This window comes from Knoellia aerolata DSM 18566, assembly GCF_000768695.1.
In the GTDB taxonomy this organism is placed as follows: domain Bacteria; phylum Actinomycetota; class Actinomycetes; order Actinomycetales; family Dermatophilaceae; genus Knoellia; species Knoellia aerolata.
Genome location: NZ_AVPL01000029.1, coordinates 1 through 42,158, shown reverse-complemented (window position 1 = coordinate 42,158; position 42,158 = coordinate 1). Strand labels below are relative to the sequence as shown.

The window sequence follows — 42,158 nt, the reverse complement described above, 5'->3', positions numbered from 1 at the left end:
GGGCCCGGCGCGCTGACGGGTCCGCTCCGGCGACGGCCCGCAGGGCGGGCGCCAGCCAGCCGGCCAGCTGCGGCGCGAGGTCGCGCCGGTCCTCATCCTTGTATGCCGTCACGACGGCCCGCAGCGCGCCGCGCGCCTCTCCCGTGACCCAGCACACCGGCATACCGGGCGGTGGGGGTGTCGGCACGGACGGCCGCGGGGACGGGTACAGCCAGTCGGTCACGTCACTGCGGCAGCGGGCACACAGCGAGGCGCCGGGACGGTGGCAGAGGGCGCAGCTCGACGGCAGGACGAGGTCGACGAGGTCGGAGAGCACGACACGACCCTCCCGCGGGCGGCCACACCACGCCACGGGTCGGGGACGCGCCTGTGGACGACGAGGCCTCCCCTGGCCGGTTGTGGACGGTCAGCGCGCGGGGATGGCGACGTCGGTGCCCTCGCCGAGGGAGAGCCACTGCTGACCCGCTCGCCGCAGCACGGTCCCGCTGGAGGTCGTGACGATGATGTCGCGCTCGCCGCCGCCCGACGTGATGGCGACACCGGTGGGGGTCTCGGCGAGCGCCTGCTCCTCGCCGTCGACCGAGATGATGTAGGGGCGGAGCCGCTCGTTGCTCCCGGCGCGACGTGCGAGGGTGGCCACGGAGAGGTCGGAGAGCCAGACCAGCCCGGTCGGCGCGACCAGCGTCGTCCCCAGCCGCAGGGGCTGGGAGAGCCGCTGGGGAACGCCGCCGGGGCCCCGGGACACCCCGGTCACGTCGATCCGGGCCCCGGAGCCGTCCTCGGCCGTGTGCAGGATCGCGACCCGGTCGCCGTCGGGCGAGGGCTTGGACTCGATGACACGGCGCTTGGCCAGCCACGGGGCGTCGAGGGCGGTGGCGGCGGGGCGGGCCACGGACGGGTCGCCGGTGACGTCGAACACCCAGAGTCGCAGGGCGCTCTGGTCGTCGAGACCGATCCCGCCGGCCCAGAGGAACCCCCGCACGTCGTATGCCGGGTGGCCGACCCTGGTGCCGAAGAACGGCATCTCGTAGCGCGTGGTCCCGCGGAACCGGGACAGCCCCTGGCCGTCCGGGTCGACTGCGGCGACGTCGGTGCCGTCCGGTGACAGGGCGAGCGAGTGGTAGCCCGAGGTGACGTTGACCAGGCCGGACGGGCTGGGCTCCCGCTCGAGGGTGCTCGTGCTCGGCAGGAGGTAGAGCACGTCGCCGCGGCGGATCACCGGCTTGCCGAGCGGCACCTCGGGGAGGACGGGGAAGCCGACCTGCTCGATGGTGCGGACGGGGAGGTCGACGTCGGGGAGCTCGAGGGTGACGTCACCGATCCGGATGGACACGCCCTGCACCGTCGGGTCCTGAAGGAGGGTGGACACGAGCTGCGCCCAGACGTTCTCGCGCTGGGTCTGGTCGGTGGGGACCTGCCCGGTGATCTCGACGCGGGCGACGCCGTCGGCGACGGACACCGAGTCCGCGGTGAGGCGCGAACCGCGCGGGATGTCGTTGCGCACCGCGCCGTCGAGGTATGCCGGCGGGTCGGCGAGCTGCGCCCGTGCGAGCCGGGTGGCGAGGTGGTCGCGGGCGAACCAGCGCCGGTCGGGCACGAGGGCGCGACGGTCGGTCGCGACGTAGTGCAGGTCGTAGGGCTGGAGGAGCCGGCCGAGGTCGGAGGTGGTGAGCCACCGTCCGAACTCCTCGGGCACCGCGCTGATCCGCCACTGCCCCTCGATCCGGGCGAACTCGAAGGCCGCCTGACGCCTCGCCGGCGCGGACGCTGCGACGTAGCGGCCGTCGGCGCCGATCGTGGCCACGACCGCCCCGGACAGGACGGCGGCGTTGGGGGCGCTCGGGGTCACGGTCAGCGGGGTGGTCGTCGAGTAGAGGACGACCTCCTTCTCCGGCGACCACGCCTTGACCGCGTCGGGGGTGAGGAAGCTGCGGGCGGTGTCGTAGTTGCCGTCGCTGGCCGCACCCGCTCGGACGAAGCCGCGCACGATCTGGTCCTGGGTCGCGTCGGCGGCGGGTCCGGGGAAGAAGGCGCGCACCGGCTGGACGTCCCCACCCTGCACCTCCAGCCCGGGCTGGACCGACGTGCCGCTGCCGATGCCGCTGCAGCCGACGAGGACCAGCAGCGCGGTGAGCAGCGCGCCCGCGGTGCCGAGCCGGGCGCGGCGGGGCCGGGCGCCGCTCACGGCCGTTCACCCGGTGAGAGCGCCAGCGGTGACGAGGTGAGCGAGTGACCGGCCTCCTGCGGCAGGGTCAGGCGGAAACGCGAGCCGACGCCGGGCTCGCCCCAGGCCTGCAGCCAGCCGTGGTGCAGCCGGGCGTCCTCGAGGGCGATGGCAAGACCCAGGCCCGTCCCGCCGGTGGTGCGGGCCCGCGCGGGGTCGGCACGCCAGAACCGGGTGAAGACCATCGACGCCTCGCCCGCGCGCAGGCCGACACCGTGGTCCTCGACGACGATGGCCACCGCGCCGTCCTCCGCACGGAGGCGGATGGTGACCGGCTTGCCGTCGCCGTGCTCGATCGCGTTGACGACGAGGTTGCGCAGGATGCGCTCGACCCGGCGCTCGTCGACCTCGGCCTCGATCGGGCCGCGGGCGAGCACCTGGACGGTGGAGCCACGGCGCTCCGCGAGGGGGCGGGCTGCCGCGACGACCTCGGCGACCGTGTCGCGCAGGTCTACGCGGTCGAGCTCGAGGGCTGCGGCTCCGGCGTCGAAGCGGCTGATCTCGAGGAGGTCGGAGAGGAGCGACTCGAAGCGGTCGAGCTCGCCCTGGAGCAGCTCGGCCGAGCGGCTCATCACCGGCTCGAAGTCGGCCCGCGCGTCGTAGATGAGGTCCCCGGCCATGCGGATCGTCGTCAGCGGTGTCCGCAGCTCGTGCGAGACGTCGGAGACGAAGCGCTGCTGGACCCGGCTCAGCCCCTCGAGCTGGCGGATCTGCGCCTGGAGGCTGTCGGCCATGGCGTTGAACGACGTCCCGAGCAGGGCGAGGTCGTCCTCGCCGCGCGCCGGCATACGTTCGTTCAGCTTGCCGGACGCCAGGCGCTCGGCGACCTCGGCCGCGCGTCGGACCGGGGAGACGACCTGCTTGGTGACGACCCACGCCACGGCGCCCAGGAGGACGGTGAGGATGAGCCCGGCCAGCGTGAAGGCCGTGGAGATGAGGCTCATCGTCCGCAGCTCCTGCGTCATCGGGTAGATGAAGTACAGGTCGTAGCGGCCGGCGGTCGGCACCTCGACGCCGCTGCCGACGAACACCGCCGGGACCTGGGCGCCGTCGACGAGGACGTCGTTGACCACCGTCTGCTGGCGGGAGGGGTCGGCGGCCACGGCCTGCCGGAGCTCCTGGCTCACCGAGGCCAGCCCGAGCCCCCCGGACCCGAGCGGGTCGAGGACGGTCGGGCTCGTGTTCTTGGCGCCGCGGATCATCACGACGTAGCGCGAGGGCTGCGGTCCGGCCGGCGTGAGCGTCGACCGCATGAGGTCGAGCGCGATGATGTTGAGCTCCTGCACCGTCGTCGCGGTGGTGTTGTCCCAGCGCTCCTGGGCCTGGGCGGTGAGCGTGCGGGCCTCGTACTCGCTCGTCGCGACCCGGTCCCGGCGCAGGCCGTCGGCGATCTCGCTGTAGAGGTAGGAGCCGAGCAGGGAGACGACGACGAGGCCGAGGACCACGGTCGTCGACACGACGCGGAACTGGAGCGAGCGCCGCCACGTGCGCAGGAGCCAGCGGGCCGCCGAGACGACGCCGCGTCCGGCGGCACGCAGTCCCAGCATCGCCCGGCCACCGATGTGCCGGACGTGCCCGGACAGGGTGGGTGACGGTGACGTCCCGGCGCCGGTGGTGGCGGTCGGCGTCCCCGACATGGTCAGGCCGGTCCGGCCCGGTAGCCGACCCCGCGCACGGTGACGACGATCTCGGGGCGCTCGGGGTCCTTCTCGATCTTGGACCGCAGTCGCTGGACGTGGACGTTGACGAGGCGGGTGTCGCCGGCGTGGCGGTAGCCCCAGACCTGCTCGAGGAGGACCTCGCGGGTGAAGACCTGCCACGGCTTGCGGGCGAGCGCCACGAGGAGGTCGAACTCGAGCGGCGTGAGGTTGAGCGACTCCTCGCCGCGCTTGACCGAGTGGCCGGCGACGTCGACGGCGAGGTCGCCGATGGTGAGGCGCTCGGGCTCGGCGTCGTTGTCGCGGCGGAGCCGAGCGCGGACCCGGGCGATGAGCTCCTGCGGCTTGAACGGCTTGACGACGTAGTCGTCCGCGCCGGACTCGAGACCGACGACGACGTCGATGGTGTCCGTGCGGGCCGTGAGCATGACGATCGGGACGCCGGACTCGGCGCGGATCCGGCGGCACACCTCGAGGCCGTCGATGCCGGGGAGCATGACGTCGAGGAGCACGAGGTCGGGCCTGGTCTCGCGGAAGGCGGCGAGCGCACCCGAGCCGTCAGCCACATGGCTGACCTCGAGGCCCTCGTTGCGCAGCACGATGCCGAGCATCTCCGACAGAGCGAGATCGTCGTCGACGACGAGCACGCGACCCTTCACGGTCAGTCCTCCCTCAGTGGCGACACGACAGACGGGGGCGCTGTCGCTGCGCCAGTGGTCCATGATCCCACAGCGAACTGTGCCCACCGCTCAGCTAGGCCGTGCGTCTACCCCTCAAAGGCCACCATTGCTGAATGCATCAGCAATCTTGATCGCGCCTGGACCGATGATGACGATGAACAGCGCGGGGAAGATGCACAGGAGCAGAGGGAAAAGGATCTTGACGGTGACCTTTTGGGCCGCCTCCTCCGCCCGCTGACGGCGAGCGATGCGCATCTCCCTGGTCTGCTCCCGCAGAACCGCTGCCACCGGAAGACCCATGCGATCTGCTTGGACCAGGGCGCTGACGAATGTCTTGACCTCTGCCGCCGTCGTTCGTGCGCCGAGAGCCGCGAAGGCGTCGGCACGCGATTTCCCGATTTGGATCTCCGAGAGCACGCGCGCGAACTCACCCCCGATCGGACCGGTCACGGTCTTCGCTACTTGGAGGATTGCGGCATCGAAGCCCTGTCCTGCCTCGACGCAGACCGTGAGCATGTCGAGTGCGTCTGCCAAGCCTTTGCGCATCTCGGTCTGGCGCTTCATGCCCATGTTGTAGACCAATAGGTCCGGTACGAAGAAGCCAGCTGCACTCAGTGCCACCGCTGCGAGGACGCCTCGGACGTTGAATCCGAGGATGACGAGCGCGAGCACGGCTCCAAGGAGTAGCCCGATGCCCTTGGTGCCCATGATCCGCTCGATGGTCCACGCCGCAGGGTTCCCCGCCTTGTCGAGTGACCTAGCGATGCGGTCCCCGGTTCCACTCGGGGACATCCGGACGGCCACACGACGGAGCCCGCTGATCATGGGGTCCAGAAGTCGGTCGCGGGCCGCGAGTTCGTGCTTCGCGACAGTAGTCCGGGTGGGCGAGTAGTTGACCAGCTCGAGCGAACGTGCGACGCCGCGGCTCTCGCCAGGACCGACGCTTGTGGCAAGGACCGCAACTGCCACGGCCGTGACAACCAAGACGGCACCGAAGAAGAGAAGCATCACTACACCTCGATCTTGACGACGTTGCGCATCCAGAAGATCCCGGCAATCATCGCCAGCACGCCCATGACACTCATGAGGAGCCCGTAGAGCGTGGTCCACAGCAGGCTGACGTACTCGTAGTTGCTCCACATCGAGAACAGGAGCACGCCAATGGGAAGCGCGATGAGAATGTAAGCAGACAACCTGCCTTCGGCCGAGAGCGCTCGCACGTGACGGCGCAGGCCCTCCCGCTCGCGCAGGGTCGCAGCCGTGGTGCGCAAAGTGTCAGCCAGGTTGCCGCCGACCTCGCGTTGGATACGGATGGCCATGGTGGCCCATCGCATGTTGTCGCTGTCCATCCGGTCCGCGGTGTGCTCGAGGGCGTCGGACACGTCAGCGCCGATCCGGGTCTCGGCCAGCGCCCGCGAGAACTCCTTGGCGCAGGGCTCAGGCGCGTCCCGGGCGACCGCGTCGAGCGCCTGAAGCAGGCTGAACCCACTGGCGAGACTTGTGGCGGTCAGCATCAAGACGTCGGGCAACACGAACTCGAACTTGCGGGCTCGACGACGCGCCAAGAAACGAAGGATCAGTGCAGGAAGGAGGAAGCCGGCGACTACCCCCATGAACAGTCCTACCCACGGGGTGCGAGGGATGAGCAGGACATATCCCACCAAGCCACCCACTAACACTGCCAGCACTCGCAGCACGAACCACTCACCAGCTCGCCACGGCAGGTCGGCGCGGTCGAGCAGGGCCATCGTCCTGCTCGTCGACTCTCTCCCGGACATGATCTGTTCGCCCATGTCCACCAGACTTTGGCTGATGGCGCTTGGCGCGGCTTTGGCGTTCTTCCCATTGGGACGGACGCGCCCGTATCCGTAGGCTTCGATGGTCGACACGCGCGCCTTGCGCTTGGACCGGAAGACCGGAGCGAAGGCAACAACGACGAGGACGAAGACACCGAGGAACAATAGGAGGATGGCGAGCGGGAGAAAGATCCTGCTGGGCGAGGTCGCTTTCGGCGTGCCCGCCGAGCCAGCCAGGGTGGGCACGGGTGCTGCAGTGGTCTCCTCCGTGGTCTCGACGATGGGCGCCTCCGCGCCGAGGTCGAGCGTTGCCGTTGCGGTGAACGGCGCCCCGGACGCGACTCCATTGACGACCATGGTCTGCATCCCGGTGAGACCCGGCGGCCGCCGCGCCGTGATCGCGACTTGTGACTCCAACGTCCGTGCGGCCGCGTCGAACGCCGCGGTCACTGCCGCGCGGTTCTCCGCGGTCGCGACGGATCCGCCGCCAGCGGTAGCGAATCGTTGCAGGACGCCGCCGTTTGCTTCCGGACTTTTGAACGCGACGACTTCGACGCGCACCTTGCCTCGCGTCAGCGCCGTGATGGCCGCCTTCAGCTGAGCTGCCTCCCCCGCTGACCCGCCCTTGAGCGCCTCGACCGTGTCCCCGCCGTCGCTGAGAAGGACGATGCTGCGTTCGCCGACGGTGCCTAGCGCTTTGACGGCATCCTGCACTCCCTTGTACAACGCCGTCTCCCCGCGAGACCGCAGACCGTCGACTGCGCGCTGGACAACGACGCGGTCGACCGTGGGCGGGACGTCGACACCCGACGTGGAGGCGAACGACACGACCCCTACCTTGACGTCCTTCGGGACGGCCACAAGGAAGTCCTGGACCGCAGTCCGGACCGTGGCGATTCCGCTGGCCTCCATGGACCCGCTCGTGTCGATGACCAGCATCGTCGTTCGTGGTTTCACGGCGGCCGGCGTCACTGTCACGGGGACGCTCGTGCCGCCGATGGTCGCACTCACGGATTGAGGGTCGACAACGGTCCTGTTAGCTCCGCGGATGATGAGCGTCCCGTCGACGGTCGATGCCGTGGGTCGCAAGTCGCTCAGCGAGGCGCGCACGGCTTTGGCCTCGGCGTTCGAAGTGCTCGGGAATGCAATTCCAAGTGCGGGAATGAGCGTGAGGACCACTGCCCTGAGGCTCATAGCAATGACACGCGAGGACAGGGTCATCGCGCACCGAACGTGAACAGGGCGGGGGACAGTTCCACCCCCAGGTCGGCAAGGTCCTGCGTGAACCTCGGTCGCAGGCCGGTTCCCACCAGTTGACCTCGGAATCGGCCCTGTTCGTCACGCCCGGCGGAAAAGTCGAACGTGAAGATGTCCTGCAGGGTGATGACCTCCCCCTCCATGCCGACGACCTCGGAGATCGCTGTGATGCGGCGGGAGCCGTCTTTCAGTCGAGCCTGCTGGATGATCAGGTCGAGGGCCCCCGCCACCTGCTCGCGGATGGCACGGACCGGAAGGTCGACACCCGCCATGAGCACCATGGTCTCCAGGCGGGACAGCGAGTCGCGCGGCGAGTTGGCGTGAACCGTGGTGATGGAGCCGTCGTGGCCTGTGTTCATGGCCTGCAACATGTCAAGCGCGGCGCCGTCTCGGACCTCGCCGACCACGATGCGGTCGGGACGCATGCGCAGGGAGTTTCTGACGAGGTCTCGAATCGCGATCATGCCCTTGCCCTCGATGTTCGCCGGCCGGGACTCGAGTCTCAGGACGTGGTCCTGGTGGAGCTGGAGCTCGGCCGCGTCCTCGATGGTGACGATGCGCTCGTCCGTCGGGATGAAGGACGAGATCACGTTGAGGGTTGTCGTCTTGCCGGACCCGGTTCCGCCGGAGATGACGATGTTGCGTCGCCCCAGCACGCACGCCTTGAGGAAGTCGCGCACCGTGGGGGAGAGCGTGCCAAAGGCGATGAGGTCCGCGTCAGTGAAGGGATCAGCGGCGAACTTTCGAATCGTGAGCACGGCACCGTCCAGCGCGACCGGCGCGATCACCGCGTTCACGCGCGAACCGTCGGGCAGGCGGGCGTCGACCAGCGGACTCGCCTCATCAATACGGCGGCCGACGCGGCCGACGATTTTGTCGATGACACGGCGGAGGTGCGGCTCGCCACTGAAATGGGCGTCAACGGGGTAGAGCTTCCCGGCACGTTCGACGTAGATCGAGTCCGCGCCGTTCACCATGATCTCGGTGATCTCGGGGTCCCGCAGAAGCGGTTCCAAGGGCCCGTGCCCCAGGATCTCGTCGGAAACTTCCTGGGCGATACGAGTGCGGTCCGCGTGGGACAGCGGCGTCTGCTCCGCGTCGATCGTCTCCTGGAGGGTCTGGCGCACCTGCGCAGCGAGCTCGGCTTCGGGAAGGTGAGGGTCATAGAGGCGGGGTCCCAGGCTCTCGATGAGGGCCTGGTGCACGCGTCCCTTGACCTTGGAGAAGGGGTCGATGGCGCGACGTCGACCAGTCGCCTGCCCGTGGTCCGCGCCGGCGGCCGGCGTCGGCTCTGAGCTGCGTCGGGCGAGGTCGAGACGGTCGGCGAGGCTCATCGGCGTCCCCTAAAGAGGCCTTTGCGTTGCTGCCGTGTATCAAAGCCGTTCACAGGACTCCCGAAACGCTGACGAATGTGCGCATCACACAGTTCCCTGATGGCGACACTGACCGGACCCTTCGGGTCGTCCAGCACGATGGGGACGCCCCTGTTGACGGACGCCGGCACCGTCATCGAGCTCGGGATGTTGACCGCGATGGGTGTCTTGATCGCGGTGACGACGTCCTCGGGCCGCAGTCCCACCTTGGCGTCGGCGCGGTTGAGCACGATGATCCGGGCGTCCTTCGGACTTCCCAGCATGTCGAGGGTGTCGATGGCGACCCGCAGGTTCTTCACGGCCGGGATGTCGAGGGTCGCGATGAGCACCAGCGCACTGCTGATGTCGCACGCGGCCAGGACCTGCTCGGTGAAGGACGGTGGCGTGTCCACGATGATGTAGTCGTAGTGCTTTCGAGCAACCTTGAGTAGCTCGGTGACCACGTGCACAGGGATGCGGTCCGCGTCGCTGGGATCGTTCGGCGCGCACACGACATCTAGCCCGCTGTCCTCGTGCGTGGTCACTAGCGAACCGAGGCCCTGTTCGTCGAGATGGCCGCTCATGCCCACCGCGTCGAACACCGACCGGGCAGGGATCAGTTGGAGGCTGATGGCGACATCCCCGAAGCTGAGGTCGAGGTCGACGAGCAAGGTCTTCGATCCTGTCCGTGCAAGATAAGTTCCGATGTTGGTCGACATCGTTGTCTTGCCCACGCCGCCCTTCGCCGAGAACACCGTGATGATGTTTCCCTCTTGGCCGCTGCCGCCTGCGGTGTGGCCAACCAGCTTCGAGGTGAGTTCGCGGCTGCGCCGAAGGGCGTCGGCGAGTGCCGTGTGGTCGTCGGCCGTGACCACCTCGCGCATCCCACTCCGCAGTGCCTGGCTCAGGGTCGTGACGTCCACGCGATGCCGAAGCAGGATGACACCCAGTTCCGGCCGGTCGAGCCGTGCGGACTCTGCGAGTTCACACGCAGGGTCAAGGGCAACCTCGGGACCGATGATGACCTGCTGAACGCCCAGGTTGTCGTGGAGGACCCGGGCGACCATGGCCGCAGAGTCCAGAGCCTGGGTGTCGTTTCCGAGGGCGAAGCGGTACTTCTCGATCGCGGTCGGATCAGCGTCCCAAAGGATGTTCACTGAATCGCCTGCGCAATGGTGATGTCGTTGACACTGAGTTTCGGGTCGACCTTGACCTCGGCGCCGCGCAGTCCGGCATACAGAACGTACTGGTTGACGCCATGCACCAGTTTCGTGGCCTGTTCCGGGGTCACTGCCAGTGTGACAAGGAAACTCGGAGCCTGCTGCGCGGGTGCGGCCTCTTCCCCCTGCGCTCCGTTCTGCGCTCCCTGCTGGCCGGCCTGAAGAGCCGTGTTACCCATCCCGATGACCTGGATGTTGTCCAGTAGAACCGAAGTGCCTTGGACGTCCTGCTCGTTGAAGACCTTGGACTCCTCGCTTGCATCGAGTTGCTTGAGTTTGTAGCTAGCGAAGATCGTCAGCATGCTGCCAGGAGTGACAAAGTTGCCCACGCGAGCCGGGTCGCTGAGCTGCACGGAGACTGCCAGTTTGCCATTCGGCACCTGAATCGCCTTCTCGCCCACCACCGTCTCCCCAAAGGCGGTGCCGAGCACGTACTGCCCCGGCGGGATGTCCGTGAGTGCCAATAAGGCCTCGTTGTCCGGCGTCACCGAAGTGAGGGCACCGGCCGGTAGCGCCTTGGCGGCGGTCCGCGTCTCCGTCAACAACTGGAGGCGCAGTGCCTCCTTCACCGAGGTGCCAGCCGGGATCAGCGCCGACGAGACATAGACGGTGGCAGGCCCCGCAGCAGCAACCGCCCGCTTGTCGGCGCCGTTGGCGTACAGCAGAACCAGCACGGCTCCGATAAGAGCGATGACCGTCGCCACAGCGATGGCAAGGATGCGCTTCCCCACGATGTGATTCCTTCAGATTGAGAGAGTTGGTGTTTCGAGTCAGCCCGCGGGGACCACTGCGAAGGGGCCGAATCCTCCTGGACCTCCGGGAGGGGCGCTGATCGTGGTGGCAGACAACTCGCCCTTGACGAACCATCCCGAGATGCAGCGGTCGGCTCCGGCACACGGTAGGAAGTTGCCCGTCACCAGACTCTTCCTCTTGTTCGGGATGCTGCCAGTGACGTTCATGTCATAGCCGCTCAAGTAGAACGACGCGAAACCCGCGCGGTGGTAGTACGCGTTGTCACCGTTTCCAGTGGTGCAGCCGTTCACGGGCGGCGCAACGCCCGGCGCGGTCGTGTTGGTGCAGTCGAAAATTGGCAGGTTGACGACTTTGCCAACCAATAGGCTGAGGTCGCAGCCGATGTTGTTCCCAGTGCTCGTGTGCATCCAGTGGTGGGCGTACTGCACGAACTTGCAGGGGTTGCCCGACTCGGTTTCCAAGGTGCCGAAGCCGCCTGGGAGTGCGTGACCGTTCCAAGTCGGACATGCGGTGGACGGGGTCGCGCCGCTTGGAGGGTTCTGGGATAAAAGGATCACTTCATGTCCCTGAATCTGCGCGGGAGGGTTGGCTGCTGCATTCGGCCAGATCGGCTGACCGGCTCCCCCATAGCCGTAGTCGGGCGACGAAGCTCCGTTGTAGACCGGCGCAGGGTAATAGAGGCCCCCTCCTCCACCCGTCGTGCCTCCCGTCGCGTGCTGCCAGTCGCAGCCAGAGAATGCGAGCGGGAGGTCAGCAGTCCCTTCCCCTCCCGGCGTCCCGATTGCAGCACGCGCACACGCGTTCACTGTCGTCTCGGCACTTCCGGACCCACCACTGATCCCGGCGAACCAGCTGGTGACACCGCCCCCACCGGGCTTCAGGCTCTCCGTCCGCACCTCGACGTAGGGCAGCCCGCTCATCGACGCAAGGTTGCCCGGCAACGGTGGGCACTCGGTGAGTGATGCTGGCTGCGACGTACATGCGGGAAGGAGTGAGCCTGGAATGTTGACTGAACATGGGGCCAAGCCCGGCGCCGAGACGACCTTGGACAGGCCGTCGTTTGAATTCCTGTCCGCGTAAGCGCTGGTCTGATCACCAGGTGTCCACATGCACGATGCTCCCCCCTTTCCACACTCTGCGGCCAGCGAAAGAGCGGCGGCGTCTGCCGCGTTTTGCAGCTGGCGGCGCTCCCACAAGAGGTTGCCCACATCAACCCCAATAGTCAGGGCTCCAAAGATGACGCCCAAGCCCATGACCAACGCCACGATCGTGCTGACGGCACCACGCTCACGCCTGCGGTTACGGTTTCGGGTCATCCCCCACACCTCATTTCAGACTGGGACGTCAGGGTTGGGGCCGTGACGCCGGGAAGAGGAAAGATGAACGCGAAGCTGGGACTGACCGTGACCCGCTGACGGTCGGTGATCAGAGGGGTCGTCGGACAGTTGCCGTTGACCGTGGTGGTGCCTGCGGCATCCTGAACGAGGTGGTACTGGATAGTGAAGGAAGTGGCCGCCATGCCGATCATGGCGCTGTTGACGCGGTCCGTCGCCTCCGTCGTCGTGTAGCCGAGAGCTCGCATGCGTGCCCCTTCGCGGGCGGCGTTGGTCGCCATGTTCTGGATGAAAAGGGCCCGGCCGAACTCGATGACGCCTCCGAGGACCAGGAGGAGCAGGGGCAGGACGATGGCCATCTCGACGGCGGCAGCCCCACGCTCACGGCGTCGGCGCGTGATGGTCGACATGCCACCCCTGTCAAGGTTGATAGAAATTGCGAATAGCGGACCCGATTCGCCGCCCCTCTGAGAGGGCTCGACGATCTGCTGGTTAGAGAGAAGCTGCAGCCTCAGTAAAGATGAGCCCGAGTTTCGGTCCGATCAGAGCAACGGCGGCGAAGATCACCATGGCGATCAGCGACGCCATCAGCGCGTACTCCACGGCCGTCGCGCCGATCTCCCGCTCCTTGTCATGACCACGTCGCGACGCGAGGCGGATCAACATGGTTCTCTCCTTGTCCTTGGCGATGTGAACGGGGTAGGGCGCCGACCGGCTCTCGCCGGCCGGCGCCCTGCGGTCCGAGCCAGGCTCAGAGGCTGTTGGAAACCGTGGTGAAGAGGTCCCTAAGCGAGGTGCCGACGAGGGCGACGGCCCCGATGATGACGATCGCGATGAGCGCAACCATCAGGCCGTACTCGACGGCGGTTGCGCCCTTCTCGGCGCGAAGGGTCTGGAGCTTGACGAGGACCTTGGTCATTGCAGTGGTCATGATGATGCCTCTCGGATGAACTAGTTGGTGTGTGGCGACGAGGAAGATACTGCCGGTAGTTGGCCGGCTTGGCGCAAGAAACCGCGAAATTCGTGAAACTGGTCCCCCACTCCGGCCCATCGTCCGCCGGTTCCGTGATACTCCCGCGAGGTTACGATAGTGCATATAGTTCAAGCGGGCCCCCCATAACTAGTCCTTTATTTGGAAGGGTGTCTGACTCTGTAGGGCGGTTCTGGAGACGCAGTCCGGTCTATTCGCGCGTGATCCGTACGTACCAAGGAACTGCAGGCCTAAGGTGTGTCCGGCACGGTGCCGAGGAGGGGACCACGTGATGATGGCGCGCGCGCGTTCTGCTTTGGTGAGCTCGCCCGCTCTCCGATCTCTGACCTTCCGGTTGTGGTTGTCGGCCGTGAGCGCCGGCCTAATCACAGGACTTCTCCTTCGGGTCCGCACGACGCCAGACGTGGACCTGTGGCTGCATCTACGCATCGGGGATTTCCTGCGCTCCGGACGGCGCTTCGGGCCCAGTTCCGATCCCTTGGCCGTACTTGCTGACCGGGAGTACGTCCCGTCCCAGTGGTTCTCGCAGGCGTCCATGTCTGCCGTGTACGAGGCGGCCGGCATGACCGGCATTCAGGTCGCCCGGCTCCTGCTGGTGGTCGGGCTGGGCAGCGCCTTGCTCGTCGCATGCCGCCTCACAGCTGGTCCAGCTGCCGCCTTGTTCGCGACGTCGATCACCATGTTCGCCGCTGCGGCTTCCTGGGGGGAACGACCCCAGCTCGCCGGGATGGTGCTCCTCGCGCTGACGACAGCCCTGTGGTGGCGGGCCTGCGTAAGGGGCTCTGTGCCTTGGGCGGTCATCCCAGTCACCTGGGTGTGGACGATGGTGCACGGGTCATGGGTTCTCGGCGTGGCGGTGAGCATGGTCCTGTTCTTCGGTGGAGTCCTCGACCGCTGTTGGCGTGGGCGCACCATCGTCCGTGTAGCCGCCGTTCCGGTCCTATCCGTGACAGCCACCCTCATGACCCCCCTGGGGGTGCACGGGTTGCTCGAGCCCTTTCGGGTATCGGCCGTCGCGCGGCTCACCGCCAACGAGTGGCAGCGACCGGCACTGGATAACCCGCTGCTGCTGGTCGTACTGGCCGCAGCCGTCGTCGTGCTCCTGGGCCTGGTGCGGTCGTCGCAGCATTGGTGGGCCCGCGCGTTCACGGTGGTGACCAGTGTCGTCCTGGCCTTGTGGATGGTGCGCACGATCGCGGTTGGAGCGATCGTGCTGGCGCCGGCCCTAGCGCATGGGCTGGCGCACCTCACGCGTCGGCCGGTGCCACACCTCGGTCCGAAGAGTGGCAACGCCGGGCAAGCTAACCATGGGTCACGGGACCCCCACCCCGAGTGGCCGGCCTGGGTCCTCGCTGTGGCACTCGTTCTCGCGCTGGGCGGTTCCCACATCGCCACGACCAACTTCGGAGCGCCCGTCTCTGCGCGCGTCTCCGCCGCCCTGTCGTCGCTGCCGGCGGACAGCGTTCTCGCGGTAGATGGGAGGGCGGTCGGGTGGGCGCAATGGGCTCATCGGGACCGTCGACCACTCCGGGACCTTCGCGCCGAGGTCTACTCGATCCCGGTTGCGACAGGATACGAGAACTTCCAAGAGGCCCGGTCAGGGTGGCAGAAGTATGCGGACGCACAGGGCATGACGTCTGTACTCGCGGATCGAGAGCGCCCCCTCGACGCAGCGCTTCTGGGCGAGCCTTCGTGGACCGTCGTCGCCGAGGACTCAGACTTCCGTTTGTGGGTTCACAGATGAAGACGACGAGGCAGCGCGACGTCTCGGTCCACGCGGACGTCGTCGGAGCGGTCTGGGCTGCCGCCCTGGCCACGGTCGTCGCGATGTGGTCGCTGCGCGTCTGGGAGTGGCGTCCGGGGCTGCCTCCTTCGCTGCTTGGCGACAGCCCCGTCGTTCTAACGCAGATCCACCAGATCCTGTACGAGGGCTGGTTCTGGAGCACCCAATCCGTGGGCTTCCCAATCGGGCAGAACGCCTCGTTCTTCCCGGAGCTCAACGTCATACACGTCCTGGCCGTCAAGGCAATCGGCCTCTTCGGAGGTGACGCCGCCACCGTCGGGGCGGCGTACTTCTTTGTGGGATACCCACTGGTCGCGCTGACCACTTACCTGTTGTCTCGCAGCGAACGGTTGTCGCGCCCCGTATCGATCGTCGTGGCTGTGCTGTTCGCCGCGGCGCCCTACCACGCCGAGCGGTTCGAGCACCTCTGGCTGGCGTCGTATTGGACAGTCCCGCTTGGTCTGTGGGTGGTGCTCGGCGTGGCGCGCGGCAAGAACGTATTTGACTGTGACCGGCCTCGTGGACGTCGCATCCTGCTCACCGTGCTTGCCTTAGCCCTAGTTGGGCTCAGCGGCGCGTATTACGCGGGGTTCATCATGATTCTCCTGGCCGCAGCCCTCGTGCTGCGCGCCGGTCAGGAGCGACCCGCCGGGTGGTGGAGGGGTGGGCTCGTCAGCATCTCGGGGCTAGCCGTCGTCGCGGCGCTCCCCTTGATCGCGGCAAAAGTGGGCATGTCGGGGACGACCTTGACTGGCGCTCGCCCCGCGACTCGCACGGTCCTCGAGTCGGAGCGGTATGCCGGACGTGTCATCGACCTTTTCTTGCCATGGGAGGAACATCGGCTGAAGCCGCTAGCTGCTCTGACGCAGGCCTACCGGGCTGCTGGTCGTCCTGTCACGGAGACGCTCGCTCTCGGCGTCGTCGGAGTCGCGGGATCCGCCGCCCTCGTCCTGATCTGTCTTCGGGCGCTGGCCACCGGGCGCCCGGCTCCGCAGCGGTTGCGCCTTTGGGGCGCACTCTGGCTGGTGACGGTGGCGTTTTACACGGTCGGTGGACTCGGCAGCGTCGTCGCGCTCCTCGCGACGCCTCAACTGCGCAGCTGGTCGCGGCTCTCTCTTGTCCTCCTACTCCTCGGTTTGCTCGCCGTTGGGCACTGGCTGAGCCGTCCCCGCTCGAAGCTTCTCGCGCGCACGCTTCCCGTCCTTGCCCTCCTGGTTGGTTTCTTGGACCAGACCAACCCGTTGCTGGCTCCTCGGTACGAGGACATCGCGAGCCGGCTGGACGGCATACGTTCCTACACAGGGACGCTCGCTGCGGCGACGGGCCCGCAGTGCGGGGTGCTGCAGCTTCCGGTGATGCGATTCCCGGAGGGGTACCTGCCTGAGGGATATGACGCGAACGCTCAGCTCCTTCAGCACCTGACCAACCGTCAACTGGCCTGGTCGCACGGTGGCATGAGCGGAACTCGAGCCGGTGACTGGCTGATGGGGATCGAGCTCTCCAACCCGTCGACTCTCATTTCCGGACTCCGGGCGAACGGGTTCTGCGCGGTCGAGCTGGACACGGCCGCAGTCGACTCGACCCTCCCCGACCTCACGGCTCTGACGAAGCTCCTTGGTGAGCCGGTGGCACGAACCTCGGATGGTCGGCTCGTCGCTTGGTCCCTGCCCGTAGCGGAGGGGGGTACGAGCTCTGACCGCGAACGTCTGCTGAGCCCTGTGCTCGTCGGACTCGCGGCCGGTGGCTTAAGGATCGACGATCAAGACGTCCGACAGGAAAGCGGACCGTGGGCGGGGGTCACGACCTCAAACCTGTCGGGTAAGGACGTCGCAGGGATCGAGGTCACCGTCGACGTGACGGCGTTGGGAGCGGACGAGCGCGAGGTCGTGGTTCAGGCAGGGGACACTGAGTTGGGCCGGGTGACAGCGGTACGCGACCGAGCCACGCCCCTCACGTTCATGCTCAACGCACCCGCGGGCTACCAGCGGCTCACTGTCGCTGTCAGCGGTGACCCGGTGCGCGACTCCGCCGACCGCAGCGTCTCCGCGTACTTCAGCAATCTGCGTGCCACGGGGCCCGAGACCGCCCGCGTCGTCAGCCTTCATGGGCAGGCGCGAACCAAGCTCATCTACCCCTGACGACACAACCCCCTTCCGCAAGAGGAGTGGGACGATCAGGTCAGCCAACTTGTGCGCCCATCAAAGAGGGACGTAATCACGGAGCGATAATCTGAGCATCAGGCACACAACCGTAACGGGCGCGCACCTCGGCCGGCGGCCGGTTCGAGAGGATGACTGGGGCTGGTGACGCCCGCAGCAGACGGCACTCTTCGTCAACCGTCAACCGTCCTTGCGGAGTGTCGACGCGGGTCTCCTCCTGCTTGGATGCATCAAGGGTGATTCGCGTGATCGCGTCCGTATTCAGGCGACCGTCCGACCACACGACGGTGGCCCCTTCCGCGCCGGGCGCTTGCAGCAAGGACAGGACCGTGGCGCCGTCGGCGGTGGACCACTTGCCGGTCAACCCGGGAAATGGCGCCCACGCGGCGCCCACCGCACACAGAACCGCAGCTGCACCAAGACATGCGCGGATCGGCACCGCCAGGCTCGGTTGTCTGGCGCGAATGGACGACCAGAGGAGTCCACCGGCGGGGCCAATTGCCGCCAGTCCCAGAAGCGCCGAATGCCAGAGCAACTTAGCCGGATAGTACGTGGTAACCGACACGCCGACTCGGGCCGCAAGCGCCACGGACGTCAGCGCGGGTAGAACGGTGAGAAGCAACACGAACACCAGCCAGACGTCCCTCCTGCGCAGCCACATGACAACAGCAGTCGACAGTAGGCCTACCGCCAGCGTGAGCATCGGCACGGGCGCCACGATGTCAGCGACAGCTGCGTGACTAACGCCCACCGATTTGGCAACTGCGGTGAGGGACGGAAGGGAGGCATAGAGCACCACTCCGCCTATACCTGCGACGACCACGATTCGCTTCCACGGATCACCAGCGCGAATGTATCGGACGCCGGCCATGGCGGCCGCCAGGCCGGATACGGGCAACAGCAGCTGCCACGTGTGTCCCATCACGAGGAGCCCAGCCGAGCACACGAGAAAGGCCGACAGCGAGCCGTGGTGCGTCAGGACCTCTCGCAACGTGACTGCGAGGACCACTGCTGCCACCAACGACGACTCAAGCCCGAGCGCTTGGTAGTTGCCCAAGAACGACGGCCAAAGGGTAGCGGCACCGGCGACGGACCCGGCGATTGCAGCTGGAAGGGTCTTGAGGCCAACCCGTACACCCATGGACGCCGCCAGCGCTGCCATCGTCAGGGTGACCATGGCGTACAGCAACCAGGTCGCGGTCGCCATTAAATCGACAAGACCCACAAGATCTGAACCGCCGCTGCCAGTCACCGACGACAGCAGTGCGACCGCCGTGTGCCATGCCCGTGGATAGGGGCGAACGTCGTAGGAGAGAGCCCCATTCGCCTGAATGTCTGCGACAAGAACGAGGTGCCGCACATGATCGCCGTTCAGGAACCACTCGACTCGCGACGGCCGGGCGAGGAAGAAGGCAGCAGCCGCATAAAGAACCAGCGTCGCGGCAGGCGCGCCCACTAGCCAGAGCTGGGCGCGGCTCATCCCCTTGGTTGACCTGCGATTCGGGGCCAAGCCCTTCATCAGCACCCAGGCTCCCGCCACAGTCGCCGTGACGAGCGCGAGGAACGCTGCGCTGGTCCACCGCGAGTCGAGAGGCGTCCAGCCGATCCGGTCGCAGGCGACTGCGGCCAGCACGACGCATCCCAGCGAGATGATGAAGAGAGGCCCTGTCCTACCGAGGATGCCCAGGGCGTCCGGCTGGCGGCTCAGCGGCAACGAGAATGACATCTCGGCGAGCATAGATGCCTCGGGCGGCTAAGGGCGGGTGAATGGGTCTTGCATGGAGCGACTTCGTGCCCGTCAGTGAGCAGGCGCCGCGATTCGTGCGATTCCCTGCCCGGATGTCTCGGCGTCAGTATGCTGGCGGCGCCATCACCTGCCCAATCGGGGGAAATCCGCGTGACCGCCTTCTTTGCTGACACCTTGCGCCTCGTCGCCATTGTGCCGTGCCATAACGAGGAGTCAGCGGTTTCCCAGGTGGTAGCAGACCTTCGCGCGGCGGTCCCCCAAATGACTGTCTACGTGTATGACAATGCCAGCACCGACAGGACGTCCGAGTGCGCAAGGTTGGCGGGTGCGGAGGTCCGGCGGGAACCGATGCGCGGAAAGGGCAACGTCATCCGGCGGGCCATGGCTGACCTAGACGCCGATGTCTATCTGATGATCGATGGCGACGACACCTATGACGCCTCCGCCGCTCCAGAGATGATTCGTGTGCTGCTGGAGGGTCCCTACGACCAGGTGACGGGGGTGCGGGTCGCAACCGGGGATGGCGCCTATCGATCCGGCCATGCCCTGGGCAACCACGTGTTCAACAAGGTGGTGTCGGTCATCTTCCGCCGACCCGTCAACGACATGTTGAGCGGGTACCGAGTCTTCTCCCGGAGATTCGTCAAGTCCTTCCCTGCGGTCTCGCGAGCGTTCGAGATCGAGACTGAGCTCACCGTGCACGCGATCAACACTCGCGTCCCCCAGGCGGAGGTGGAGGTAGGGTTCAAGGACCGGGCGCCTGGCTCGGCGAGCAAACTGCGGACGTATCACGACGGGTTCCGCATCCTGCGCATGATCTCCAAGTTGCTGCACCACGAACGACCCCTGGCGCTCTACTCGACCTTGGCGACCGTCATGGCTTTGGTCGCAGTCGGCGTCTCGATTCCCGTGATACGCGCGTACTTTGAGACCGGCCTCGTAGGGCGCTTCCCGACGGCCTTCCTGGCCGCTTCCCTTGTGGTGGTGGCGTTCATCGTGCTCGTCGTGGGCATCCTGCTTGACGGGCTACGGAAGGTTCGTCAGGAGATGACTCGAATCGCGTACATGGCGACGCCTCCTCCACCATGTCAAGCCTCGAGCCTACGAGCCGCGCTTGGTGATGCAGCTCGATCGGACTTGAAAGCACGGATGTCCTCGCCGTCAACGAGCGTCGGCGGCACACTCACCTCTTCCGTCACCGCGAGAGTGCCGCGTTGATTGACGGTTGGTTGCATGGTTTGGCTGCCCGGCGTCTGCCGCCCGTGTCGTGAGCGTGAGCGTGAGCGTCATCGTCGTTGGACACGGTCCCGAACCGATGCTGCCAGCGTGCCTGCGGGCGGTGATCCGTCAGTTAGGTGACCGGGACGAACTCGTGCTCGTTGACCATGGGATTCGCGCGCTGCCTGAAGTCGACCAGCTGCGGGTCGTTACCCCCTCGTTCAACTCCGGCTTCGGCGGTGGATGTGCAACCGGTGCAGAGGCGACCGTTGGAGACGTTCTGGTTTTCATCAACTCCGATGCGATCGTTCAGGTAGGCGCCATCGCGGCGTTGGCCGAGGCCGTGCAACGCGACGAAGTCGGCCTCGCCGGCGGGCTCGTCCTCCTTGCGAATGACCCAGATCGTGTGGACTCCGCAGGACTGCCCGTGCACCTGACCGGACTGAGTTGGTGTCACGGCTTCGGCGAGCCGGCGACCAACCATCAAGAGGGTCGTTCGATTGCCTCCGTCGCAGGGGCACTGTTCGCATGCAGGCGAGAGGTCTGGGAGCTCTTGGGGGGTATGGACGAGTCCTACTTCATGTACCACGAAGACACGGACCTCAGCCTCCGCTGTCACTTGGCTGGTCTCGACGTGGTTCTGGTCCCCACCGCGCTCGCGACCCATGATCACGACTTCTCGCGCAACGCTCGGAAGATGTTCCTGCTGGAGCGCAATCGGTTCCTGACTGTGCTTGCTGACTTTCCCACGCACCTACTACTCCGCACGCTCCCCGTGCTCGTCCTGCTCGAACCCATGTATCTCCTCGTCGCAGCCCGCGACGGCTGGGCCGTGGAGAAGGTGCGAACCTGGATGTGGTTGCTGCGACACCCGCGCATCATCCGAGATCGCAGGCGTCGGGTGCAGGCCCAAGTCCGTTCACCGCTGGCTCTGGACGACCTGCTCACCCCCACCGTGTCGCAGACACAGCTTGAAGTGCCTCCAGCCATGGCCCTGCTCAACCGTGTGCTCGCCCTGTACTGGACGCTGGCACGGCCACGCGCGAGGATCGCGCCATGACCCGCGTCCCATCGTCTGCGTCAGGTGTGGTGGTACTCGCGGCATATCGTCCGAATCCCGAGCTCTTCGCAACCCAGTTGCGCTCGATTCGTGACCAGAGCAGGCGCGATTTCCGGTGCCTTATCGGGGCCGACGGTGGACAGGCGCATGTTCGAGCGCTGGTCAACGCGGCGGTTGGAACTGACGAGCGCTTCGAGGTTGTGGGTTGGGACGACAATCTTGGCTTCTATCTCAACTTCGAGCGGCTTCTATGGGCTGTGCCGGAGGATGCGGAATGGATTGCCCTGAGCGACCAAGACGACCGTTGGCTTCCAGACAAACTGGAGAAGTTGGTGCCATTGCTTCGCACGGTTTCGCTGGCGACCGGCCAGGCACGCGTTGTCAGCTGGCCCGACGGGCGCGTCCTGTTGGAGAGCACCGACCGCAAAGTGGTCCCCCCGGAAGACCTGCTGTTCCAAAACCAAGTGACCGGCGCCCTGTCTGTCTTCCGGAGGGACCTCCTCGACGTGGCCCTGCCGTTCCCTCGGCTGCACACCGTCACCCAGCTGCACGACCACTGGCTCGGCATTTGCGCTGGAGCAGTGGGCGGGTACGCAGTGCGAGACGAGGTCGTTCAGGACTACGTCCAGCACGTGGGCAACATCGTGGGGGAAGTGGCAACACACCGTGGATGGACACCTGCCGGCTTTCTCAGACGGATCAGGGAACTGGGCGACGCCTACGAGGGTGGCCATTCGATCGCTCAATGTGCTCGCGCCTGCCAAGTCCAAAGTTACGGCTGGCGTCGCCTTATCGTGGAAACTCTCAGTGAGCGAGTGGCAGAGCTCCCTCCCGGCATCGCGTTGGCGCGCGCCCGGCTGCTCTTGGACGGTCCCGCGCGGAACACTTGGGAGATGCTGTGGCACGCAGCTCGTTCCTCAGCGACGTCGTGGTGGGTCGTCGCGACATTCTTGCCCGGCATCCCCTACGAGCTCGTTCGTAGGCGGGCGACACGACGTGATGCACCGACCTACAGCGCAGCTCCCCACTAGGGTCGGCTGGTGTCGACACCACGCCCAGACCCCGACAGCGTGACCGGACCATCGGTCGAGCGCCTGCACGTTGGCCGTCCCAATCTAGGCCCACGCGACGTTTTCGACTCGTACGTCGACCGAATCTATGCCACCAACTGGCTGACCAATGACGGCCCCATCGTCCACGAGCTCGAGACGGCCATCGCCAACAGGGTGGGCGTACGGAACTGCGTGGCGATGAGCAACGGCACAGTGGCGCTTGAGATCGCGGTTCGCGCCCTAGGGCTTACCGGCGAGGTCATCGTCCCCAGCTTTACATTTGTCGCAACCGCCCACGCACTGTCCTGGCAGGGAGTTACGCCAGTATTCGCTGACATCGACGAGGCGACGCATTGTCTTGATCCCCAGTCGGTCGAGGCGGCGATATCGCCGGAGACCACGGGAATTATCGGGGTTCACACTTGGGGTCGCGCATCACCCATCGAGAAGCTTCAGAATATCGCGGACCGCCACGGACTCGCTCTCATGTTCGATGCAGCTCATGCCTTCGATTGCACGTACGGCGGGCACACCATAGGGGGATTCGGGCGAGCCGAGGTCTTCAGTTTCCATGCAACGAAGTTCTTTAACACCTTCGAAGGCGGGGCGATCGTCACGAACGACGACGACCTTGCGGCCCGCGCACGACTGATGCGGAACTTCGGTTTCGCAGGCTACGACAATGTCGTGTATGCGGGCACCAACGGAAAAATGACCGAGATCTCCGCAGCTATGGGAATGACCAATCTGACGGTCCTCGAGGACATCAAGATTGGGAATGCTCGGACGCACGACGCATACGCCGCAGCTCTGGACAAGGTTGCAGGGGTGTCACTCGTCGTGCCCGATCTCGCAGAGCGCAACAACTTTCAATACGTCGTGGGCGTGGTAGACGCCGGAGCCGAGGTTCGAGACAGAATTCTCAGTGCACTGCACTCCCGCGGCGTGCTTGCGCGACGGTATTTCTGGCCCGGCGTCCACCGCATGCCCGTTTATGCCAGCAGCGCCCTCCGGGTCCCCCTACCGGTTACCGAGCACATAGCCGATCGTGTGCTCGTCTTGCCAGGAGGCCCTTCCATCGCTGCTCGAGAGGTCGATCGTGTTACGAACGCGATCGAGGAGGCCATCAATGCCGTTTGAGGACGTCGTTAACCAACTGGTCGTGCTGGGTGTGGGTGGCTTCGGACGAGAGGTTGCTTGGCTAGCGGGGGCCGCCGTTCCCGACGCCGAAGTCGTGTTCGCCATCACCGACCCTAGGTACTCTCCGCCGGACTGGAGAGGGCCCGACATCGTGCTTCTCGAGGACGTCATGGCTGGAGCGTCATTCGTCGTAGCCATGGGTGATCCCACCGACCGACGCGTCGGAACGGCTGCATGCATCAGCCTCGGACTATTACCTGTCACCCTCATCCATCCCAGAATCGACCTCGAGGGCCACAACGAAATTGGGACAGGCTCCGTGCTGTGCGCCGGCGTAATCATCACGACAGATATCAAGATCGGCGAGTATGTTCACCTCAACCTTGGCACAACGATTGGCCATGACGCCGTGCTTGGGGACTTCGTGACCACTGCACCGGGGGTTCACGTGTCCGGAAACGTCCGTATCGAGGACGGCGCTTACATCGGAACGGGTGCCGTAATAATCAACGGGTCCGGCAATGAACCGCTTGTTGTTGGCGCAGGGGCGGTGGTTGCAGCGGGCTCGTGTGTGACTCAGCCAGTCGAGCCGGGAGCGCTCGTCGCAGGCGTGCCGGCAGTGAGGAAGCGGTGAGTCGGCTGTCGTCAACAATGCGCCAGGATGCGGCCGAGCAGCTCCTCTGGCGGGCAAGGGCCCTCCCGGTTCGCGTCGGTTCGCTACTTGCCCCGTCCATGATGGCCAAGAGTGCACGCACCGCTTCGAAGATCCACCTCGGGTGCGGCAGCAACTTGCTTGACGGATGGGCCAACATCGACATTGCCGGCCCGCCGGGGGTTGTGAAATTTGACCTCCTTCAGCCGCTCCCCTACCCGTCAGGGGCAGCAGATCTCGTCTTCTCTGAGCACTTCATTGAGCACGTTCGCAAGGACCAGGCTGCGCGGCTGCTGGCAGAATGCGCCCGGTTTCTGCGCCCAGGTGGAGTCTTTCGGGTGAGCACCCCAGACCTGTCTGTCCTCGTCGAGGAGTACCGGTCCGGACGGGTCAGCGAGTGGGCCGACATGGGGTGGTTGCCTGAGAGCCCTTGCGACCTGATCAACGAGGGCATGCGCCTGTGGGGACACCTCTACGTTTGGGACGAGTCCGAACTAACCGCTGCCCTCGTGCGGTCCGGCTTCACGTCGATCTCCCGCGTAGCACGGCACGAGAGCGCCATACCTGACCTGCGCGGACTCGAGTGCCGCCCATTCCATGGAGACCTCATCCTTGAAGCGACGAAGTGAGACTTCCTGACGCCACGTATCCCGCGCGTGGCGCCTTCCGCGCGACCATGGGCAGCGGCGCCGACCTCGTGGTGCGCCAGGGGGTCCAGTTCCTTGTCCTGCTTATCTTGGCGCGACTGCTTACGCCGGCCGACTTCGGCACAATCGCGCTCTTGGCCGTATACGTATTGGTCGGGTGTGTCCTGGCTGACGCAGGGCTCACCACCGCGCTTCTGCAAGCGAAGGGCGTGACCGTCGGGGAGGTCGACAGTGCCTTCTGGACCTCGGTGGTCCTAGGTCTGCTGCTTACCGGCATTGGTGTGGCCATTGCCTCCCCCCTCGCTCAGCTGGCCGATCGACCGGACCTTGTCACCGTGGCGTCCTTCATGTGCCTGACCATCCTGTCTACAGCGGTGGGCCAGGTCCACGCCACCATGCTTGTGCGCGCGTTGGCGTTCGGTCGACTCCTCGTCATAGGTCTGGTGGCCGCCCTTTTGTCGGGGGCCGTCTCGATCTGGGTTGCATTGGAAGGGGGAGGTCTCTGGGCGCTCGCCGTTCAGTCCGTTGCGATGCCAACGGTGGCCGCAGTCCTCTTGCTGTTGGTCTCACCTTGGCGACCGGGAAAGCAATGGAGTCGTAACGACACCACATCCCTCATCCGCCGGGGGCGATGGGTTCTCGCGGCGAACCTCGTCGACCACGGATACCTACGTCTCCATACCCTCATTACGGGGGTTGCGTTCGGCACCGCCGCCCTTGGTACGTACCAACGCGCCGACAGCACCCAGCAGCTCACGACCGAGACAACCTCGGCGGTCGTCGGACGCGTCGCCCTTCCCTTGTTCGCACGGACGTCTGGCCGTGCCGACCTCCTTCGGGCCGGATTCCTCACGGGGATTAGGTCTGTATCGGCGCTGAACGCCTGGGCGATGGCCGTCCTTGCCGCACTTGCCTCGCCTGTGCTTATGGTGTTCTTCGGCGAGCAGTGGGCCCCAGCCGCCCCCCTTCTGTCGATTCTGTGCGCCGCCGGGCTCCTTTGGCCATTCCACGTGATGTCCATCAGCGTCCTGTATGCCACCGGTGCAAACCGTCAGGTGTTTCGGATTGACCTAGCCAAGAAGGTCGCTGGATTGACTCTCTTGGGCGTGGGACTGACTTTCGGACTGAAAGGGGTGGCGTGGGCGCAGGTCGGTCTCGGCGTTGTCGCGCTGGTGATCAACGGACGGACAGTTCAAAAGGCTGTCGGTCTGGGCCTGCGAGAACAACTGTCCAGTGTCGCTCCTGTTTTCGCCTTGGCCGGCATTGTCGGGCTCGGCGCCTCGGCAGCTTCGTCAGCTCTAGACACTGAGCCTTGGATCCGGTTGATAGTCGTTGTACCGCTTTCCGGGGTGGCCTACCTCATGCTGGCAGCGTCGTTGAGGGTCCGCGCCGTCACCGACCTCCTTATTCTTTTGCGCCCCGTGAGTAACCCGCCCCCGAGCGGACCGGCAATATGACTGCCGAACGTCTGCCGCGGATCAGTGTCGTCGTCCTCGCCTACAACCATGGCCCCTACATAGCCCAGTGCCTAGAGGGCATCCTCGCGCAGGACTACGCGGGTCAAGTGGAGGTCCTCGTCGGAGAAGATCATTCCTCAGACGACACTCTCGCCACGGTGAAACGGTATGCCGCACTGAATCCGAACACCGTTCACGTTCTCACGTCGGACACCAACGTAGGGATGCATGCGAACCACCGCCGACTCCTTGACGCTGCCTCTGGCGATTTGGTGGCGTACTGCGAGGGGGACGACTACTGGCAGGCGACGGACAAACTGACCGTTCAGGCGAACCACCTTGCGCGTCATCCGCATCACGTCGGAGTCCACAGCGACGTGGACCACATCATTCCTGTGCGACATCGATGGTATGTCATGCGCGACTACTGGACGAAGCACATCGAGCGACCCGCCGAGACCACTTTTGACGACCTACTTATTCGCAATACCGTCCAAACGTGCTCGCTCATGATTCGCGCCGAGGCGGCAACAAGTTACCCCTCTTCCACTCTAGCGCGAGGTCGATACCAAATTGAGGACTGGCCATTGTTTTTGCATGCAACGACATTCGGGCCATTCGGGTTGGTCGATCGCTCTCTGGCCACCTACCGACGGCTTCCGGGGTCAGCCACCCAGCAAGGTCCTGCGGCGGCCGAACGTCGCATCATGGACCAATTGCGCCTCGTTGACAATGCCGTCGAGCTCGCTGGGCTGCCACTAGAACGGCGCCGCGCTGGCGCTGAGACCACTCGCGACGCGTTAGTCTGGAACGCTCTTAGCGCCGGAGACGGGGCCATGTTGATTCGTGCTCTGGATGTCCCGTCGGAGCACGGAGCCAACCCGCACCCACGAGATGCCCTACTTCGCAGACTTGCCAGCCTGCCAGTGGCGACGGTTCTGGGTCGAGGCGCAACCCGCGTCATCCAGGCTAGGCAACTGCTGAAGTACCGCCCCGAGTAGAGCGATGCCACGTCAACGCTGTGTCGAAGAGTTGGGTGCTGCGACGCAGTGTGCTAGTGCACGCGTAATCCCTCAGCAGCGGCGTGACCCCAGCATTTCACGCTTGGGCGTGCCTGTTGGCCGGTGCGATACATAACTTTGGCGAGGGCTGGGTGGGAAATAGCGAACTGCCACGTCGGATGTCCGCGACCTGCAGACTCGGAGCATGACGAAGCAGACGCAGGCGCCCGGGAGAAATTCCTCCCTAGACGGGCTTCGAGGGTGCGCCATCCTCTTTGTGCTCACGGCCCATGCAGCCGTTCCACAGGCCCAAAGCCTGGGGGCGGCCGGAGTCACGATCTTCTTCGTGCTGTCTGGTTTCCTCATTACGAGGATCCTCCTGCGCTCCAGATCTGATCCCCGGGCCAAACAGCTTCGCGTCTTCTACCTGAGACGCGCTAGACGGCTCTTACCTGCCTTGTTTCTGCTGTTAACGTTCGAAAGCGCCTCCCGGTTTGTTTCCGGTCAGTCTCTAGTTCCGGTGCTTCTAGCAGGCCTTTACGGGACTAACATCGCTGCATCTATGAGCATCTCCTCGAGCTTGGATCACACTTGGTCGCTCGCACTGGAAGAACAGTTCTACCTTCTCTGGCCCCTTATCCTCCCTTTTGTATGGCGCCGCCCCCGAGCCATCAAAACCGTGCTCGCGGTCGCAGGCGCCTCGGCGCTGGCGCGGGCAGCGCTGTACTTCGCAGGTCTCACCAACCTTGCGTGGTTCAGCCCTTTTACCCGCATCGACGCCGTCCTTGTCGGCTGCGCCCTCGCTTTGGCGATCTCTCACGGCTGGGCGCTACCAATTGGCATGCCGGGTAGAGTCCTCACGGCAGGGGCCGTGGTGGCGTTGTCTACGCCTTTTGTGTGGACAAGCAGATCTGCATCTCTCCTGGTTATTCCAGTCGTGTCGCTGGCGACCGCAGTGCTCATCGCGCGACTGATTCAACCGCACGCGGGCCCACTTTCCGTCGTGTTGTCGTCCCCACCGCTGCGATGGACTGGACGGTTGTCCTACGCCATGTATCTCTGGCACCCCTTCGCCATTGCGGTCGTACTGTCGCTTGAGCTACCGCAGCGCCTTTTCGCCACCTGGGCCTTAAGCTCAGTCATCGCGGCCGTGTCGTGGGTACTCGTTGAGCGCCACTTCTTGGCGAATGCGGAACCGTTGTTGGGAGGAAAGACTGCCGAGTTGCCCGTCCGAGCCAACCCCTCCGTGCATAAAGGCACTCCCGACGGCAATGGTCGCCGCTTCAGGTCACTCTTTCCTGAGGTCTGGCGTCGCGCTCACCTCTCTGGCTCAGAGCACGATGAAGTGACCAACCCAGGTTCCGGTGCTTACGGTTCAGCGTCCCGGAGTCGTCGCCGATCCTGAGCCGGAGCGGAGCCTGCTTGAGCCCTACGGGGTGCCCTGCCTTGGCGGGGTGGACCGGCTCCACGAGCCTCTGGCTGGAGGTCCGGTCGACGCGCATCGACGAACACCACCCCGCCGAGAGGGCGCCTCTCGCTGGTCTTCGTTTCCGTCCGTGACGATGGGCCGCAACGCCATCCGTGGACTCGCCACTGGCGTGTGCTCCCAGGTCAGCTTGCGCGGTACGTCCGCACCGCGCGGACGTTCACATCTGGGCGAACGCACATATCGGACACGACACCCGGCTTGGCGATTAATCGACGAGCTGGAAGCGGCTCGCGGCCCCTGGAGGCGTAAACGTCGGTGCCGATTCAACGGTCGACGCGGGCGTGTTGATCCGGCCACGTATCCCAGTCCATCAGTCCGTTATTGGGGCAGTCGTAAGAAGAACCACCCGAGTGCCACGCAGTTGGCGAGGACGGTGACCCAGAAGATGCTGCGGAACGGCTGCTTGCTTGTCTTGTGCCGGAACACCTGCTGAGCGACGAGCGCACCGGGCCAGCCACCGAGCAGCGCGATCGTATGCAGCGAGGACTCCGGGGTGCGCCATTTGCCCACGGTCGCCGCGGACTTGTCGGAGCCGTACATCACCACCGCGACTGCGCTCAACAGGCCGTAGATGCCCACCAGCCAGACTGGCACTTCGTCCAGCAGCAGCAGAGTCGTCAGGAGGACGAAGAAGGCCGCGGCAATGGCGACCGCCGACCACGTCCCCTTGCCGACGGATCGGGAGGCGCTTGCCCCGCCCACGTATCGCACCTCCGCCGCGCGCGTCCGGTCACGCACGTCTCGCACCTGGACGTAGGTGACCTCGTTGCCGGGCACCGGACGTCGGCCACGCGGGAACGCATTGACGTGGGCGAACACGCGCGACCCTCCGGAAGCCGGCGTGATGAAGCCGAAGCCCCGGTCGTCGTTCCAGTCCCCCAGCACACCCCGCTGCCGCCCGGCCGCGTCCTCCGACGTCACCGCGAACCCTCCTCGCTCGGATGTCGCCCAGCTGGGACAGCCTAAGCGTGGGCACGACGAAGGCCGGGTATGCCGGGAACTCGCGTCCCCGGCATACCCGGCCTGATCGTTCTGCGTGAGCCGAGAACTCAGTACCGGTAGTGGTCCGACTTGTACGGGCCGGCGACGTCGACGCCGATGTACTCGGCCTGCTCCTTGGTCAGCTCGGTGAGCTCGACCCCGATGGCGTCGAGGTGCAGGCGCGCGACCTTCTCGTCGAGGTGCTTGGGGAGGACGTAGACCTGCTTGTCGTAGTCGTCGTTCTTCGTGAACAGCTCGATCTGGGCGATCGTCTGGTTCGCGAAGGAGTTCGACATGACGAAGCTCGGGTGGCCGGTGGCGTTGCCGAGGTTGAACAGCCGACCCTCGGACAGCACGATGATCGAGGTGCCGCCGGAGAACGTCCACTCGTGGACTTGGGCCTTGATCTCGGTCTTGGTGATGCCCGGGACCTTGGCGAGGCCGGCGATGTCGATCTCGTTGTCGAAGTGGCCGATGTTGGCCACGATCGCCTTGTTCTTCATCTGCTGCATGTGCTCGGCGGTGATGATGTTGAAGTTGCCGGTCGTCGTGACGTAGATGTCGGCGATGCCGATGACGCTCTCGAGCTTGGCGACCTGGTAGCCCTCCATCGCCGCCTGCAGCGCGCAGATCGGGTCGATCTCGGTGATGATGACGCGAGCACCCTGGCCGCGCAGCGCCTCGGCGCAACCCTTGCCGACGTCGCCGTAGCCGCAGACGACCGCGACCTTGCCGGCGATGAGCACGTCGGTGGCGCGGTTGAGGCCGTCGATGACCGAGTGGCGGCACCCGTACTTGTTGTCGAACTTGCTCTTGGTGACCGAGTCGTTGACGTTGATCGCCGGGAACAGGAGCTCTCCGGCACGGGCGAGCTCGTAGAGGCGGAGCACGCCGGTCGTCGTCTCCTCGGTGACGCCCTTGATCTCGGCCGAGACGGTGGTCCACTTCTGCGGGTCGGCGGCGAGCGTCTTGCGCACGAGCTCCTTGAAGACACCGACCTCCTCGGAGTCCGCGTCGTCGGTGGGGGGCACCTGACCGGCGGCCTCCCACGCGCGACCCTTGTGGACGAGCATCGTGGCGTCGCCACCGTCGTCGAGGATCATGTTGGCGCCGTGACCGCCGGGCCAGGTGAGGATCTGCTCGGTGCACTCCCAGTACTCGGTGAGGGTCTCGCCCTTCCAGGCGAAGACGGGGACACCCTGGAGGTCGTCGGCGGAGCCCTGCGGCCCGACGACGACGGCCGCGGCGGCCTCGTCCTGCGTGGAGTAGATGTTGCAGGAGGCCCAGCGGACCTCGGCGCCGAGCGCGGTGAGGGTCTCGATGAGCACGGCGGTCTGCACGGTCATGTGCAGCGAGCCTGCGATGCGGGCGCCCTTGAGCGGCTGGGACGCCCCGAACTCCTCGCGCAGGCTCATGAGGCCGGGCATCTCGTGCTCGGCAAGACGGATCTGGTGGCGGCCGGCCTCGGCGAGGCTCAGGTCGGCAACCCTGTAGTCGAAGGACATGCGAAATCTCTTCCCTGTCGAATGTGGTTGTCAGACCCGGCGCAGCCCATCTGGGCGTTCACGAGAACGGGGCATCACCCGCGCCGGCAGCCTCCATCGTACCGACTCGACGCGGTAGACATGGACGAGTGCGGGGCCGGCCCGTGCGGTGACGAGCGGAGCGCACGCGATGAGTGAGACCTTCGGCAGCGGCGACAAGGGCGACGCGGTGCGGGACGAGGTCCGTCTCGACCTCGACGAGGACAAGCTCGACACGTGGGAGGACGTGCGCGGCGACTACGCCGTGGACCCCGAGTCGGACGTCGCCCGCCCTGCCGTCGTCGAGGGTGACGAGGGCGACCGCGACTCCGACACCTCCGGGGTCAGTGGCGACGTCGCGGACGACGGACCGGGTGACGGCGACGCGGCGGACGGGTCGGCGAGGGACGACGAGAGCTGAGAGCGCCAGGGCCGGACCTGAGCTCGGCCCGAACGCCCGCCGCTACCTGATCGGTGACTCGTCGGGAAGCTCGCTGGGCAGCACGACGGCGTCGACCAGGGCGCCGTTGCGCAGGACGGTGATCTCCATGCGCTTCCCTATCGCGTCGGCGAACAGGTGCCGCTGCAGCGACTGGGCATCACCGAGTGGCGCCCCGTCGATCGCGAGAACCAGGTCTCCCGCCCGCAGACCGCTCTGGGCGGCAGGGCTCCTCTCCACGACCTCGACGACGCGCAGCGCGACTCGCTGGCCGTAGTGCTCAGCCTGCGCGGGCATCAGCCGGGCCGGGGTGCTCACCACACCGAGGTAGGCGCGCCGCACGCGGCCGTCGTGCATCAACGTGTAGATGATCCGGTGGGTCGTGGCGTTGATGGGCACCGCCAGGCCGAGACCGATTCCGGCAACGGCCGTGTTGATGCCGACGACGCGACCGCGGCTGTCGGCCAAGGCGCCGCCGGAGTTGCCGGGGTTGAGCGCCGCGTCCGTCTGGATGACGTCCTCGATGAGGCGCGCCGACGTCCGGGTTCGCACCGGCAGGCTGCGTCCGAGCGCGCTCACCACTCCGGCGGTCACCGTGCCGGAGAGCCCGAGCGGGTTGCCGACGGCCACAACGAGGGACCCGACGAGCAGCGCATTCGCATTGCCGTACTCGGGCGGGCTGGGCACCGCACCGTCGGCCCGGATGACGGCGATGTCGGACAGCGCGTCGCGGCCCACGACCTCGAAGTGGGCGACCGTGCCGTCGGCGAACTCGGCGTCGCCACCGGTGGCGTCGCCGACGACGTGGGCGTTGGTGATGAGGTGGGAGTCCCCCGTGAGGACGACGGCCGACCCCGCCGACTCACCGCGCCGCGACCGGATCCGGAGCGCCGCGACCTTCGGTGTCAGCTGGGCCGCGACGGAGGTGACGATCGCCGAGTAGGCGTCCAGCGCGGCCGACTCCGCGCCCGGGTCAGTACTCATGGTGTGACAACGGCCGGGAGGCTCAACGGAATTCCTGCCCGAGAACGGCACCCGATGACCCGCCCCCATCCGCGTCCGCGTGCCCCGCTTCGCGTCCGTTCCACCCGGCCACCCGTGGGTAGGCTGTCCGGGTGCTGCACCTCTTCCCCCTCACAGACCGACAGGTGACCTGATGGCCGGCGGTCTGTTCGCCCTGCTCGACGACATCGCGGTGCTCGCCAAGGCGGCCGCCGCCTCCATCGACGACGTCGCGGCCGCGGCCGGTCGCGCGAGCATGAAGGCCAGCGGCGTCATCGTCGACGACACCGCGGTGACGCCGCAGTACGTCCAGGGCATCGACCCCAAGCGCGAGCTGCCGATCATCAAGAAGATCGCGATCGGGTCCCTGCGCAACAAGCTCCTCTTCATCCTCCCCGCGGCCCTGCTCCTCAGCCAGTTCCTCCCGCAGGCGCTCACACCGCTCCTCATGATCGGCGGCACCTACCTCTGCTTCGAGGGTGTCGAGAAGATCTGGGAGCGGGTCAGCGGCCACCACGAGGACGCGGCCGCCAAGGCGCACGAGGCCGGACTCGTCGCCGACGAGGACACCATCACGAGCGGCGCGATCCGCACCGACTTCATCCTCTCGGCCGAGATCATGGTCATCTCGCTCAACGAGGTCAAGGACGAGGGCTTCCTCCTTCGCGCAGCGATCCTCGCCGTCGTCGCCATCGCCATCACCGCGCTCGTCTACGGCGTCGTCGCCCTCATCGTCAAGATGGACGACGTCGGCCTCCACCTCGCCGGCAAGTCCGGCACCCGGGCCACGATCGGCCGCGGGCTCGTCGCCGCGATGCCCAAGCTCCTCAGCACCCTGTCCGTCGTCGGCATCGCCGCGATGATCTGGGTCGGCGGGCACATCATCCTCCTCGGGCTCGACGAGCTCAGCCAGTACTGGTCGCCGTTGCACTACCCCTACGAGTGGGTCCACCACGCGGAGGAGGCGGTCCGCGACGCCACCGGCGCGCTCGGCGGGGTCCTCGGCTGGGTGACCAACACCATCGGATCGGCCATCCTCGGCCTCATCATCGGGGCCATCGTCGTCGCGATCATGCACGTCATCCCGCGCAAGGGCGGCCACGGCGAGCACGAGACCGACCACGCGCCGGCGGACGTCCCGAGCGACGAGAAGCACTGATCCGTATGCCGTCCGCTCGCGGATCGCTCGACTGGTCACCTGCGCTCGCGCACCCGGACCTGCTCGCGGCCCCGGTTGCTGCCGCCCTGGCGGCGACGGCGTCCACGGGCATCGCGGCAGCGCAGGTGGCGCCCATCGACGCGACCCTCGCGGACACGGCTGCGTTCTGCGCGGCATACGACGTCGCGCCGGAGGCGAGCGCCAACTGCGTCGTCGTCGCGGGCAAGCGCGCAGGCGAGACCACCTATGCCGCGGTCATGGTCCTGGCCACCGACCGCGCCGACGTCAACGGGGTCGTCCGCAAGCACCTGGGCGTCCGCAAGATCTCGTTCGCCGCGCACGACGACGCCGTCTCGCTCACGGGCATGGAGTTCGGCGGGATCACCCCGGTCGGGCTCCCGGCCGGCTGGCCGGTCCTCGTCGACGCCGCCGTCGTCGCCGCCGGGGACGTCGTCATCGGCAGCGGCATCCGCGGCAGCAAGATCCTCGTCAGCGGCGCCGCCCTCGCGGACCTGCCGACGGCCGAGGTCCTCGACCTCGCCCAGCACTGAACCCACGGCTGACGGCGACCGGAGAACGTCGCAGGCTCAGCTGGTGCGGTCGCGCAGCTCTGTGACGTGCCGCGACACGGCGGGGTCGAGCCCCAGCCCGAGCGCGAGGTACGTCGCGGCGTAGTCGGTCATCGCGATGAGCGAGGCCAGCCGCTCGATCGGGTGACCGGCGAGGGCCTCGACCTCCCAGACCTTGACGCCGGCGTCGCGCGCCGACTCCGCCACGGCCTCGGCGAGGTCGACGGCGGGGAACCCCGACACCGGAGCGCCGCGCTCGCGGTGGGCCTCCGGGTGGTCGCGGAGCAGGAGCAGGCCCAGCTGTGGCGCGGGCGGCCCGTCGAGGAACGGGTCCGCGAAGATGCCGCCCGACGCCGAACCGTTCCCGGTCGACTCCCCCGACCTCCCGAACGGCCCGTCGAAGCACGCGACGACCTGCGAGGCGGCGTCCGGGAGCGCGCCGTGGGTGGTGGGCATCCCCGCGGTCCGGGCGAACATCGCCGCGGTCCGGCTGGCGGCCACCCCGGTGAGGGCGCCGTCGCCGAGCACGACCGGCACCGTCTCGGCCAGCCCGAGGGCGAGGACCTTGGCGGGGTTGACGAACGACTCCGACGACGGCCGGCACTCCTCGGCGCGCCCGTCGAGGAGGTCGGCGACGCGCTCGAGCACCTGCTCGGGGCACTCGACGAGGCCGAGGCGGTCCGCGGCGAGCAGCACCGGCGTGAGCATCGACCACAGGGCGGCGCGCGAGGTCGGCACGGTCGCGGCGATGTCCACGTGGACGCCACGACCACGGGCGCAGACGTCGGCGAGCGGGGAGTCGGGGGCGCCGACGGTGAGCAGGGACGCCCCGCGACGCGCGGCCTCGGCCGCGAGCGCGAGCGGGCCCGCGGCGCGACCGGACAACGAGACGGCGATGACGAGGTCGAGCGGCCCGATCCAGCCGGGCAGCGGCGCCTCGCGCCGGGTGGTCACCGGCACCGGTGAGCCGGGCTCGGCGAGGACGTCGAGGACGTCGCAGACGACCGACGACCCGCCCAGGGAGGCGACGAGCACCGACCGGGGACGGTCGCCACCGGCGACCCGGTCGATGCCGGCCTCGCGTGCGGAGACGATCGCCCGCCGCACCTGCGCGCCCGCGGACGCGAGCGCGCGCAGGGACCCGCGGCTGTCGAGGGCCTCGAGCGACTGCGCGGAGTCGAGGAACGCCTCGTCGAGGTGCGGCACGGTCGTGCTGCGCAGCCGGTCAGACCGGCTTGCGCGCCTCGTCGACGAGCAGCACCGGGACGCCGTCGTCGATCCGGTAGACGAGCCCGCACGTGTCGGAGGTGCAGGCCAGCTCCGGGCCGGTCTCCCCCGTCTCGTCGCGCAGCTCGGAACGGCAGCTGGGGCAGCGCAGGATCTCGCGCAGCCAGGGCTCCATCGTCGACATGTTCAGTCCCTTCTCACGATGCTCAGCACATCGTCGCGGATCGCGGCCATCGTGGCCACATCGGCTGCCTCGACGTTGAGCCGCAGCAGTGGTTCGGTGTTGGAGCCGCGCAGGTTGAGCCACCACATCGGGTCGCCCTCCCCGCCGGCGTGGGTCAGGGTCAGCCCGTCGAGCTCGTCGACCTCGACCTGCTTGTCCGCCGCCCAGGCGCGCACCGCCTCGGTGCTCGCGGCCTGGTCGTCGACGGTCGAGTTGATCTCGCCGGAGGCGGCGTATGCCGCGTAGCCGGCCATGATCTCGCTGAGGCTCCGCGGCTGCTCGCCGAGGGCGGCGAGGGTGTGCAGCGCGGCGAGCATCCCCGTGTCGGCGAACCAGAAGTCGCGGAAGTAGTAGTGGGCGCTGTGCTCCCCGCCGAAGACGGCGTTGGACCTCGCCATCTCGGCCTTGATGTAGGAGTGCCCGACCCGGGTGCGGACGGCCTTGGCACCCAGCGAGGCGATGACCTCGGGGACCTGCGCCGAGGTGATGACGTTGTGGACGATCGACACCTCTGCGGCCGGCGTCCCGGCCGCGACCTCGCGGGCGACCTCACGGGTGGCGATGAGCGCCGTGATCGCGCTCGGGCTCACCGGCTCCCCGCGCTCGTCGACGACGAAGCAGCGGTCCGCGTCACCGTCGAAGGCGAGCCCGATGTCGGCGCCGTGCTCGAGGACCGCGGCCTGGAGGTCGCGGAGGTTCGCGGGCTCGAGCGGGTTGGCCTCGTGGTTGGGGAAGGTCCCGTCGAGCTCGAAGTAGAGCGGGACGACCGTGAGCGGCAGCGCCGGGAGGCCGGCCCCGGTGTCGAGCACCGCCGGGACCGTGTGACCGCCCATGCCGTTGCCCGCGTCGACGACCACGGTGAGCGGCCGGATCTGCGAGAGGTCGACGAGGCCGCGCAGGAAGGCGGCGTAGTCGCGCAGCACGTCGCGCTCCTCGCTCGTCCCCGGCTCCGCGTGGGGCCGCTCCGCCGTGCCGTCGAGGAGCCCCTGCGCGAGGTCGCGGACGTCGGCGAGCCCGGACTCCAGCCCGACCGGCGCCGCCCCCGGCCGGCACAGCTTGATGCCGTTGTATGCCGCGGGGTTGTGGCTCGCGGTGAACATCGCGCCCGCCAGTCCGAGGTGGCCGCTGGCGAAGTAGAGGCCGTCGGTGCTCGCGAGCCCGATGTGGGTCACGTCGACGCCGCGGCTCATGACACCGGTCCCGAAGGCCCGGGACAGCTCCGGCGACGAGGCGCGCATGTCGTGGCCGATGACGCAGCCGTGTCCGCCCTCTCCCAGGATGACGACCTCGGCGAACGCCGCCCCGAGGGCCCACGCGACGTCGACGTCGAGCTGCTCGGGGACCAGGCCACGGACGTCGTAGGCCTTGACGAAGTCGGAGAGGTTGTGGGGAGGCACGCTGCGACCCTACTAGGGGGCCACGGCCGTCGGGGATGGCCGCTAGCGTGGCAGGCGCACCCCGTCCCACCAGCCTGGAGAGCAGATGAGCCCGAAGTCGCACCCCGCGGACACCCACGACCTCATCCGCGTCCAGGGTGCCCGCGAGAACAACCTCAAGGACATCAGCCTCGAGCTGCCCAAGCGCCGCCTCACGGTCTTCACCGGCGTCTCCGGGTCGGGCAAGAGCTCGCTCGTCTTCGGCACCATCGCCGCCGAGTCGCAGCGGATGATCAACGAGACCTACAGCGCCTTCGTCCAGGGCTTCATGCCCTCGCTGGCGCGTCCCGAGGTCGACCACCTCGACGGGCTGACGACGGCGATCATCGTCGACCAGGAGCGCATGGGCGCCAACCCGCGCTCGACCGTGGGCACGGCGACCGACGCCAACGCCATGCTCCGCATCCTCTACAGCCGCATCGGGGCGCCCTACGTCGGTCCGCCGACGGCATACAGCTTCAACGTGCCGACCCGGAAGGCGAGCGGCGTGATGACGACCGAGAAGGGCGGCCACACCGAGAAGCGGGTCGCCCAGCAGCAGGTCTACCTCGGTGGCATGTGCCCGCGGTGCGAGGGCATGGGCCACGTGAGCGACATCGACCGCGCGGCGCTCTACGACGACAGCAGGTCGCTGAACGACGGCGCGCTCACCGTCCCCGGCTACTCCATGGACGGCTGGTACGGGCGGCTCTTCGAGGGCATGGGCCTGCCGATGGACAAGCCGATCGCGAAGTTCACCGCCAAGCAGCTCGAGACGATGCTCTACGCGCCCCCGACCAAGATCAAGGTCGAGGGCATCAACCTCACCTTCGAGGGGATCATCCCCAGGATCCAGAAGTCGATGCTGTCCAAGGACACCGAGGCGATGCAGCCGCACGTGCGCCGCTTCGTCGAGCGGGCGGTGACGTTCCAGGAGTGTCCCGAGTGCCACGGCACCCGCCTCACCGCCGACGTGCTGAAGTCGAAGATCGGCGGGAAGTCCATCGCCGACCTGTGCGTCATGCAGATCAGCGACCTCGCCGGGTGGGTCCGCGACCTCGAGGAGCCGTCGGTCGCTCCCCTGCTCAAGGGACTGCAGCACCTGCTCGACTCGTTCACCGAGATCGGGCTCGGGTACCTCTCGCTCGACCGGCCGGCCGGCACCCTGTCGGGCGGTGAGGCCCAGCGCACCAAGATGATCCGCCACCTCGGGTCCTCGCTCACCGACGTCACCTACGTCTTCGACGAGCCGACGATCGGGCTCCACCCGCACGACATCGCGCGGATGAACGACCTGCTGCTCCGCCTGCGCGACAAGGGCAACACCGTCCTCGTCGTCGAGCACAAGCCCGAGACGATCACCATCGCCGACCACGTCGTCGACCTCGGGCCGGGAGCCGGGTCCGGTGGTGGGGAGATCGTCTTCGAGGGGTCCGTCGAGGAGCTCCGCACGGCGGGCACGCTCACCGGACGCCACCTCGACGACCGCGCCCGGCTCAAGCCCGAGGTGCGGTCGGCCACCGGCACGCTCGAGGTCCGCGGGGCCTCGACCCACAACCTGCGCGACGTCGACGTCGACATCCCGCTCGGCCTCCTCGTCGCCGTGACCGGTGTGGCCGGGTCGGGCAAGAGCTCCCTGGTCCACGGCTCCCTCGACGGCCGTGAGGGCGTCGTCGTCGTCGACCAGGCCGCGATCAAGGGCTCACGCCGCAGCAACCCGGCGACGTACACCGGCCTGCTCGAGCCGGTCCGCAAGGCGTTCGCCAAGGAGAACGGGGTCAAGCCCGCCCTGTTCAGCTCGAACTCCGAAGGCGCCTGCCAGACCTGCAACGGCGCCGGGGTGATCTTCACCGAGCTGGGCGTCATGGCGACGGTCGAGTCGCCGTGCGAGGAGTGCGAAGGGCGGCGGTTCCAGGCGTCGGTGCTCGAGTACACCCTCGGTGGTCGCAACATCTCCGAGGTGCTCGGGATGTCGATGGACGAGGCGCTGGCCTTCTTCGCCGAGGGCGAGTCGCGGATCCCGGCCGCCCACACCATCCTCGGCCGCCTCGTCGACGTGGGGCTGGGCTATCTCACGCTGGGGCAGCCGCTCACGACCCTGTCCGGCGGTGAGCGCCAGCGCCTCAAGCTCGCGGTGCAGATGGCCGACAAGGGCGAGGTCTACGTGCTCGACGAGCCGACGACGGGGCTGCACCTCGCCGACGTCGAGAACCTGCTGGGTCTGCTCGACCGGCTCGTCGACGGCGGGAAGTCGGTCATCGTCATCGAGCACCACCAGGCGGTGATGGCGCACGCCGACTGGATCATCGACCTCGGACCGGGCGCCGGGCACGACGGCGGGACGCTCGTCTTCGAGGGCACCCCAGCCGACCTCGTCGCCGACCGCTCCACCCTCACCGCCCAGCACCTCGCCGCCTACGTCCACCCCTGACCGCCCGACGTATTGCGCTTTTCGACCAGCCAGTGCCCGCCGCACCCGGCCGCGCCCGACCGCACCCGCCCGCGCCCGACCGCGCCGACTGCACGACTTATTGCGCTTTTCGACCAAGCAACGCTCCCGGCGCATGACCGCGGAACGGGTCGAAAAGCGCAATAAGTCGTCACCCTTCCCAGCGCGACCAAGGACCTGGCCGCCCGCGTGCCCAGCCCGACCAAGGACCTGGCCGCCCGCGTGTCCAGCCCGATCACAGCCGACGGGCGCAGCGCCGCAACTGGCCCCCGCAGCACGACTTATTGCGCTTTTCGACCACGCAACGCTCCCGGCGCCTGACCGCGGAACGGGTCGAAAAGCGCAATAAGTCGTCACCCTCCCAGCCTCGCCAGGTCGTTCCGCGCAGCCGCGCCGAAGAGGCCCTCAGGCCCTCACCCCTGCCCCAACCCTCAGCCCGTGAGGCCTTGAGGCCTTGGGGTCTTCGGGGTCAGGCTTCGCCGAGGCCGGGCAGGACGCGGAGGTGGCCGCGGCGCTGCTCGCCCGGCAGCGGCATCGCGCTCACGGCCGCGCGCGCCACCGTGGGCTGCGGCGGGTGGATGTCACGGACCTCACGCACCGCCTCGACGACGGCGACGAGGTCGTCGTACTCCGGGGCGGGCTCGTAGCCGTCGCCCTCGAGGCGAACGACCTCCCAGCCCTGCGGGACGGTGAGGCGGATCGCGTGCTCGGAGCACAGGTCGTACGAGTGCGGCTCGGCGTAGGTCGCCAGGGGACCGAGGACGGCGGCGCGATCGGCGTACGCGTAGGTCAACGTGGCGACCGCGAGCTGGGCGCACGCGGTCTTGGTGCACTTCCTGGACGCGTTCACCCGAGGGACTCTAATTCACCGCTCCGACGACCCCGGGTCGGCGCGCCGTAGTCTCGTGGCGTGGCCCCCGTCGACCCCCCGTCCTCCGCGTCCGCGCGCCGTCGCGACCGCCGCGGCCGTGGCCCCCGCGGCCCGCTGGCCTGGCCTCCGGTGCCGGCGATGCGGTCCCGTCGGGAGACGTTCGACGACGTCGTCATCGAGGTCGCCGAACGCGCCCGCGAGTACCTCGGCACCCGGTATGCCGGTGTCGAGTTCGCCGTCGAGGAGGTCCCGTCGAGCGACCCCGCACCGTGGGAGGAGCAGGCCGCCGCCGTTGGTCGCCTCGTCCCCGTGGGCGGCGCCGTGGGTCACCGGATCGTCATCTACCGCCGCCCGGTCGAGACCCGGGCGCGGGACGCCGCCGAGGTGGCCGTCATCGTGCGTGAGGTCGTGGCAGAGCAGGTCGCGGCGCTGCTCAACGTGCCCCCGTCCGAGATCGACCTCTGACGCCCTGCCCGGGACGTCAGGGAACCGGGAAGGCCCGACTGACCACCGACGTCACCGTGCTCTCGGTGAGTGGAGCAGAGGACACGAGGCGCGATCCGCGCACCCCGCCGATGGAGGCGACGCCGGAGCGCACCTCGCCCGTTCCGGAGGTGCGACGAACCCAGACGGAGTCCGCCGGCCCGATGTTCACCGACGTGGCCGTGTCCTGGGCCAGGGTCAGCTCGCGGGTCGTCCAGTCCTTCGCCCCCACTGCACGCCACGTGACGGACACCGCGGCCGGACCCCGTGTGGCGACGACGCTCACGACCCGCTCGGGGTTCTCCTTCGACGACGGGTAGGCGGCGCCGATCAGCCCACCGGACGACGCGGTCGATGGGGCCCAGAGGAAGTCCCCTGGTCGCTCCCCCACCCGCTGCGTGGCCCAGAGGGAGGCCACGATGGGGACGTCGGAGGTGAGCTCGACGGCATACATGCCGGACGCGGGCACCTTGAGCGCGAGCTCGCCGGTGGAGCGGCCGGGGACTCGGATGACTCCGTCCGGGAGTGGCACAGGACCCTCGGCGCCGATGACGCGGGCACTGACGACGGCCTGCTGGCGGTCGGGGACCGCGATGCGGATCGACCCGATACTGCCGACGAGGGCCGCGGGGATGACCTGTCGGCGTGCGGGCGCGGCGGTCGGGCCGGTGACCTCGGCGCCGGCGGGCACGGACCCGTCGAGCCAGGTGTCGCTCATCACGGCATGGACGGTCCCGCCGTTGACGCGGACCCGGAGCGCCGGGGACGCCTCGGGTCCGGTGATGGCGTCGACGAGGAGGGCGACACGTCCACCGGCCGGGACGACGGTGGTGCCCGTCGGGGACGGCACGACACCCCGGCGACCGAGGACGGTGAGGTCGACCGTGACCTCGTTGGCGCCGGAGTTGGTGAGGACGAGCCGCTCCTGGCGACCGGGTGCGCCGCCGCCGGCGATGAGCCACAGGTCCGACCCGGGTCCGGCGCACGGGACCGTCGCGAGCCCGCGCACCTCGGAGCCGCTGACCAGCCACTCCTGCGTCGCCGCCACGCCGGGAGCCAGCGAGCCGGTCGCGAGGACGCGGCTCGAGGCGCCCGGTGCCGTCGCCGCGGTCGTCGTCACCCCGCGGGCGGTGACCGCCGTGCTGGC

The 42,158-nt window shown here is 67.5% G+C and carries 37 protein-coding genes and 2 pseudogenes; 16 read left to right on the top strand and 23 right to left on the bottom strand.

Translation table 11 applies throughout. The annotated features are described in order from the left end of the window. The 14 genes and pseudogenes from N801_RS11500 to N801_RS20265 form a co-directional block, all read right to left on the bottom strand. Positions 1 to 316, bottom strand: a pseudogene (locus N801_RS11500) (hypothetical protein); the annotation flags it as partial. Between the two features lie 90 nt (positions 317 to 406). After that, positions 407 to 2,185 carry an LpqB family beta-propeller domain-containing protein gene (locus N801_RS11495; RefSeq protein WP_035937867.1) on the bottom strand — a complete coding sequence of 593 codons (1,779 nt, stop codon included), beginning with the start codon at positions 2,183 to 2,185 and terminating at the stop codon, positions 407 to 409. After that, positions 2,182 to 3,861 (bottom strand): MtrAB system histidine kinase MtrB, encoded by a 1,680-nt coding sequence (gene mtrB, locus N801_RS11490; protein ID WP_245618408.1) that lies wholly within the window; start codon positions 3,859 to 3,861, stop codon positions 2,182 to 2,184. The genes N801_RS11495 and mtrB overlap by 4 nt, the downstream gene beginning before the upstream one ends. Before the next feature lie 2 nt (positions 3,862 to 3,863). Further along, positions 3,864 to 4,541, bottom strand: coding sequence for an MtrAB system response regulator MtrA (gene mtrA / locus N801_RS11485; protein ID WP_035937865.1), 678 nt, complete (start codon positions 4,539 to 4,541; stop codon positions 3,864 to 3,866). Between the two features lie 114 nt (positions 4,542 to 4,655). After that, positions 4,656 to 5,570 (bottom strand): type II secretion system F family protein, encoded by a 915-nt coding sequence (locus tag N801_RS11480; protein WP_035937879.1) that lies wholly within the window; start codon positions 5,568 to 5,570, stop codon positions 4,656 to 4,658. A gap of 2 nt (positions 5,571 to 5,572) precedes the next feature. Further along, positions 5,573 to 7,369 carry a type II secretion system F family protein gene (locus N801_RS11475; protein WP_245618406.1) on the bottom strand — a complete coding sequence of 599 codons (1,797 nt, stop codon included), beginning with the start codon at positions 7,367 to 7,369 and terminating at the stop codon, positions 5,573 to 5,575. Positions 7,370 to 7,575: 206 nt separating this feature from the next. Beyond that, complete coding sequence (locus N801_RS11470; protein ID WP_035937861.1) at positions 7,576 to 8,949, bottom strand: TadA family conjugal transfer-associated ATPase; 1,374 nt, start codon at positions 8,947 to 8,949, stop codon at positions 7,576 to 7,578. Further along, positions 8,946 to 10,124: a CpaE/TadZ family protein gene (locus N801_RS11465; protein ID WP_035937858.1), complete on the bottom strand. Its 1,179-nt coding sequence runs from the start codon at positions 10,122 to 10,124 to the stop codon at positions 8,946 to 8,948. The genes N801_RS11470 and N801_RS11465 overlap by 4 nt, the downstream gene beginning before the upstream one ends. Next, complete coding sequence (gene cpaB / locus N801_RS11460) at positions 10,121 to 10,918, bottom strand: Flp pilus assembly protein CpaB (RefSeq protein ID WP_035937856.1); 798 nt, start codon at positions 10,916 to 10,918, stop codon at positions 10,121 to 10,123. Before cpaB ends, N801_RS11465 begins: the two co-directional genes overlap by 4 nt. A gap of 39 nt (positions 10,919 to 10,957) precedes the next feature. Further along, positions 10,958 to 11,860, bottom strand: coding sequence for a hypothetical protein (locus N801_RS20275; protein ID WP_245618405.1), 903 nt, complete (start codon positions 11,858 to 11,860; stop codon positions 10,958 to 10,960). Between the two features lie 237 nt (positions 11,861 to 12,097). After that, positions 12,098 to 12,256: pseudogene (locus tag N801_RS21890) on the bottom strand (pilus assembly protein TadG-related protein); the annotation flags it as partial. Beyond that, a complete protein-coding gene (locus N801_RS11450; protein WP_035937851.1) occupies positions 12,253 to 12,684 on the bottom strand; it encodes a TadE family protein in 432 nt (143 codons plus the stop codon). The pseudogene N801_RS21890 and the gene N801_RS11450, both read right to left, overlap by 4 nt. Before the next feature lie 82 nt (positions 12,685 to 12,766). Continuing rightward, positions 12,767 to 12,940, bottom strand: a complete 174-nt coding sequence (locus N801_RS20270; protein WP_084108763.1) for a Flp family type IVb pilin — start codon at positions 12,938 to 12,940, stop codon at positions 12,767 to 12,769. An 85-nt stretch (positions 12,941 to 13,025) separates the two neighbouring features. Continuing rightward, positions 13,026 to 13,205, bottom strand: coding sequence for a Flp family type IVb pilin (locus tag N801_RS20265; RefSeq protein ID WP_245618403.1), 180 nt, complete (start codon positions 13,203 to 13,205; stop codon positions 13,026 to 13,028). Positions 13,206 to 13,668: 463 nt separating this feature from the next. Here N801_RS20265 and N801_RS11445 point away from each other — a divergent pair, with 463 nt between their 5' ends. Together N801_RS11445 and N801_RS11440 are read left to right on the top strand one after the other, a co-directional pair. Further along, positions 13,669 to 15,009, top strand: coding sequence for a hypothetical protein (locus tag N801_RS11445; RefSeq protein ID WP_156996710.1), 1,341 nt, complete (start codon positions 13,669 to 13,671; stop codon positions 15,007 to 15,009). Next, positions 14,994 to 17,186, top strand: coding sequence for a hypothetical protein (locus N801_RS11440; RefSeq protein ID WP_169744258.1), 2,193 nt, complete (start codon positions 14,994 to 14,996; stop codon positions 17,184 to 17,186). Before N801_RS11445 ends, N801_RS11440 begins: the two co-directional genes overlap by 16 nt. A 76-nt stretch (positions 17,187 to 17,262) precedes the next feature. On the opposite strand, the gene N801_RS11435 is transcribed toward N801_RS11440, so the two are convergent. Continuing rightward, on the bottom strand, positions 17,263 to 18,933 hold the full coding sequence (locus N801_RS11435) for a hypothetical protein (protein ID WP_156996708.1): 1,671 nt from the start codon (positions 18,931 to 18,933) through the stop codon (positions 17,263 to 17,265). Between the two features lie 171 nt (positions 18,934 to 19,104). On the opposite strand from N801_RS11435, the gene N801_RS11430 reads away from it, so the two are divergent. The 9 genes from N801_RS11430 to N801_RS20245 all read left to right on the top strand — a co-directional run bounded on the left by N801_RS11430 (position 19,105) and on the right by N801_RS20245 (position 28,586). Next, positions 19,105 to 20,172, top strand: coding sequence for a glycosyltransferase family 2 protein (locus tag N801_RS11430; RefSeq protein ID WP_245618401.1), 1,068 nt, complete (start codon positions 19,105 to 19,107; stop codon positions 20,170 to 20,172). Between the two features lie 61 nt (positions 20,173 to 20,233). Then, complete coding sequence (locus N801_RS20260; RefSeq protein WP_156996706.1) at positions 20,234 to 21,232, top strand: glycosyltransferase; 999 nt, start codon at positions 20,234 to 20,236, stop codon at positions 21,230 to 21,232. Continuing rightward, positions 21,229 to 22,263, top strand: a complete 1,035-nt coding sequence (locus N801_RS11420; protein WP_084108751.1) for a glycosyltransferase — start codon at positions 21,229 to 21,231, stop codon at positions 22,261 to 22,263. Before N801_RS20260 ends, N801_RS11420 begins: the two co-directional genes overlap by 4 nt. 9 nt (positions 22,264 to 22,272) lie before the next feature. Further along, entirely contained in the window at positions 22,273 to 23,424 is a 1,152-nt protein-coding gene (locus N801_RS11415; RefSeq protein ID WP_211254720.1) for a DegT/DnrJ/EryC1/StrS family aminotransferase, read from the top strand. Continuing rightward, on the top strand, positions 23,414 to 24,058 hold the full coding sequence (locus N801_RS20255; protein WP_084108749.1) for an acetyltransferase: 645 nt from the start codon (positions 23,414 to 23,416) through the stop codon (positions 24,056 to 24,058). Before N801_RS11415 ends, N801_RS20255 begins: the two co-directional genes overlap by 11 nt. Positions 24,059 to 24,156: 98 nt before the next feature. Beyond that, positions 24,157 to 24,705: a class I SAM-dependent methyltransferase gene (locus tag N801_RS19785; RefSeq protein ID WP_169744257.1), complete on the top strand. Its 549-nt coding sequence runs from the start codon at positions 24,157 to 24,159 to the stop codon at positions 24,703 to 24,705. Between the two features lie 47 nt (positions 24,706 to 24,752). Then, positions 24,753 to 26,180, top strand: coding sequence for a lipopolysaccharide biosynthesis protein (locus N801_RS11405; RefSeq protein WP_169744256.1), 1,428 nt, complete (start codon positions 24,753 to 24,755; stop codon positions 26,178 to 26,180). Beyond that, entirely contained in the window at positions 26,177 to 27,181 is a 1,005-nt protein-coding gene (locus tag N801_RS20250; protein WP_084108746.1) for a glycosyltransferase, read from the top strand. The genes N801_RS11405 and N801_RS20250 overlap by 4 nt, the downstream gene beginning before the upstream one ends. Before the next feature lie 205 nt (positions 27,182 to 27,386). Then, on the top strand, positions 27,387 to 28,586 hold the full coding sequence (locus N801_RS20245) for an acyltransferase family protein (RefSeq protein WP_084108743.1): 1,200 nt from the start codon (positions 27,387 to 27,389) through the stop codon (positions 28,584 to 28,586). A gap of 402 nt (positions 28,587 to 28,988) precedes the next feature. Here the strand turns inward: N801_RS20245 and N801_RS11400 are convergent, their stop codons facing one another. After that, positions 28,989 to 29,591, bottom strand: a complete 603-nt coding sequence (locus N801_RS11400; protein ID WP_035937837.1) for a DUF1294 domain-containing protein — start codon at positions 29,589 to 29,591, stop codon at positions 28,989 to 28,991. A gap of 128 nt (positions 29,592 to 29,719) precedes the next feature. Beyond that, positions 29,720 to 31,156, bottom strand: a complete 1,437-nt coding sequence (ahcY, locus tag N801_RS11395; RefSeq protein ID WP_035937835.1) for an adenosylhomocysteinase — start codon at positions 31,154 to 31,156, stop codon at positions 29,720 to 29,722. Positions 31,157 to 31,325: 169 nt separating this feature from the next. Here ahcY and N801_RS11390 point away from each other — a divergent pair, with 169 nt between their 5' ends. Beyond that, positions 31,326 to 31,595, top strand: coding sequence for a hypothetical protein (locus tag N801_RS11390; protein WP_035937832.1), 270 nt, complete (start codon positions 31,326 to 31,328; stop codon positions 31,593 to 31,595). 42 nt (positions 31,596 to 31,637) lie between these two features. On the opposite strand, the gene N801_RS11385 is transcribed toward N801_RS11390, so the two are convergent. After that, positions 31,638 to 32,597: a S1C family serine protease gene (locus tag N801_RS11385; protein ID WP_035937830.1), complete on the bottom strand. Its 960-nt coding sequence runs from the start codon at positions 32,595 to 32,597 to the stop codon at positions 31,638 to 31,640. A gap of 172 nt (positions 32,598 to 32,769) precedes the next feature. Between N801_RS11385 and N801_RS11380 the strand changes: the two genes are divergently transcribed. Further along, the gene (locus tag N801_RS11380) at positions 32,770 to 33,774 is read left to right on the top strand and encodes a DUF808 domain-containing protein (protein WP_035937828.1); all 1,005 of its coding nucleotides are present in this window, start codon (positions 32,770 to 32,772) and stop codon (positions 33,772 to 33,774) included. Positions 33,775 to 33,779: 5 nt separating this feature from the next. Beyond that, positions 33,780 to 34,325 carry a YbaK/EbsC family protein gene (locus N801_RS11375; protein ID WP_035937826.1) on the top strand — a complete coding sequence of 182 codons (546 nt, stop codon included), beginning with the start codon at positions 33,780 to 33,782 and terminating at the stop codon, positions 34,323 to 34,325. A 36-nt stretch (positions 34,326 to 34,361) separates the two neighbouring features. On the opposite strand, the gene N801_RS11370 is transcribed toward N801_RS11375, so the two are convergent. Genes N801_RS11370 through N801_RS11360 form a run of 3 tightly spaced genes read right to left on the bottom strand, consistent with a single transcriptional unit; the run spans position 34,362 to position 37,190 of the window. Next, the gene (locus N801_RS11370) at positions 34,362 to 35,549 is read right to left on the bottom strand and encodes an SIS domain-containing protein (protein ID WP_035937824.1); all 1,188 of its coding nucleotides are present in this window, start codon (positions 35,547 to 35,549) and stop codon (positions 34,362 to 34,364) included. A 19-nt stretch (positions 35,550 to 35,568) separates the two neighbouring features. After that, positions 35,569 to 35,754 (bottom strand): Trm112 family protein, encoded by a 186-nt coding sequence (locus tag N801_RS11365; protein WP_035937822.1) that lies wholly within the window; start codon positions 35,752 to 35,754, stop codon positions 35,569 to 35,571. A 2-nt stretch (positions 35,755 to 35,756) separates the two neighbouring features. Further along, complete coding sequence (locus N801_RS11360; RefSeq protein ID WP_035937820.1) at positions 35,757 to 37,190, bottom strand: phosphomannomutase/phosphoglucomutase; 1,434 nt, start codon at positions 37,188 to 37,190, stop codon at positions 35,757 to 35,759. Between the two features lie 85 nt (positions 37,191 to 37,275). Between N801_RS11360 and N801_RS11355 the strand changes: the two genes are divergently transcribed. Beyond that, positions 37,276 to 39,639 (top strand): ATP-binding cassette domain-containing protein, encoded by a 2,364-nt coding sequence (locus N801_RS11355; RefSeq protein WP_035937818.1) that lies wholly within the window; start codon positions 37,276 to 37,278, stop codon positions 39,637 to 39,639. 487 nt (positions 39,640 to 40,126) lie between these two features. Here the strand turns inward: N801_RS11355 and N801_RS11350 are convergent, their stop codons facing one another. Further along, entirely contained in the window at positions 40,127 to 40,507 is a 381-nt protein-coding gene (locus N801_RS11350) for a DUF3499 domain-containing protein (protein ID WP_035937816.1), read from the bottom strand. 60 nt (positions 40,508 to 40,567) lie between these two features. On the opposite strand from N801_RS11350, the gene N801_RS11345 reads away from it, so the two are divergent. Further along, a complete protein-coding gene (locus tag N801_RS11345; RefSeq protein WP_035937814.1) occupies positions 40,568 to 40,993 on the top strand; it encodes a metallopeptidase family protein in 426 nt (141 codons plus the stop codon). A 16-nt stretch (positions 40,994 to 41,009) separates the two neighbouring features. Here the strand turns inward: N801_RS11345 and N801_RS21055 are convergent. Next, positions 41,010 to 42,158: DUF5719 family protein (locus N801_RS21055; RefSeq protein WP_035937812.1), on the bottom strand; the 1,149-nt coding region annotated here is incomplete at its 5' end.

Bases quoted from the DNA above. Each gene is read 5' to 3' on its own strand.
- mtrB (WP_245618408.1), bottom strand. From the start codon at position 3,861: ATGTCGGGGACGCCGACCGCCACCACCGGCGCCGGGACGTCACCGTCA.
- N801_RS11480 (WP_035937879.1), bottom strand. From the start codon at position 5,570: ATGCTTCTCTTCTTCGGTGCCGTCTTGGTTGTCACGGCCGTGGCAGTT.
- N801_RS11470 (WP_035937861.1), bottom strand. From the start codon at position 8,949: ATGAGCCTCGCCGACCGTCTCGACCTCGCCCGACGCAGCTCAGAGCCG.
- N801_RS20275 (WP_245618405.1), bottom strand. From the start codon at position 11,860: ATGAGCGGGCTGCCCTACGTCGAGGTGCGGACGGAGAGCCTGAAGCCC.
- N801_RS11450 (WP_035937851.1), bottom strand. From the start codon at position 12,684: ATGTCGACCATCACGCGCCGACGCCGTGAGCGTGGGGCTGCCGCCGTC.
- N801_RS20270 (WP_084108763.1), bottom strand. From the start codon at position 12,940: ATGTTGATCCGCCTCGCGTCGCGACGTGGTCATGACAAGGAGCGGGAG.
- N801_RS20265 (WP_245618403.1), bottom strand. From the start codon at position 13,205: ATGACCACTGCAATGACCAAGGTCCTCGTCAAGCTCCAGACCCTTCGC.
- N801_RS11435 (WP_156996708.1), bottom strand. From the start codon at position 18,933: ATGTCATTCTCGTTGCCGCTGAGCCGCCAGCCGGACGCCCTGGGCATC.
- N801_RS11420 (WP_084108751.1), top strand. From the start codon at position 21,229: ATGACCCGCGTCCCATCGTCTGCGTCAGGTGTGGTGGTACTCGCGGCA.
- N801_RS20255 (WP_084108749.1), top strand. From the start codon at position 23,414: ATGCCGTTTGAGGACGTCGTTAACCAACTGGTCGTGCTGGGTGTGGGT.
- N801_RS19785 (WP_169744257.1), top strand. From the start codon at position 24,157: ATGATGGCCAAGAGTGCACGCACCGCTTCGAAGATCCACCTCGGGTGC.
- N801_RS11405 (WP_169744256.1), top strand. From the start codon at position 24,753: ATGGGCAGCGGCGCCGACCTCGTGGTGCGCCAGGGGGTCCAGTTCCTT.
- N801_RS20250 (WP_084108746.1), top strand. From the start codon at position 26,177: ATGACTGCCGAACGTCTGCCGCGGATCAGTGTCGTCGTCCTCGCCTAC.
- N801_RS20245 (WP_084108743.1), top strand. From the start codon at position 27,387: ATGACGAAGCAGACGCAGGCGCCCGGGAGAAATTCCTCCCTAGACGGG.
- ahcY (WP_035937835.1), bottom strand. From the start codon at position 31,156: ATGTCCTTCGACTACAGGGTTGCCGACCTGAGCCTCGCCGAGGCCGGC.
- N801_RS11390 (WP_035937832.1), top strand. From the start codon at position 31,326: ATGAGTGAGACCTTCGGCAGCGGCGACAAGGGCGACGCGGTGCGGGAC.
- N801_RS11385 (WP_035937830.1), bottom strand. From the start codon at position 32,597: ATGAGTACTGACCCGGGCGCGGAGTCGGCCGCGCTGGACGCCTACTCG.
- N801_RS11380 (WP_035937828.1), top strand. From the start codon at position 32,770: ATGGCCGGCGGTCTGTTCGCCCTGCTCGACGACATCGCGGTGCTCGCC.
- N801_RS11375 (WP_035937826.1), top strand. From the start codon at position 33,780: ATGCCGTCCGCTCGCGGATCGCTCGACTGGTCACCTGCGCTCGCGCAC.
- N801_RS11365 (WP_035937822.1), bottom strand. From the start codon at position 35,754: ATGTCGACGATGGAGCCCTGGCTGCGCGAGATCCTGCGCTGCCCCAGC.
- N801_RS11355 (WP_035937818.1), top strand. From the start codon at position 37,276: ATGAGCCCGAAGTCGCACCCCGCGGACACCCACGACCTCATCCGCGTC.